We start from the raw sequence: 57,671 nt of genomic DNA on the forward strand, positions 1-57,671 counted from the left end.
GTATATGAACGCAAATATCTATAAACTAAAGACATAAAGTTAACAATCAGGGACTGCGATGTCAAGAAATTAGTTGATTTAAGTCGTTTAATCCCTTAAACATTAGTATATACCGGCTTTACGATAAGATTTTTTTGAAAGGCAGGAAGAATGGCGGACAAGAGAACAATATCAAGAAACAGTATGGTGATAATTCTGGCTGCCGGCAAGGGTACGAGGATGGGCAGAACAGACCTTGCTAAAGTATGCTTCGAAATCGACAGCCAGCCCGCAATCAATAGAACAATAAACACTTTTCAAAAGCTCGGTTTTGAAAAATTCCTTCTTGTCGTCGGCAGCCGCGCCGAAGACGTTATGGCCGCCGCGGCAAAAGAAACCCCTGCAATCTATATATATCAGCAGCCGCAGCTCGGCACCGGCCACGCTGCCAAACTCGCCGCAGAAGCACTGGAAAACACGAATTATACCGGAAATATTCTTGTTACAATGGGTGATAAATATATCGAATCAGACGCAATCGAACTGCTTGTGGACGGGTTTGTCAGGCAGCAGGCTGACCTTGCGCTTTTGAGCATACCTATAGGCAAATCTGACGACTCGTCCGGCAGAATCTTCTGTGACAAGTCCGGTCAGGTCGTGGATATTATTGAAAAACCGGACATCGCCTGCCAGGCTATCGGTGACGATTTGCGGGATAAAATTAAACGCTCGGCAAAAATCCCGTCTGTGCAAGTTCGACAAATTATAAATAAGTATATGCCTTCCGAGAAAAAACAGACGCTCGCCGTCGGAGAATTATTGAATCTTATTAACGCCGGCAAAACGATTGAAAGTTCACGGATTGAGAAAATCCTCGAAGCCAAAAAATTCAACATTGAAATCGCAGGCGAAAAATATACCGCTGCGCAGATTCAGCAAAAATGCAAGGTTGGAAATCCAAGCTTGTATATGTTTAAGCCAAATGCGTTTTATAAAGGCACCGCGATGATTGACAATAACAACGCACAGGGCGAATATTACCTGACGGATATTGTCAAACATTTATCACGTTCGAAAAAAGAAGACGAGCCGCAGTTCAGAGTTCGCGCAATTCACGCACAGAACGCAAACTGGATTCAGGGTTTTAATTCGCCCAATGAACTGCTAAGTATCAGCGACTACATCCGCAGAGCAAATATAAAAAAGCATCCGCACCGCATTGAAATCAGTCCGCCGAAACTTAAAAAAACTCAATACTGCACCGTAACGGAATGGCTCCAGAAAATAGAAATCAAAAAACACCCGATTAAAAAATGGTTAAACACTATTTACGGCAGCCACGAAGATTTACATAAAGAAAAAATCAGCGATATCAAAGACGTTTTGAAATGTTACGGCAAAAATTTCGGCTGGGACGAAAGAGTCTGTATCGTAAGAGCGCCTGGCAGAGTAAACCTAATGGGCAGACATGTTGACCACCGCGGCGGATTTGTAAATTTTCTGGCTATCGACAAGGAAACGATAGCAGTTGCCGGTCTGCGGCAGGATAATAATGTGGTTGCCTATAATGTCGAACCGAAAAAATTCGAGCCGGTAAAATTTAATATTTCCGAACTCATTGGCAGGTTCGCATGGAGCGACTGGATTAATTTTGTAAACAGCGACTGGGTCAAACAAATGCTGTATTCATCGGCGGGCAACTGGGGCAACTATATTAAAGCGGCGTTATTGAGGCTCCAGCACCAGTTTACAGACGTCAAGGTCTCTGGATTAAATATGGCGTTTTGCGGAAATGTCCCTATCGCGGCAGGTCTTTCCAGCAGTTCGACAATCGTTGTCGCCAGTTTACAGGCGGCAATCGCGCTGAATAATTTTGATTTGACAAGCAGGCAGTTTATCGATTTGTGCGGCGAAGGAGAATGGTTTGTCGGTTCACGAGGCGGTGCAGGCGATCACGCAGCGATACATTATGGACAGCGGGGAAAAATCGCACACGTGAGTAATTTACCGATGAGTGTTGATAAAATTATCGACGCTCCTGCCGATTACCAGCTTCTTATCGCCAACAGCCATATAAAAGCGGCAAAAAGCGAAGGGGCAAAACATATTTTTAACGCGAAAGTCGCATCATACAATCTTGGCTTGGCATTGTTAAAGCAGAGATTTCCTGAAATTGCCGACAGAGCGGAATTTTTGCGGGATCTCAACCCGGAAAATCTCGGCTGCGCAACGAGCGATATTTACAAATATCTGCTAAAAATACCGCAAAAGCTTACAAGAAATGATTTAAAAAAACTTCTGGGTGCGAAAAACAGTCAGATGATTGAAGCAAATTTCGCCTCGCATAAAGACCCCGGAGATTATAACATCAGAGGCGTTTTGCTGTTTGGCATAGCTGAAATGGCAAGGAGTAAAACCTGCATCGATTTGCTCGAGCAGGGGAAAATCGATGCCTTTGGCGAACTTATGAAAATCAGTCACAATGGCGACAGGGTTTGTGCGGCCGGCGCCGATGGAAAATATTACAGGCTCAAAAATATCTGCACTGACGATTATTTGAATAAACAAATAGCCAATCTTGCAAGCGAAGACCCGGAAAAAGTTCTGAACGCTCAACTGTACCGCCAGTGTGGAGAATATGGATGCAGCACCGAAGAAATTGACCGGATGGTCGATATCGCCTGCGGCGTTGAAGGTGTTGCAGGTGCGCAAATTGCCGGCGCAGGTCTGGGCGGATGTATTATGATTCTGGTACAAAAAGACTGCATCGAACGGGTGAAAAAAACGCTTATTGAAAAGTATTATCGCCCTGCCGGATACAAACCCGCGATTCTGTCGTGTATCACAACCGAAGGCGCATGTCTGGCGGATTTTTAGAACAGATTGTATTTTTGTCTTTTAATTTCACGCTGAACCGTTAAAATTCCTCTCGGAAAAAAATATGAGCGAAAAATTAAGACTTGTTGATATCGTGAACGTTGAACCATCCTTTGATGGCGAACAAGAAGGTGATATTCTGGAAAAACCAAAAGAAATAGATATACCGGAAATTATAGGTGTTTTGCCGATTCGCAACGCTGTTGTGTTTCCCGGCACTGTTACACCTTTGGCAGTCGGCAGACAAAAAAGCCAGAAACTGCTGGAAGATTCCAAAACGACAGATTCAATAATCGGACTTGTTACACAAAAAAGCCCGACAGTTGACAATCCGACATTAGACGACTTGTACGAAATAGGAACCGCCTCATCGATCCTGAAGGTTGTCAAGATGCCGCAGGGAACGGTAAACGTCATAGTCCACGGCCTGATAAGATTCAAAATTGAAGAGGTTGTCGCGGTTGAGCCGTATTTAAAGGTCAGAATCAAGCCGCTGACGAGCAAAACAAAAATCACAAAAAAAGTACAGGCGATGATTGTCAGCGTCCGCGACACCGCGAATAAAGTAATACATTTAAGTCCGAACGTGCCGGAAGAGGCATCGATACTTCTTGAGAATATCGAAACGCCGGCCGCTCTGTCGGATTTTCTCGCGTCGAATTTAAACCTCACCGTCACGGAAAAACAGCAGATGCTTGAGGAGCTGGACGCGCAAAAAAGATTGGAAAAAATTTCGCTTGCGCTGGCCAACCAGCTTGAAGTGCTCGAATTGAGTCATAAAATTCAGGGACAGGTCAAACAGTCGGTTGAAAAAAGTCAGCGTGAATATTTCCTGCAGGAGCAGTTAAAAGCGATTCAGACTGAACTTGGTCAGGACGACAAAAGAACAGAAGAGATAAAAGAACTAAAAGAAAAAATTAAAAAAGCAAAGATGCCGCAAAAGGTCGAGCAGGAGGCAATGCGTGAATTTGACCGTCTGACGAAACTTTCGCCGATGTCGCCTGATTACGGCGTTATCAGAACGTATCTCGACTGGATTTGCGAATTGCCGTGGAATACAAGCACGACAGATTTGCTGAATATCAGAAAAGCGCAGAAAATTCTCGAGAAAGACCATTACGGTCTGGAGAAAATCAAAAAACGCATACTCGAATTCCTGGCGGTAAGAAAACTGAATCCGACCGGCAAAAGTCCGATTCTATGCTTTATAGGCCCTCCCGGCGTAGGCAAGACAAGCCTTGGCAAATCCATAGCACGGGCGATGAACAGAAAATTCGTCAGAGTTTCGCTCGGCGGAATCAGAGACGAAGCGGACATCAGAGGGCATCGCAGAACATACATTGGCGCACTGCCGGGCAAAATTTTGCAGGAACTGCGAAAATGCGGAAACAAAAATCCGGTGTTTATGCTTGATGAAATAGACAAAATCGGTGTCGATTTCAGAGGCGACCCCGCAAGCGCACTGCTGGAAGTTCTCGATCCGGAGCAGAACAACACATTTACTGACCATTATCTCGATCAGCCGTTCGACCTTTCAAGCGTTATGTTCATCGGCACCGCAAACTATACCGAACCGATTCCACCCGCCCTGATGGACAGAATGGAAATCCTCGAACTGCCCGGCTACACGGAAACTGAAAAATTAAATATCGCGAAAAAATATTTGATACCCCGCCAACTCAAGGAAAACGGCCTGAACAAGGATAATCTGAAAATAGCGGATGACGCTTTGGCGGAAATCATCAGAAGCTATACCGCCGAGGCAGGCGTAAGAAATCTTGAGCGAACAATCGCCGCGGTTTGCAGGTCTGTCGCAACCGAAGTCGCAAAAGCAGGCAAAAAATCCAGAACGATTCAAAAAGCAGATTTACATAAAATCCTCGGCCCGATTAAGCACGAATCGGAAGTCGCGATGCGTACCGTTGTGCCGGGAGTGGCTACAGGTTTGGCTTATACGCCGTTTGGCGGCGAAATATTATTTATCGAATCGGCTTCGATGCCGGGCAAAGGCGAATTGATACTCACCGGACAAATTGGCGAGGTGATGAAAGAAAGCGCACAGGCGGCGTTTTCGATAACCAAAGGAAACGCGAAAAAACTCGGCATTGACCCGAAAGTTTTTGCTAAACACGATTATCATATCCACGTACCTGCCGGCGCAGTCCCAAAAGACGGACCAAGCGCAGGCGTCGCGATGTTTACATCGATTGTTTCGCTTTTGACGAATAAGCCCGCCAGAGCAGATGTTGCGATGACCGGCGAAATCACGTTAAAGGGAATTGTTCTGCCGATTGGCGGCCTGAAAGAAAAAATCCTCGCCGCAAAACAAGGCGGCATAAAAACGGTCATACTGCCGATGCGCAATAAGAAAGATATGGTCGAAGTTCCAGCAGAAGCAAAAAAGGGTATGAAGTTTGTGTTCGTCAAAAAGACGGACGACGCTCTCAAATACGCCCTGCAAAAATAATGGCACTAAAAAGTTTTACCTTGTCCTAATAAAGCCTTCTGCCATATAAAACTTCTACTGGTTAATATATTCATACTCCAGCCAGTCGTTCGCTATCTGCAGTAAATCCAAACCATCAACCTTGCCGGAATGGTCAATGTCCGCACCGTTGCACCATTCATCTTCGGCATCGCAGTTCTCGAACCATTCTCGTGCCAATATCGTAAAATCTTCAAAATTAACGATGCCGTCATCGTTAATATCGCTGCTGTCGGGCATATCCTGCTGCGGACATTTAATCCAAATGATTGCGCCAACCGCTTGGCCGATTCCACGATTATCACCATATTCATACATTGGCATGAATATCATATCTTTCTTTGGGCTGATTGTTCCATACAGTATCTTCTTGAATGATATTACGTTACCTGCGTTACTGTCGGCAATACCGTCCCCGTCAGTATCAATCGCCGACGGAATAAAATCATATTTGCCATCGGACGTGACGCTTCCCGTAACGCTATTGCCGTTTGGATATCGAAGAGTATACTCCATAGTGCTGTCGCTTCTGAAAATACCGATTCCATTTCCAACGGTCATATAATTTCCATTGATATCAGTTGCAAAACATCGCATCTGATAAATTCCGGCTATGTCCGCAGGTGTGATTTTTTCGGCGGTTTTCTTCACTGCCATAGTATAGCCATTTATGCCGGCTTTGCGATAAGGCGTGAATATAACTCCGCCGTCGCCCACAAGTGCAGGTGAATAGCCGCCGGTTACTGCCATACTGTAATCTGTGCCGAGCAGCCAGTTCATCGTTCCTGTGCTGGTGCTGCCGTTGACATTTACGACATTATAATCCGCTGTGCCAGAGGTTGAGCTGGTTGCTTTGTAAACAATTTTTCCGCCGCTGGCGCCGTCAACATCTCCGTATATATGATGATTGAAGAACGTGTATTCGCCCGCAATATTTTCGCCTGTAATATCATCCGGCTTGCGAATCATTATATCCATACCCGCGTTGGGGTCGATATGAACGATAGTATTTCCGCTCCATGCGATGTTATATGTACCGTCCGGGAAAATAACATCATAAGAACCATCGTTAGCCTCGCTCATAGTGAACGTCTTTGTAAAGCTGTGCTGACCATCGATGTCTGACCAGTTCTGCTCCCATGTGTCATTATCGTATATTGTAACAGTTCCGCGTGCACCGGCAAAATTGCCGAACCAGTATTCGCCGTTCAACTGTTCGTTAGGGTCGGCATTCGGGTCGTTTGAGCCGATGTTTTCCCACGCGAATCGCGGATAATCTTTTTTCGGCATCTGCCAAATGTCGGCCGTGCCGTTGGTTGTTTCATCTTTGAAGTCCCAACCTGCACCTGTAAACGTCAAACGCGTTTGCATCAGGACAGTTGTTTTACCCGCAACACCCGCCGAAGTTCCATAGCCAAGACCGCCGGTCATAACGCTTGTATCTTTATCCCAGAAACTTTCGCTGATAATTCCGCTTCCGCCGTAATAGCCCAGGAAACCGCCTTTATAAGTATGTGCGCCTGTCGCGGCGACTGTGCCGATTGAGTAGCATTTCTGAATCTTCGCTGTGGAATAGTTATATTGCCTGCCGACAAGACCACCGGCGTAAGCGTAAGCTGACGATGATAATGTTCCACAGGAAACATTGCCTGTACAGTAGCAGTTTATCAAAGCACCATAGGATTGATAACCCGCAAGACCGCCTGCGAAGGCGCTTGACGATGATGACGATGATGCAACATTTCCATTGCTGAAACATTCTGCTGCGCTGCCGGAAAATTGATAACCAATAAGACCGCCGGCAAAAGCGGAATATATCGAAGAATATGCCGTTACAGTTCCGCTGCTGTAACTGTCGGTTACATCGCCGTGAGATTGGTATCCAATCAAACCGCCCGCGTAAGCATTGACAGATGAGCATATAATCTCTGCTGTGCTGTAACAGTTTGTAATCGTGCCGTAAGACTGCCATCCGACCAGACCGCCGACATAAGAAGTCGCAGCGCCAGTAGAGCTTACCGCACCTGTGATATGACAATTAGTGATAGTACCATAATACTGATACCCAACCAGACCGCCGACATACATACTGTTGGCGTCAATATTAACATTTTCGATTACTACATTTTTAATTGTCGCGCCGGATGTATAACCAAACAGCCCTGCATAGTTTGTCGGTGCGGCATTTGTGTAATTCAGATTTTTAATTGTGTGGCCGTTGCCGTCAAATACGCCTATAAACGGCACAGACGAAGTTCCGACGATTTTGAATTGTGTGCCGGTATAGCCCGCCATATTAATATCATTGGCCAGTTGAAAGTATTTATTCCATTTGTCAGATTGCGCACCGAATGTGTTCATATCCGCCACTGTTGCGATTAAATATGGATCTCTGACCGTACCTGTACCGCCGGAGAAAGTCGTGGTAATCCCTGTCAATTCCTGAATCACAGGCGCATCATCAACCCAGTAATCTTCCTGCTTGACCAGACCAACGCCCGGAACCACCCATTCATACCAGTATGGCGACTGCCCCTGATTTGCGTCATTGACATCGACTTGCATATACTTCTTAAATTTGTAGGCACCACTGAATGTTCCGAAAGGCACAGTCACAGACTCGATACCAACAACTTCTATAAACTTATAATAATATATATCTTCGGGTTGATAAACACTCCACTTTGTTCCAACAGGCGCTTTTTTGTATTCGAGTCTTTCATTGCCATCATAGATTTCGTCTATAGTACTTCGAAGCAAACCATAGTCGCTTTCGGGTTCATTGTTAAAATTATAACCTTTCAAATTGAAATACGTGTGGCCGTTAAGGGTGGCTTGTCTGTTAATCAAAAGTTGAGCTGTCCAACTGCTGCCCATAGGATTGGATTGAGTGTAGATATACTTCTTTCCGACCTGCATTGGAAAGAGCTCGTCTTCGGCTCTGACAAACGATGCGCAAATGATGCAAAATACAATAGATAAAAGAACTGCTCTTCTTTTCTTCACGTCCGACTCCTTAAAAGCTGCACTGCTATAAAATATAAAAACAGGGGCACAAAACACCACATATTCCCTATTTCAACATAATCACATAAAAAAGTTCCAATAATTATATAATTCTCCACATTAATACGCAAGAAAAAAAAGTAAGATTTGTTGTACGATAAATTAGCTATTTTACAAAAAATACTTTTCTTATCTATCTTCCCATGTTATAATTCCGCCTGTAAAGTGGATGTATTACCGGACGTATTCGTATTATGTACGGTAATTACAGTAACCGGTGAATTAAAAAAATCAATATAACCCCTTGAATTGGAAAACAGTTATGAGCGCTAAAAAACTGCCATTATTGTTGTGTCTTTGTTTATTGGTACTTTCAGGCTGCGAGGAATCCACACAAATCTCACAGCCGCAGTGTGCTTCAACAACGCCCGTTTTACCGCCCCCGCCTGCTGCTCCGCAAACAGACTCGCATTCAAAAATGTTCTATTGCGAAGCCTGTCCGGTAATTAGGCTTGATACGAGAATACCCGCGCAAGTCCAGACCAAAACAGAGTTTGAGTACGCTGTAACAGTTACCAATGTAACAGACGAACTGGTAACAGATATAGTTCTTTCCGATGTATTGGCAAACAATTTCCAATACATAAGGTCAAATCCGGCACCGACAAACTTACAGGGCAGAAATGAATGGTTCATCCCACAGCTTGCACCGGGCGAGTCACGAGAAATCGTTGGTATTGCGATGGCATTGAAAGCCGGCGAAGTTCTTGATTTTGTCGATGTTACTTTCAAAGCGCCCGCAAAGCTGCGTTCGTTTGCTCTTGAGCCGAAACTTGTTATTAAAAAGAGCGCACCTGCTGAAATTTCAATGTGTGCTCCTGTTCTTTACATCTTCAAAATTGAGAACATCGGCAGCGGAACAGCCAAAAATGTCAAACTGTACGATACACTTCCGGCAGGACTTACAACAACAAATGGAAGCTCGACAGTTGATATGCCGATTGGCGAATTGCCGGCCGGTACTTCAAGAACAGTTTCTATTACTTTGAAAGCAAATAGAACAGGCGTTTATGTGAATAATGCAGTTGCCCTTGCAGATGGCGAAATTACTGCCGAGTCCGGCGACGTTACAACAGTCGTCAAAAAGCCTTCGCTGACGATTACAGCTTCCGCTCCGCAAACAGAATATTTCAATATGGAAATCCCATACACGATAACAGTTACAAACACAGGCGATTGGCCTGCTGTCAATACAGTAATCGAAGATATCATCCCGCAGGGACTAACTTTCGTCAAAGCCTCGCAGGGTGCCAACTCAAATTGCGGCAGAGTGTTATGGAAAGTTGACAGATTAGCCCCCGGCCAGTCTGTAACAACTTCAGTAACAGCTCTTGCAGCCGCCATCGGCGATGTCGAAAATACATTCAGGGCATCAGCAGAATGTGCCGAAATGGTTTCAGCAACAGCAAGAACGACTATAAAGGGCACCCCCGGCGTACTGCTTGAAGTCAGCGACATCACAGACCCTGTAAAAGTCGGCAACACTGTAACTTACAGAATAGTTGCGACAAATCAGGGACAGATACCTGTAACAAATATCGCAATCAAGGCATCGCTTGATACTGCGATGAATTATGTTTCAAGTTCCGGCGCAACAAAGAGTCAGTTTGCTGACGGCGTAGTAACTTTTGAAACGCTTTCGTACCTGGCTCCAAAAACACAGGCTATCTGGGAAGTTACCGTAAGAGCAGCAAGTGAAGCCGACGTAAGGTTTAAGGCCGAAATGACCGGCGAACAACTTACAAGTCCTGTTATGGAGACTGAATCAACGCACTTCTATCAGTAAAATTTAACAGGAAAATTGATAACAAAAAAAGAACCCCGGCTCAAACCGGGGTTTTTTATTTTTTTATATTGCACAAAAAATTGTACTAAGCATTGTCCAAACATTTTTTCAATGTCTTGATAACTAATGCCGCGTCATCTTTTGACAGATTGTTATGGAACGGAATCGCGATAGTGCGTTTGCAGATTCCATCGGTAATTGGAAAATCGCCGTCTTTATAGCCGAACTTTTCAACGATAAACGGCTGAAGCGTAACTGGCGGGAAGTAGTTGCTTACCTGAATACCTTCAGCGATCATCGCATTTAAAATTTCGTTTCTTTTCGCCGCGTAAGGTTCTTTCAGACGAAGAACAAATACAAACCAACTCATTCTGCAATCGGCCGGTGCCTGCGGAACGATAACTCTGGTTTCATCGCGCAAAAGCTCCTGATATGTTGAGGCAACCTTTTGGCGTTTAGCGACAAACTCTTCAACCCTGTCAAGCTGACTTGAACCGAGTGCCGCGTTAATATCGCTCATTCTGAAATTATAGCCAAGCCTGTCGTGTGCAAGCCAGCCGCCGCCTTTGCCGCGTCCCTGATTCCGCAAAGACCGGCAAATATCCGCCAAATTCTCGTCATCGGTCAGGATCATACCGCCTTCGCCGGTGGTCATCTGTTTATTCGGATAAAACGCGAAATTGCTCATTGTGCTGTAGTTACCGACTTTTGTGCCTTTGATTTCAGCGCCCAAGCCTTCGCAACTGTCTTCAATCACCGGCAAATTATGTTTCTTGCCGATTTCCCAAACTTTGTCCATACCGGCAGGATTTCCAAACACTACAACCGGCATAATCGCCTTTGTTTTTTTTGTGATTTTGGCTTCGATTTTTTTGTAGTCAATATTAAGAGTCGTCGGGTCAATATCCACAAACACCGGCTTGGCATCGACCATCATAATTGAGTTTGTAGTAGCAATAAACGTAAACGGTGTTGTGATTACCTCATCGTCTGCGCCTATTCCTAATGCTTTAAGGCAGAGGAAAAGCCCGCTGGTGCCTGAATTTACAGCAATTCCATGTTTTCTGCCTATGTATTTGGCAAGTTTATTCTCAAATTCAGGAATTTTGGGACCGAGTGAAAGATTGGGTGTTTTAAGAACATCTACAACCGCTTTGATATCATTGTCGTTGATGTCCGGCCGAGAAAGAGGAACTCTAATATTCATATAAGTTTGTCCCAGAAATAATAATTTGCAACAGGTAAACCTAATTTAGCTTACCTGTTTAAAAGCAGTCGGGGAGACAAGATTTGAACTTGCGACCTCTGCGTCCCGAACGCAGCGCTCTAGCCAAGCTGAGCTACTCCCCGCAAAAAATGCGAGTTCAGAATTATATCACAACTAAATTAAAATACAATACTTTTTGTAACACCTTTTTTACAATAGGTTTACGGGATCAACATCAACCTGCACCTGTACGGCAGAGGCCGCAGGCTTCAGGCCGCGGAATCGACTCAAAAGTTCGCCCAATTGCGCCGGTTTGACTGTTTGAAGGATAATCTGCATACGATGAAACCGCTGAATTCGCGAAATCGCCGCCGGCATCGGCCCGCTCATTTTAATATCGAATTTGCGAGCGGAAATTATTGCGATAATCTGCTCTGCTATTTTTTTCGAGGCGTTTTCAAGTCTGTCAAATTTAATATCACGTATCCTGACAATCGCCAGTCTGCCGTAAGGCGGCAGCATACATGCGTGTCGAATTTTCAATTCTTCTTTTACAAACCCTTCGAAGTCATCATTAATCGCGTATTTAATCGCCGGCTGATTCGGCATAAATGTCTGAATATAAACCGTGCCGCCTTTGCTGCTTCTGCCGGCCCTGCCGGAAACCTGACATATCAACTGATACGTGCGCTCATTTGCGCGAAAGTCCGGCAATTGCAGCGAAGTATCCGCGCCAATTATTCCAACCAACGTAACATTCGGAAAGTGTAAACCCTTTGCCAAAATCTGCGTGCCGGCAAGAATATCAATTTTGCCGGCGTCGAAATCTCCAAGCAACTGATAGTAATTGTCCTTCTGCATCGAATCACTATCAACTCTTACAACTTTCGCCGTTGGAATTTTTAGTTTCAATTCATCCTCAAGTCTTTGCGTGCCCAGGCCAAGCATTGTTACATTCCCGCCGCAAACAGGACAGTTTTTCGGAACCAGCGTTTGCGACAGACAATAATGACAGACCGCAAAACCGCCGGCAACTCTGCTCTTCAAATTCGGCGAATGCTGATGCTTTTCAGATTTGTGGAACGTCAGCGTAACATCGCAATTCCGGCATTTAAGCGAATATCGGCACGATGGGCAAAAAATAAAATTACTGTAACCCCTGCGATTGAGCATAAGAATCACCTGCTCTTTTTTTTGCAGAGTTTGTTTTATCGCGGCCTCCAGTTCAGGACTTAAAATATTCACGCCGCCCTTGTCGAATCCGCATTGCGACATATCGACGACTTTCATCTTCGGCTTTGGCAAATCCATTACACGCTTCGGCAGCGAAAGTTTCATAAAATGACTTTTCGCCGAGCAATTTCCCAGCGTTTCAAGCGAAGGCGTCGCGCTTCCCAAAACGCAAACCGCATCAGTAATTTGCGCCATTTTTATCGCGACATCCCTGCCGTTGTATCTGGGCGATGTATCCTGCTTATAACTCGGCTCGTGCTCCTCATCGACAACAATAATTCCCAACTGCCGCACAGGTGCGAAAATCGCGCTGCGCGCGCCGATAACAACTATCGGCGATGTATTGCGAATTTTCTGCCACTGCGCATTTCGCTGCGAAGCAGTCAACTGTGAATGTAATACAGCCAAATGGGCAAACCGCGTGCTAAAACGCTGAATAGTTTGTGCGGTCAGCGCAATTTCCGGAAGCAAAACGATTGCGCTTTTGCCCCTTTCAAGAACTTTTTCTATCGCACGGATATAAACTTCCGTTTTGCCGCTGTCGGTAACACCGTGCAGAAGCGCAACGGAAAATTTCTGCGATTCGATTTGTTTTTCAATCGCCGACAATGCGTTTTTCTGGTCGTCGTTCAAAACCACATTCGCGGTTTTTAAAATCATTCCCTTGGGCACAATCGGCAAATCTGAATATACCGTTTCACTTGTAAATTTCACAATGCCTGCCTGCAACAATTTTTTCACAGGCGCCATTGTTACATCGGCCTGCGAAAGCAATTTATCAACCTGTATCGCACTATCCTCATTATTTGCGCCGGCCTGCTGCAAAATCTCGATTAACTGTTTTTGTTTCTTTCCTTTGATTAATGCCAAATCAGAATTTTCCGTCAGATATGCTGACTTAACGCTCTTTTTGCCGGTGTCGTGTTTTACCGCAGCCGGAAGCATTGCGCTCAATACTTCGCCCAATGGCGAAATATAATATTCGCTAATCCATTTGCCGATTTTTAAAAGTCTTTCATCGAGCAGCGGAGATTCATCTAAAACTTTTTTTACGATTTTTAATTTGTACGGAACGTTGGCAGTCTTCGCATCTTTTATATCAATGCAAAACACTTTACAGGATTTATTGGATTTGCCGAACGGAACTTCCAGCCTTTGGCCGGGCACTACGGGCAGGAATTTATCCGGCAGAAGATAACTAAAAACATCATCCACACCGGCGTCAACGGCGACAGTTACAATATTACTGCACGGAACTTTTTCTTCCGATGTATCAAATAAACTATTCTCAAAGTGTCTGGACATAGGTGGGAATTATATCAGCAAAAATATTTGTTATCCAGCTACTAATCCGTAAATCCGCGCAGGAATTCGCGTGCGCAGGTTTGCACAAAATTGCGCAGATGTGCGAAAACCTGCGCAGATTTTCATAGAAAACGCTTCAAAAAGCCTAAAAAACACATCAAAACCGTTTCAAAACACCCAAAAACCTCTTAAAACACCTTGACTGATTAATTTTTTAGGTCAGTTTTGGGCAAAAATAACAATTTTCAGCAAATAAATGTAACTGAATGAAAGTAAAATGAAGTAAAAACACAAAAAATGGTAGTGAAATTAAGTGAAATTACATAAAAAAATCAGGACATTCGGCGACTATAAAATCAGACGCAAGTAAGATGCAAAAGAGCAAATAGACACAAATTTTCACCCCTCATTGTATGGCGTATTGTACCATATTTTTGTCTGTTTTTCAAGCATTTTTTTAATCGCAGATTACTCTGATGACGCTGATTCTTTTGTAGCCACCAAGACATCCCCTTTGGTTTTGTTTTAAAGCAACAAAACCCTGAAGATTCGGGGACTTCCGCTCCGCTTCAGCCAAGGCACTAAGTTTAACATCCAACATCGAACGCTTAACGTTGAACTTCGAATGTGGAACGCTGCGTGGGAATTTTTAATTAAACTCAAAACTAAAATCTCTTAAAACGTAAAACCAAAATGTAAAATCTAAAATTAATATGAATGATTGGCCATAATCATTATTCGGATGTAAGTATTAAGAGTTTCACGCCTTCTTTAGTAGATATTTCTTCAATTTGCTTTAACTTATCTTTATCTATAGGATTGGGAGCGATAATGGCCAAGACAGGAATTAAGTTTGTTGCATTTGCATAACAAATCGTCTGCCCTAAACCTTCTTTCCATTTTGGCAAAAAATCAACTTCAATTGCATAGCGGTCTGTAAGTATATCTGCACGGCCTAAATCTAATTTCACTTCAGTTTTCCCATTTATTAATTCCGCAAGAGCATTAGTCCATTCCTTTTCATGGGCTTCAACGGGAATCTGTAATTTTATCGTAGGAATTAATAATTCTGAGTTTTGTGCCAAAAGCTGAACAAGCGATTGAGGTGGTTTTGCCACGGCCATAGGTTGTTTTTTTGTTATTCTTGTAAACAAACCAACCAATGCAAAAATCACCACAATAACAAATGCAACTTTGATTCCATAGTTTAATGAATGCTTCTGTTTAACAACAATACTCATGACATCACTTTCTTAGTAATACAAAAATAATAATTCCAATCACTATGGCTATAACAATTATTACTGTATTGGTATTCTTCTTTACTGTGATGTTGGTATTTCCACTTGCTGTATTAAAAGTGGAACGAACTTCATAATCAGACTTACTAGATTGCTCAAGTCCACGGACTGTCTGAACAGTCGCGGCCATATCTCTTGTACTATCATAAAATCGTTGATCCGCTTGAGCTTGTGCAACATCCAATCCCAACTTTTCTTCTGCAATTTTTTTCCGCAGTTCATTTTTTTGACTTTCCGTCAATTCATCGAAAGTAAGATTTAAGAAACTGCCTTTAGCCTGTTGAATAGCAAATGCTTTTTGCAAATCTTCTCTTCGAACCATTTCATTATTACCATTATTATCTGTCATAATAGCTCTCCATATAAATTGAAACAATGTTGGTTTTTCTTCTACAATTTTAACATAAATATCACCTTGTGGTAATGAAATATGGTGAGAAACTCTTTCTGTTCCTCTTACATTAGCGATAAAGCTTTCAATCCTGTTAAATTCAGCTTCAAGATAAGCTGTTCTCTGGACTGCTTCTTCCTTTTCTACAGCCTCTAAAAGCCTGTGGACAGCTTCCATATCACCACAACTAAGCCAAGTAGCCCTTTTAATTAAATTATCAGGATATTTAACACTTCCAGCATCTTTAATAATTTTATCAATCGCCGGCAATACTTTCTCACGCCAAGATTCCGGTGTAGCATCTATGTACAAGGTGTTTTTTTTTAGATAACGTTTTCTTAATTTTTTTATAAGTTCAAATCTTTGTTCTTTGGAGAGGTAATAAGGAAGGAGTTCAATCAGTCGCTCAGCCGTCTGGCCACTTAACGTAACGCGTCCTTCCTTCCAACTCCAGTATGTTTTTATTGCATACTGCGCTGGCCCTTGCCCATATTTCCGTTCATATTTCGCAAATAATTTGCCAAGCTCATATAATGATAAATTGAAAAATATTTCTTCAATGTCCTTGTCAACTCCTCCAAAAAGATGAGTAAGATAATCGCGATAACTCATTGGCTATGCACCTCAATCTTAGGTGCTAAACGAATGCCGGACAACAAAATCCAGAAGTCGTGCTGCGATATATTAGTAACTTCAAGCCTTGAAGTGTTTTTGCCACGCTTTAACGATTTCACTTTTATGTTCCTCAAAAAAAAATCCCGAATTTGATATACTATATCAAACTACCGCGTGGGCTAAAGCCCACCCTACCAATCACTGGTCGCCGTACCGGCGACCGCTAAACACTAAACATCGTTTACGTTTCGTCCACACTAACGACGGGTAAATCGAGCCAGAAAGTAGCGCCTTGTCCTTCGGTGCTTTCGAGTCCGATTTTGCCGGAAAGCAGTTTCGCAAGTTCCGTACTTATCGCAAGGCCTAAGCCAGTGCCCTGCTGGGTTCGTGTGATTGAACCATCACCTTGACGGAATTTTTCAAATATCTTCTCCCTATCCTTTTCAGCAATGCCGGGGCCTGTATCGGTTATCGCAACTCTGACTGTCATGTGATCCGGCATAGAAGCTGTTATTTCAATTCTGCCATCTTCGGGTGTGAACTTCACAGCGTTACTCAACAGGTTATATAAAATCTGCTGGACTTTGCCGCCATCGGTTTTAATCCACGGTATTTGTTCGTCAATCGTAAGTTTGACTTTTAGTTTTTGCTTTTCGGTAAGCGGCGAGAAAAACGCAACCAAACCGCGGCACAATTCCGGTATGCTGGTTTTGTCGAGATGCAGTTCGATTTTGCCGGATTCCATTTTCGCCATCTCGAGCAAATCATTAATCATCGTCATAAGATTTTTGCCGCTGTTGACGATATTTTCAGCGTAACGTTTGCTCTTTACGGTATCTTCGGCGGGTTTTTCACGCAGGATTTCAGCAAAGCCGAGAATCGCATTCAACGGCGTGCGAAACTCGTGCGACATATTGGCGAGAAATTCGCCTTTGAGTTTATTGGCCTTGAACAATTCGATATTGCGTTCTGAAAGCTCTGTAATCTTCTCATCGAGCTGCTTGTTTGCCTGGCGCAGTTTTTCCTGTCCCTGCACGAGATTATCAAGCATCGCATTGAGAGCATCGCCAAGACGTTCAAATTCGTCATTGGTTTTTATGCCGCAGCGGACTTCGAGATTGCCTTCGGAAACATTTTTGACAATAGCCCGCAACTGCCGAATCGGGCTCAAGATTATACGCTGGGCGATAATATAAAACGCGACGATCGCGCCGGAACCTGCAAGCAGCACCGCGGCAAGAATACACATTCTGTTCATCAGAACGGTTTTGCTGATTTCACGGCCGGGCATCTGCACGACTATCGCGCCAATCGGTTCGTCAAGCGTAAAGGTCGGCGCGGTACCTTCGGGACTGTGACAGGCAAGACAGGGTTTATGGGCACGGACAATGTTTATATATGTCGTTTCGACATTATTATTGACGTCAGAAATCCAGGTTTGTTCATCATCCGGCTGCTTATGCTTAACCAGTCGTCCAATTTTTTTTGATAAATCGGCGTTGGCAAAATTCGCATCGGCCTGATTTTTCCATTTGCCCTCGGCATCAAGCCGCAGCCAGTGTACCCTGCTGGTTTGGTTCTGTTTAAGCGAGCCGCCTTCGTCGAGCATTAGAACTTTTTTTTCGGGAGTTTCGAGTTTGAAATGACGTTCGAAAACAGTGTTAACAACCGCTCTGCCGGCGTCTATCACGGATTTCTCCGTCAGCTTGTTCATCCACGAATATGGAATCAGCAGCGCAAGCACAAGTACCAGAATAATCGCCGTGCCGAAAAGCAATCTGCATTTGCCGGCCAAAGACACCGGCCGCAACCGCAGATAATCAAGAACAGTTCCAAAAAATTTTCCGGTACGACCCATAGTTAATTTAAGATTGAATAATGAAGATTGAAAAATTTTAAATTACAATACCTTCGCCCGCAAACGTTTCCGTAAATCTTCAATCTTCATTCTTAAATATTCAATTTTTAATGGTGCGTTTGCGTTCTCAAATTCAATTCGTCAAGCTGTTTCTGTTCCACAGAGCTCGGCGCATCGGTAAGCAGACACTGGCCTTTCTGTGTTTTCGGAAACGCGATAACGTCCCTGATATTGTCAGTTCCGGTAAGGAACATTACAAGCCTGTCGAGACCTAACGCAATTCCGCCGTGCGGAGGAGCACCGAACTTAAGCGCGTCGAGGAAGAAGCCGAATCTGTCTTTGGCCTGCTCTCGCGAAATTTTCAGCAAATCGAAAACTTTGGCCTGAATCTCCGGCTGGTGAATACGAATACTTCCGCCGCCGATTTCAGAACCATTGACAACAATATCATAAGCCTGCGACCTGATATGGCCGGGGTCTGTATCGAGTTTGTGAATATCTTCCGGAACAGGCGCTGTAAACGGATGATGCAGCGAATCAAAACGATTCTCGCCTTCGTTCCAATCAAACAATGGAAAATCAATAATCCAAACCAGTTCATACGCCTTGTCGTCAATAAGGCCTAAATCTCTGGCAACTTTGAGCCTCAACGGCGCGAGCGCTTTATTCGTTTGAGCTGGTTTATCGGCGACAAACAGCAGCAAATCGTCAACCTTCGCATCGAATTTGGCAATGATTGCCTTTCGCTGTTCAGGCGTGAAAAATTTCGTCAGATTGCTCGACAAATCTATGCCTCCCTGTTCATCTTTAATAACCTTGAACCACGCAAGACCTTTTGCACCAAAATCCTGCGCAACACCCGTGAAGGTTTTTTCAATATCGCTTCGTGAAAATTTCGCTCCGCCCGGTGCGCAAAGACCTTTAACAATGCCGCCCTTCTGAACGGTATCGGTAAAGACTTTAAATTGCGACTGACTTGCGACTTCTGAAATATCCTTGAGTATCATACCAAAACGCAAATCCGGACGGTCGATGCCGTAATCATCCATCGACTGCTGATATGTCATTCTTCTAATCGGCAGTTTAATTTCAACGCCGAGCACTTCTTTCCAAATTGCCGCGATGAGCTGCTCGTGAACGGTAATCACCTCGTCTTCTTCGACGAAACTCATCTCGACATCTATCTGTGTAAACTCCGCTTGTCTGTCGGCACGCGGGTCTTCATCTCTGAAACATCTGACAATCTGAAAATATTTATCAACGCCGCTGATCATCAGCACCTGCTTGAAAAGCTGCGGCGACTGCGGCAACGCATAGAAATTTCCAGAACACAATCTGCTTGGCACGAGAAAATCTCTTGCGCCTTCGGGCGTGCTTTTGCCGAGGAAAGGCGTTTCGATTTCCCAAAAACCTTTGCTGTCGAAAAAGTCGCGTGCGACCTTTGTAACCTTATGACGCACTTTAAGACGATTCTGCATTACAGGGCGTCTCAAATCAAGATAACGATATTTCAAACGCGTCTCTTCGGCGACTGATTCAGCATTTTGAAGTTCAAATACCGGCGTTTCAGCTTTATTCAAAATCTCAAGATTATCAATCAGCACTTCGATTTTACCCGTATTGAGCTTTGGATTATCCAACCCCTCGCCGCGAGGCCTTACGCTACCGCTTGCCGCAATGACAAATTCACATCGCAAATCGCGAGAGAGCTTGTGCATTTGGGGCTGTGCTTTTGGATCGAAAACAAGCTGCGTCAATCCTTCACGGTCGCGTAAATCAATGAAGACAAGATTGCCATGGTCGCGATATGAATCCACCCAGCCCGCAAGAATTACTTTTTTGCCGGCGTCTTCAAGACGCAGTTGACCACAGTTATGAGTTCTTTTAAGCATAAAATCTTTCCGATACTCTTAAGAAATTTAATATAAAGCAAATACTACGACAGATGTTCGTCTATCGCGTCTGTAATGTCAGACTTCTTAGCCAAACCGACCCATTTTTTTACCATTTCGCCGTTATTAAACAAAATAACCGTAGGAATGGCGCTAATGCCGAACTCAACGGCCGCTTCGTGATGCTCGTCAGTATTAAGTTTGCAGATTTTCGCTTTGCCTGCGTATTCGTTTGCGATTTCTTCAATCACAGGAGCAAGCATTTTGCACGGACCACACCAAGGCGCCCAAAAATCAACGAGAACCGGTGTATCGCCATGTACTATACTGTCAAAGGTAGCATCTGTAAGTTCAATCATATTTCCGGCCATTTTACGTCCTTTCCTTATGCGTAATTGCGGCTAAATTCATCGAGCAGCGGATTTTAGTCGTTTTAAACGTCAAAGTCAAACTATTTTGCCGTCCCGGCCGGCGTCAGAATATGTATTAACAAAGAAAATTGGTTGTATTTTTCCACCGAAACAGCTACAATCCAAAATTATTCTTATTTTTTCGGGGCGTAGCGCAGTTTGGCTAGCGCGTCAGACTGGGGGTCTGAAAGTCGCAGGTTCGAATCCTGTCGCCCCGATTTTGAGCAGAGCTCAAAATCAGAGCAGTAGAGGGTAGATAGTTGAAAATAGAGCAAATCGCCTGCTCTGCGGGCAATTAATGATGGCTGGATGGTTCAATATCTCTACTGCAGTCTATTTTCTACTCTCAACTTTCAAAAGAAATAAACAGGTAAACTACAGATACGTTTGCCTGCTTGTCGCGATGCCGTTAGTCGCTGGTATTAATCGTTTTTATTGTTGGTTTGTTTGGGTGGAATTTTTTTCTTTAATCCGCCAGTGCCACGGTTCGTAAGTAATACCTGCACTGGAATCTTTCGGATACGAGAGAATAAAATTAAATCTTTGTGCGTTTTTCATCAGCCAGACATATTCCGGAAGTACCTCGAACTTTTCAGGGCAGCCGTCGCCATTAATGCCGTCTTCGTTGATGAAGTCGAGTGCCTGTCTGCGCGGGCAGCCATGTTCACTGTAGCCCGGCAACGCAACATATTTTACGGTTTCACGAATAGAGTAATCATGGTTTGAGAGATAAAATACAAACAGGTATAACTGGTATGCGCTGCTGCGATATGCGGATTCGACATAAAGACGTTTGCCGATTTCCTTTTGCATCGCATCCATCATTTTTGTATAGCTTTCGTTTACATCTTTCGGCAGAAATTGCGGCGGCAAAATATATGGTTCGCCTTTGATTTTAATTTTCTGCCCTGTGATGATAACGAATTCCTCATTACCCTGTGCGATTCCAAGGTATGGAATTTTGACCGATATTGCATTAGCGTCAAGAGTTTCAAATTGTTTGAGGAATATTTTCTGGCTTTCGGTAAGCGGAGCGTAAAGCTCACTAAATGCAAGCGAAGCAAGATTATGTTTTTCGTCTCTCTCTCTGATTAGAGGCTCAAGTTCGCCGAGAACAGTTTTAACCTGATTGACATCGGACGGGGAAAGACCGTCAAGATTCAACTCGGCAAAGGCAAGGCCGACAAACAAAAATGAAAAAACAAAAACACAACAAAGTAACTTTGACATTGTTACCTCCAGTGATCATATTTTAAAGTGAAAGAGTTTTTTCGCAAGACATTTTGTCAGCTCAAAACAAAAAATACATTCGTGGAAAGTCGGATTTCTTTAGTTGAGTTTTGAACGGAGAGTTTCAGCGCGAAGAATATCACGCTGTTCGGGATTAAGAGATTGGCCTTTGTTGATTTGCAGATGAGCCGGCTGGGTCAGCAGAAATAACTCATTGACTGTCTCGATGGAAATTTCCTTTACCCTGCCCATATTGATACCCATACGCAAATTGCTCAACAGAAACATGGCTTCGTGCGAACTAATCAGCTTTGCACTTTTCAGCAGAGCAAGTGCGCGGGCAATTTTATCATCGAGGATATTTACTTCTCCGGTCAAAAGTTTATCACGAGCAATTCTTTCATATTCGACAATTTTCGGAATTATCAAGTTCTGAAAATCATCAACAATCTTCTGTTCGCTTATGCCGAGTGTTACCTGATTCGAAATCTGGAAGAAATCGCCGATAGCTTCAGTGCCTTCGCCGAACAAACCGCGAATGGCAAGATTCATATCACGAGCTGATTCGAAAAGTTTTTTCAACTGGTCGGTCATCTTCAACGCAGGCAGGTGCATCATTACCGAAACGCGGATTCCTGTGCCAAGATTCGTTGGGCAGGCGGTAAGATAGCCGTATTGTGAACTGAACGCATACGCGACTTTTTCAGCAATCTCGTTATCAATTTCGTTTATTCGCTGCCAGCATTTTTCAACGTTCAAGCCGGGAGCAAGAACACAAAGACGCAAATGGTCTTCTTCGTTTATCTGCGCAGAGAAAAGCTCATTTTGGGCAATTACAACTCCGCGCGGGCCGGTGCCTGCGGCGAGATTCCGGCTGATTAACTGCCGTTCTATCAGCAGGTCGCGTTCGATTGTTGTGCCGTGTTCGATGTCTATAAAGAAAATATCGCCGAGTGAGCCGAGCGAAAGAATTACTTCTTTGAGCGTTTGCAGAATTTCACTTTTTTCCAGATCGCTGCATCGTGTGGCAAACTTTTTACCCGCTAAATTTCGGGCAAGCCGAATTCGTGACGAGACTACAATGTCCGATAATGGTGCGACAGGGTCGAACCATCTGCTTATTTTCATACTTAAATCTGTTAGTCTCATTGAATTTTTCCGACTATGCCTGCGAAAGAGCCTTGAGCTGGTCTCTTAATTTTGCCGCAAGCTCGTAATCCTCGGCCTTAACCGCTGCATCGAGCCGGCGCTTCAAATCATCAATTACGGACTTGTCTTTTGTGTCCTCGCCGGTAACTGACGGAGGAACTTTGCCAATGTGCTGTGAATTGCCGTCCTGTGTCTTTTCGATAACGTCGTGCAAATCATCTTCGAAAACTTTGTAATCGTTCGGACAGCCCAACAATGCCTGTTTTCTGAACTGCTCCATCGTCGTACCGCACTGGTCGCAGACTTTGCCGGTCTTTTCGACAGCCTCTGCGCCGTCGGTTTGCTGATGGGCGGCAATGAGAGAACTTAACAACTCATTGAGCGAAAGCTGACTCTTGACCGTAACGCCTTCCTTCTGCGCACAAGCCTGGCACAGGTGGCTTTCCGTTCTGTGGCCGTCAACTATCTCTGTCAGATGTACCGTTGCTGTCTTATCTTTACAAATTTCACATTGCATAACGTTATTTTCCTGAATTTATTACCCCCGCCACACCCTTGTCTTCGACTGCGAGTGCAGGCAGGTGCGGGGGCTAATAATCGAATATTATTATATCAAAAAACAGTCAAAATAGACTCAATATTATTATCGGCTATTTTCCCATTCTACTAAACCTGTTTTTCACTGTATTTTGCTTTGCAACCGGGGGCTTCGGTAACTTCAACATATAAAAGTTTTACTCCCTGCTGAAGCTGCTTTTTAATACTGTCATAAATATATTTGGCGACATTTTCAGCCGAAGTATTCATATCCTTAAAGCAGTCGAAATCCTCCAGTGCCCTGTCGCTGAACGGCGAAACAATTTCGTCGATTGTCTTTTTCAGGTCGTTGAAGTCCAAAAGCAGACCGTTTTGGTCAAGATGCTCGCCGGCGACAGCGGCCTCGGCCTGCCAGTCGTGAATGTGATACGATTCGGCACCGGCCGTGAATTTAAGCTGATGGCCCGCAACAAAAACAGTACTAACCGTAATGGTAAACATATTTTTACCCTCTGATATTTTTTTCAGTCAGTCTTTTCTGCAATTTTTCATAAACGCCTGCGGGAATCAGATTCGCGACGTTGCCGCCAAGCGAAGCGATCTGTCTGATGAGCGCAGAACTTGTAAAGCCGTACTGTTCGCTGGTCATAATAAAAATCGTCTCAATGCCGGCAACCGCTCGGTTCGTCATTGCAAGCTGAAATTCATACTGCACGTCCGTTAGGTTTCGCAAACCACGCAAAATAACCGTAGCACCGACGCTGGCGGCATACTCGACCGTCAGGCAATCATAACTCTGGACACTAACGCAGGGAATATCTTTAACAAGAGGTTTTATTATCTCAACGCGCTCATCAAGCGTGAAAAGCGGGTCTTTCAACGGACTGTTGCCGACCGCGACTATCACTTCGTCGAATAACTTAATACCGCGACTTATAACATCGAGATGGCCGTTGGTAATAGGGTCAAATGAGCCGGGAAAAACAGCTCTAACAAATTTTTTGGACATAATTCCACCTTTCAAATTATAATTATACCCCAAACGGCATTAACGTCAAATATTCATATATTATATCATTTGGGAAATAAAAAACCCCGTGTACGCATAACGCCGCACGGGGTTTTGGAACATTCTACATCAACTTAACACTTAACCTTTAATCAACTTGAGCAACGGCAGCGGTCTGTCAACGCCTTCAATAAACGACGGTCTTGCCGCCCATGGTGTTACGCTGACTACGCCTGTCATATCCATCCAGTGCTGGAGTCTTGCGACCGGAGTATTCCAAATCATGTGCAGATGGTTTGCCGCGGCGTATTGCTTATACTCGACCATCGTCGCATACTTCGGAACGAGGAACGTATGCGGCCAGTTCGGGTCTGTCAAATCGCACATCGCTTTGCCGAGCTTTTCGGGAACTTCTGTTGTTACAGCTTCGTCCCAAATCAAACTAAATTTGTTGTTCGCTGAACAATATGCCATTCTGCCTGCGAGGCCTTCAATGCCGGCAGGTGTCATAAATGTAATTGAATTTCCGCCGCCCGCGAAGTAATCAAGACTCGCAAGAGGCATAGAAATGCCAGACATAATTTTCTTAATGTCTGTACCTGGCAATTGCGCCCAATCGAATGAAGCCGAGCCGCTGTTGTTGCCGTCAACCAGGCCCTTCTTGAGCCAGTCGGCATTCTTCGGCAGAGATTTAATTCCCAATTTCTTCGCCAGCCCTTTGATTTCCCATGCTTCCCAGATTTTTCTCAAATCCATAAACAGCGGTGGATTCCCGCCGGAGAGCCAGTTAAAGAATAACATTGTGAGCAATGCCTGACAGTCGGCTTCAGTTGCGTACGGTATCGCCTGTTTTGGGCCGTTATGGTCGAATGTGCTGTTGAAGAGCGATTCCATAACATCTGCGACTGGCATCGGAATGCCGCGTTTGTCGCTGCCCCATTCGAGCTGGCTCATAAATCCGCCGCCAACGGCATTGAGCTGCGCCATCAAATCGCGAACAATCAGGTACATCGCCAGTGAAATATTGAAACGCTCATTTTCTTCGGCGGTCTTGACCTGAAGTCTCTTGCCGATGTGTTTGTCTATCCATGCGCGAAGTGCTGATAATTCTTTTTTGTCATAAGCGCCTTTGCTAAGCATATCAGCCAGCAGTTTCATATCGAGTCTTGTAATTTCCAATCCGAAAGTATTTCTTGTCGGAATAACGTGAGACAGAGCGGTTTCCATACCCATCGAATCGTGGCCGAAAAGCACAACTCTGCGGCCCTTCAACGCCACATAAGTAACGGCTGAATAACACCAGTCGATAAGATTCTTTGCGGTTTCTTTGCTCATCTGCGGATTCAACCCCTTGTCATCCCAGTTGCCGACGTTCAGGGTTACGAGTCTGCCGTATTGCGAAATCGCGCCGCTTAAAGCATGTGCATACACAACGCCTGGCTTGGGACCGCTGTTGCCGCAGGTAATGTTCATCGGCGTTTCAGCGGGGAACTGCTGAAGAAGCGAAATCGATGTAAGCTGCGGGAATGCCCATGTGTCCGGAGCGCAGACGAGAATGTTTACGCCGGCGTTTCTGAACTGCTGGGCGACGAGGTCAGCCTGCGGTTCGCCATCGACGAGGACATCCGAATAAACAACCTGTACCGGCTGGCCATCCGGCATTATAACTGCGCCGCAAATCGTATCGGCAACCATTGCGATAATGTTCTGCACGCGTTTTCTGCTGTCAGCGTCAATGCGGGGATCGCCGGGAGCGAAAACGCCGATAACCGGCTTGCGAGGTGATGCGTTTTTTATACTATCCAAACAAACTGCTTTTGCATTATTACTCATTTTTTCTCCGAAAATTTTAACGTAGCCACTAAGGCACTAAGACACTAAGTTTTTCATTTCTATTTACCCTGCGCTAACCCCGCTTTCGCTTATGGGTTTCCGCTTCGCTTCAACGCTTAGGGCTCTGATGGTTTTACTCTACGCCCCAAAAATATATTTTACAAGTAAAAACAACGCACACAACGTCTTCTAACGTTTTAATGAACTAAACAGAACTAAAATTAGCAAAAAAATGCTATTATAATTGTTCTGCAGTTTTCGGAGTGTTAACATCGTTGGCGTCTTTGGAGATATCCTCCACCAAATCAGCCAGCGGTTTTGTCATATTCGTTCCCATATATGAAGGCACTTTATAGACCCAGCCTTTGGTTGCATTGGCAAGCTTCATCGCGCTTTCTTTGGCCAGCAGTTTCGCTTCCTTCTTTTTAAGCTCATCGGCCGACTCAACGCCCTGCTCTTTTGTTACCTGCGTTTTGTCTGTAAAGTCAACACTGCATTTTATGTATGTATCGGAATCCTTTTTGGCAATTTCAATACTAATCAGAGTCGAATCCTTTTTCATAAGACTGAACTTGCGGTCGAAGTCCAAATCCTTCGCTTTGTCTTCGGACATCATATCGTCGAATCTCAAATTTGAAAGAGCGCCGAGTACCTGCTGACATTCGCTGTCTTTCTGTTTTTTGCCGGCAGGCAGTTCCTTGAGTTTTACAACGGCACCGTTGGCATCGGCGGTCAGCGAATACGAACCTTCCGGTGAAGTAACCGTTACCCAATCGATGCTTTCCTTCTTAATGTAAATGAGATCCTGATTCGTATATTCAACCGCTTCGCTGCGTATCCATGGAACATTTGCCAGCACATAAACTTTCTTATCGTTCACAAGTCTGCCATAGCACAAACTACCTTTGCCCGATTCGGAATCCTTGCCGATGATAAAGCCGGTGATAAGTTTATCGGCTGCATCGTAGAACGTAAGCATCGCCTGCGAGTCGGCATCCGTTACGCCGAGGTCTGCGTAATTTTTCTCATCCTCGGTGTATAACTCGACGGTCTTTATGTCCAGCGACGATGTAAACAAATTATTAACCACTTTCGTTGCCGCGGGGTAACCATCCTTTTCAGCAATCACAAATTCATTGCCTTTGTGCTGAAGCGTAACGGTTTTGCCGCCCTGCTTTACAATGATTTTCTGAATACCAGCCGGGTCAAGCCCCTGTACAAGCGAACCCATAGCTGACGCGGCAGGCTTTGTTTTGTTGGCATATTGTGAAATAACCAAAGCAAGAACAACTGAAGCTGCCGCTACAATACCTAAAAATGATATTCTTTTATCACTCATTGAAATAACTCCAAATTCCCATCTAAAAATCTTAAATTTTCAATATTAAATATTAAATTCGTTATGAATCGCTTGCGTGGCTGATATATTTGCGTTTCCTTGTGCCTTTGTAAATGCCGAGCACAATCGCGATTATCAGAATCACAGCCGGTGCGGCGAGCATATTGAAATTCCGCAGTTTATTGCCAAGCTGTTCTTTACGCTGTACTTTTATTTTCTTGATTTCCTGAAGCTCTTTGCGTGCCTCAAGAATTTTCAGTTCAAGGTCTTTCTTCTTTTGCAGAATCGAACTTTCAATCAGTTCTTCCTGGCCTTCTTTGGCCGAACCGAGCACTGCCCTTAAGTCGTTTTCAAAGCCTTCAATTTTCTTATTGATTTCGTCTTCCTTTTCAGCGGACTGCAAATCGGCCTCGGCTTCGATTTTGTCAACGACGAGGAACGGTCGCTTGAAATTGCCTCTGGAACGCATCGAAATCAGTTCGCTTGAACCGCTCAAATCGTCTATCGCGTTCATTATCATTGCGCTGTTGTCGCCGACAATCATCATGCCAAACATTGAACTCCTGTACGCAAGAATATCGCTGATGAAATCGACATCGGCAAAAACCGCTACCGCACAGTTCGCGTCCGCCTGCGCAAGGCCGGCAATGTGCAGATTCTGCTTGGGGCTATTGGGGTCGTTGGCGTCAGCGGGCTTGTCGGTTTCGATATCAATGCCTTTCGGGAATGCGCTCTTGAATTTTCCAGTTACAAGATAACCCATCTTCACCGGCTGCGTTCCATCTGTGAATTTCTTCATCAGCGAACCCATATCCGGCGTCATAAGCTCAAACTGATTATCGACACGCCAGCTATTACCGCGCGATGTCGTCATAACCAGCGGCGTTCTTTCAATATTCGTTTCCTTCTTTTCTTCGTCAGTCATTGTCAGCTCATTCAGCACGCCGCTGAACAGGAAATCAACCTGATTCAACTCGGCTGAAATCGCGACGTTCTTATTAAAACATTCCGAAGTCATCTGCAAATAACCGATAATCTTCTGCGGCGGTTCGCCCTGTCTTAACGAAGCGTCAACAGCAAGTTCCCTGTCGCCGGCGAACGTGTTCTTCGGCATCTCCAGTCCCCAGCTAACCATCAATCTGTCAAGTGACGATGACGGGTCGTGCTGTGCCTGCATCTGCATCATCTGCTGCTGCGAAGGAGGCACATCGACAACACAATACGGGTCAACGCAAACTATCGTTCTGCCGCCTTTAAGCACAAACTGGTCGATTGCGAACTGTGCCGGCTCGGGCAAATCTTTTGGATGAACGACCAGCAGTAAATCAACGTCCTCAATTTTATTCACATCGGTCGGGATATTCTTCACTTCATACTGCTGTTTGAGCTGTGTAACAATGCCCCACGGCTGGGCGGGAGTTTGCCCCTGCATCTGCATCATTCGAGCCATATAAGGCGTTACATCGTCGCCGACAACCGGCAGAGAACTCATAACGCCGACAGTTTTTTTCTGGCGGGTAATGGCCGTATCAATCAAATAACTTATATCATACTCAACGAAATTCTGCCTGTTGGGCGAGAATACCGGAATAGATTTTTCAACGCCGAACTGCGTCTGGACGACAAGACCGAAGAAGAAATTTTCCTCTTCTGTGATTGGGAATTTTTTCAGGCCGTAGCGAATCGCCGAGACTTCGTCATCCGAATACGGACGCGGGTCGATAAGCTCCAGCTTTACCATTCCTTTGCCGGCCGCTTCGTATTCCATCAATAGCGATTTTACAAATTCATAATAATTATTGAAATAGCGAATCTGGTCGGGGCCTTTCATCGCGGCTGTCCTGGCGTAATAAAGCTTCATCGTTATCGGCTGATTCAGCTTACCCAGAATCGCTTTCGTACCGTTCGACAAACTGTAAATCTTCTGCTGTGTAACGTCGGCTTTCAGATGCTTACCGACATTCTGGCAAATGCCTATGAAACTGAAACTAATAACCAGCACAAACACAACCGCGACATATCGTCTGACGGTTTTATTTTCGTCAAGGGCAACAATACACGAGGCGACCCAGCCGGCAATAAGAATCACAAAATACGCGATATCCTTGAATTGCAGCACGCCCATCTGTATCGAATCGAAATGCTCCTGAAAACTCATTTTGCTTATCGCGGTTACCGCGCCGGCAGGCAGGAATGTCGAAAGATAATTCATCGTCGTCGGCATTCCCACGAATACTAAAATACTGCACGCCACAACGGAAAGCACAAAACTAATGACCTGATTATTGCTGATAGCCGAGAAGAAGCAGCCGACAGCCAAAAATCCACCGGCCATCAAAATCGCTGCCAAATATCCGACGATAATCAAACCAATGTCCGGCTCGCCAAGATAGCATACCGTAATAATCATCGGGAACGTCAGTAAAATAGCAGCAATCAGAAATGCCCAGGCGGCAATAAACTTGCCGAGTGCGGCCTGACGAATCGTTATCGGCAGCGTAAAGAGCAACTCGATTGAGCCGGTCTTTTTCTCTTCAGCCCAAAGACGCATCGCAGCGGCGGGCACGAGAAACACAAACAAAAGCGGAAGATTCATAAAGAACGCCGACATATCCGCCTGACGTGCCTCGAAGAATCCGCCCTTAAATGTCAGATAAGCCGAGAAGAACAGGAACACTACCAGAAATACGTACGCCAATGGCGTCGCAAAATACGATTTGAATTCCCTTTTAAATACTGCCCAAAAACCATTCATAATTCTTTCCTTTTAATCACTGATTTCGCAGATTTCACGGATTATAAATACTATTTTATTTTTCCGTGTAATCAGTGTAATCTGCGATTTTGTTTTATTTTCGTTAAGCTACTTTCGTAATCTTTCTAAAGACTTCGTCCAGCGTGCCGTGATACTCTTCTTTCAATTTCGCCGGCGTGGAGTCTGCGAGAATTTTTCCTTTGGCGATGATAATCGCCCTGTCGCAAACGGCTTCGACTTCTTCAAGAATGTGCGTTGAAACAACGATACATTTTTCTTTTGCCATATTCGCGATAAGTTGACGAACCTCGTGCTTCTGGTTGGGGTCAAGGCCGTCTGTCGGTTCGTCCATAATCAAAACCGGCGGATTGTGAATAAGAGCCTGCGCAAGGCCGACTCTGCGTTTGTACCCTTTTGAGAGTGTTTCGATTGTCTGATGATATACCGATTCGATATGACACATCGCGACGGTTTTGTCCAGCGCCTCTTTGCGAGCCTTGCCGCACAGACCGCGAGCATCACAAATGAAATTCAAAAACGCGCCGACCGCCATATCGCTGTAAGCCGGGACGTTTTCAGCCAGATACCCGATATTATTCCGCACCGAGATTGGATTTTTGATGATGTCAAAGCCGCAAACCTCGGCAGTTCCGCCATCCGGCGGTAAAAAGCAGGACAACATTCTCATTACCGTGCTTTTTCCCGCGCCGTTGGGTCCCAGGAAGCCCAGCACCTGCCCTTTGGCGACATCAAATGATACTCCGTCAACTGCGATAATTGGCCCGAAAGTCTTACGCAAATCCTTAATCTTTATCATTTTATATCCCTGTTATAAAAATTAAATTTAGACATTCCAAGAGATTATATAAAGCAAAATCTTATCGTCAAGTACGATAATATTTCATTTTTGGTTCGCAACATAATAAAATTTTGATATGATTCGGGCTCACTTTGAAAGGATTTGTTATGAAACGCAATGTTTTGAATACCATTATATTAGTTAGTATCAGTTGTTTGCTTGCCGGCGGGTGCGGCTCAAGCGTTACGAAAATGACAGCCAATAGTCTGACTTTGGAAAATAAACACCCATATTCGGTCAAAATCGAAACCACAGGCTGGGAAAAAATCGGCAAACTTCAGACCTCCGGCCTGACCAATGAGCGGTACACTCAAACATTAATCAAATCAATCCAAAGCACCGGCTTGTTTAAAGAGGCAATCGAAACCGGCAATGCCGATTACAACTTGAAAGTTACCGTCATAAAACACATCCTGCCGGGACATATCGGCGATTTCGATTTGACAATGACAACTCAATGGCAGCTTATCGACACTGACGGCAAAGTCGTCTGCAACGAAATTATCGACTCGGTTTATACAAGCAAACTGACCGATGAACTTGTTACTTTCGACAGACTGCAAAAAGCCAATGAAAACCTTGTGAAAATCAACATTGAACAAGGCATTCAAAAGCTGGCACAGTTGAAATTTTAATTGCGTCTAACATAAACTTCGTAAATATAACCAAGCTGTTTGCTTTCGCCGGCAGCAAGTTCTATCATCCACGTTAAATTCCTGACAGGATTCATTCTGTTCAGACCGCGGGCGAGACTTTCGACGCTTGCATTCGGCTCTGATGATTTTACATCGCCGGAAAGGGTTTTGCATATTTCTACTGTAATGGCCTTGTCCTGATGATTGGCTATCGAGAGTTTACCGGTAATTGTAACCAAATCATAGTGATAACCATATAACTGCGAGGCATCCTGCTTTCGGTCTGTTTCAAGCTCGATTTGCTCTGCCTTTACATTCGCTGCCTGTGTGATTTTTAACGTCGTATTGGTCATCGACGGAGTGTAATTCAAAATATCCTGACCAACTATGAAGCCATCCTTTGTTATTTCCGCAGAGGCGGTCGTCCAGGGAATCTGTGTGGAATTTTCCAATCGCAAACAATGCCAAACCGTCTCTACCGGCTCTTGCTGCTGCTGTTGACGATTGTTGTAATAGTATTGTTCATCGGCATTGACATAATCCGGTATTTTCCATTCGTAGATATGTGTATAATCCACAGATTCTGTAAACAGCGGCAAATACGCGACCTGACCTTTTGCAATCGTAACATTCTCACGCGGATATAAAAATAAATCTTCCGCAGTCGCACCTTCCTGCATTGAGCCATAATCAACAGGCTGGGCTAAATCTGACATTTCATATTTCGCCATATTTTGCATTTTAAAATTACCGGCCGAAATTCCTCGCATAGCTTTTGATTCGTTTTCACTTTGAGCCAGTGCCTGCATGAATTGCAGAAGGCTTTCTTTCTTCGCGATTGGGCTGATGATATCGGCGAACTTCAAATTCGGATAGCCGGTAACAAGCTGGACTGTAACGTTATTCAAATCGCAAATTTCATTTACTATCATCGCCTTGGCCGAGACAGATGCTTTGTCGGTATCGGTAATATCAATAATATAGCTCGGCGTCCACGTTATGCCTTTGGCAAGATAACTCATGGTTAATTGTTCGCCGGGGCAGTTCTGTGCCATTGTAAATTCAAGCTGAACGGATTTTTCTTTTCTGCCGAAATCTCTTTTTATATCGCTGCCGGTAAATTTAACCTGTTTTACCTCTGCGGGATTCAAAGCCACTTCGCCGGTTTCAGTCTGAACAATCATTAAACTTGCCTGCTGGACAGGACAAGCATTAGGCAGCGGCTGCGGGTCCCTGTTCTCGGCGAAATATTTTATTACGCCATTTATCGGCGCATCGTCTTTGCCATCCATAAACAGTAAAACTTCCTGCCCGATGTTGGCCTGCAATAATTCGGCAATATTTATCGCCTGCGTTGATTTTTCAGATGTAACTTCTTTGGATATTATACCTTCAAGCTTTGCGGTGTCCGGATAAGAGACCCAAAACGTTCCGAGAGATGGTGCAGGCTGTTGGGCAACGGTGAAAACTTTTTGCTCCGGACATTCAAGCTGCGAGATGAAGAACCCCAAACCGTTTTTGAAGAGAGCCACCTGCTGCACTTTACTTTCGACCGCCGCTTGTGATAATCCCACAACAAACAAAATAAATACAACTGCCAATTTAATACATTTCATAATATGCTCCTTCCGCATTTTAATAAATTTAAACCCTGCCATAGTCCTTTACAGGATTAAAATGATGGCAGGGCTAAACAGTTATGTTCTAATCTTCAGAATCATTTTCGTTTTCAGAATCATTAGTTTGCTTTTGACTTTGCATAAGTCTATCCGCTTTTTTGATTAAATCAACAAGCTCCGACACATTTTCATCATCTTGCCTTTCGCTGCGGACTTGTTTTGCAAGTTCGAGCGTATCGGAAAGTTTCGCGTCTCTTGCCCAATAGCTGTTTCGCAGGATTTCAGCGAATTGTGCCGAGGCGGCGGCAAGTTTAAAATTCGCAGAGGCTGATTCGATATCACCTTCTATTTTGTCGGTTGTTATCGCTTTCTTAAATTCCTCAACCTCATCGGTATCAACATTTTTATAGCGGACGAACACATTGGCAATTCTGCCGGTTTTGTCCGGCCAGAGTTTCAACTCATAAAGAGCGGTAACATTCTGCGCAGCGCCGACTTCGCCGCCGTCCTGTTTGTTATCGCGGAATTTTTCGTCCGGCACATCACGATTTTCATAGCCAATCAAACGATAACTACGCACGACTTCGGGATTGAAATCGACTTGAATTTTCGCATCCATCGCGACAATTTGCAGCGTGCTTGTCAAATCGGCATCGAAGATTCTTTTGGCTTCTTCGAACGTATCGACGTAGGCGTAATGGCCGTCGCCTTTGTCGCCGAGCTGCTCCATCAGCACGTCATTGTAATTTCCCATCCCAAAGCCAATCACTGAAAGCGTAATGCCTTTGCGTGATTCTTCCTTTATCATTTTCAGGATTTCATCGGGGCCGGTGTTGCCGACATTCGCGACGCCGTCAGAACAAAGGATTACACGATTGATATGCCCCTGCTTGTATGCTTTTCTCGCCATTTCATAGCCGATGCGGATTCCTTCCTCGGCGTTTGTCGAGCCGTTTGGATGCAGCGAATCAATGGCGGAGATAATTTCGTCTTTTTCGTCAAGGCCGGTGTGGCTTAGGATTTTTTCGCCTCGTGAGCCATAAACCGCGATGCCGATTTTGTCGTCATCATTTAGATTATTGACAAGCATACGCAGCGATCTTTTTACCAATTCGAGACGGTCTTCTCTGCCCATTGAGCCGGAGACATCAATCACAAATGTCAGTATCGCGGGCTTTCGGTCTTCTGGTGCGATTTTTTTCGCAATAAGGCCGACACTCATCAGGTAACTATTCTTTCGCTCCTGACCAAAAGACCAGGGTGCGATTTCGGTATATAGCGCGAAGGTTTCTTTTCGCGGCGGTTTATAATCATACTTGAAATTATTCGCAAATTCCTCAACGCGCACGGCATCGTTCGGCGGTAATGTTCCATTATTCAAATACGACCTGCACAAAGTATAGCTTGCGTTATCGACATCCATTCCGAATGTTGACAGGTGGTCGTCCTCGGTATCGACGAATGGATTTACGCCATAGTTCTTGAAGAACATAGCGTCAACTTTTTCGCCATTGGGCGGCATTGTTCCGCCATGAGCAGGAGAATAAGCGCTTTGCACTTCATCATAATACAACCTACCGGCTAAGCCAGCAGGTTTTTCATTTAGAGCAACGCCCATTCGCCTATCTTTGCTGACAGATAAATCAGCGTCAGATCTGCCTCTCATAACGTAGGCAAGCTTTTCCTCTTTCGCCTTCATTTCACTCGCAATTTGCGGCGGTTTGCCGGCAATATTTTCTTTTTCAACTTTTGTAATTTGCGGTTGGCCTGGATGTGCAATTTGTTTAGAATTTTCATATTGATAAACTTTTTTACTATACTGCATCTTACTCAAACTCGGTCTCATAACTGCCGCTGCAATAATCGCGACGAATGCGAAGACGGCGGCGATTTTTAAAATTCGTTTGTATAAAGGTTTCATTTTATTAACTCCCGTACTCTGCGGCCGGGAAAGCTGCGTCAGTGCATCATTAGTCAGATTATCAATGAAGTTTTCTGACGGCGAATTAGTATCGTTTGTCAGCTTTATCAGCCGAGAGATATTTTTTTCAAATTGTTCATTTTTCTTTTTCATTTGCTTTGCTCCTCAATATGAGGATTCAACTTTATTAATTTATCACGCAGCGCATTTCGTGCGCGGTATAGTAAGCTGTGCACAGCCTTTTCGGTTAATTTAAGTTTCCCGGCGATTTTACCTGCGGAAAGGTCGTCAAGATATTTGGCCTTGAGAACATCCCGCGATTTTTCGTCGAGACTGTTTAGTGCCTGCCGAACAGTGTCGGCAGTTTGCGATTTTTCGAGGACCTCGTCTGGAAGCGGCTGCCTGTCGATAATTTCGAGCCAACCGGTCAAATCCTCATCAATGGTTTTTCTGGCCGCCCTGCTTCTGGCTTCATACGCAAGATTATTTCGCGCAATCGCAAGCAGCCAGGTATAAGGCGAACCTTTTTGCGAATCATAAGTTTTCGCGGATTTGACGGCGTCGAAAATTGTCTTTTGAGTTAACTCTTCGGCAAGTGAAGGATTCGGCCATCGCGATACGAACATTCGATAAATCAGCGGTATGGCCTGCTTGAGCAGCAGCCGCCATGCGTCAGAATCGCCCTGACTTATCTTCGAGAAGTCTGTTTGTTCCATCGTGTCCGACACCAACCTGCAATCTTTCAATTAACCGCTTCTGTTATTATTATGCGCAAAGACGGCAAATTACTCACGAAATTTTCCCGATGCGAAAATCTATTTTATAAGGCTATGCTTGACAAAGAGTTATCGGCGGATAAAATATCACGAATGGCAGAACACCAAGAACGAAAACGAAAAAAACGCAAGAAAACAGTACTCGAGCACTGGCTTCTATATGTATTGCTGCGCATCGGGCTTTTCTTCGTATTTCTGTTTCCGGTCGAAAGCTGTTTGAAAACGGCACGGTCGCTGGGTAGATTATTGTGGAAACATTACGGCCGCGGCAGACAACGCGCTCTTGATAATCTGCACGCCGCTTTTCCCGACAAAGACGAAAAATGGATTGAACAGACCGGCATACGCAGTTTCGAATCTCTGCTGATGATGTTTGTCGATGTGCTTTTCTCGACTCGGCTGATTCGCAAGGATAACTGGGAAGATTATTCACGGTACATCAACTGTGAACGACCGAAATGGATGATGCAGGGCAAACAGCCGATGCTGCTGGTTACGCCTCATTACGGCAATTTCGAGATTATCGGGTATCTGCTCGGCGAATTCGGCTTCGACATTTACAGTATCGCCCGGCCGTTAGACAATAAATTTATTAATAAGTTTCTCTACGATGTTCGGCAGCGCAAAGGTCAGAAAATCATCGACAAAAAAGGCGCATCCGAACACATGGATGAAATTATCAAAAAAGGCTCAACGCTGTGCTTTGTCGCGGACCAGGACGCAGGCAAGAAAGGCACTTTCGTCGATTTCTTCGGCAGGAAGGCAAGCTCGTACAAGAGCATCGGACTTTTGGCGATTCAATATAATCTGCCGATTGCCGCCGGCGTAGGACGAAGAGTCGGCGACAGATTCTTTTTTGAAATAGAAGTCAAACGAATGATAACGCCCGATGAATGGCAAGGCAAAGACGACCCGCTGCTTTGGGTTACACAGGAATACACAAAGGCGTTTGAGGACTGCATCAGGCACGACCCGACGCAATACTGGTGGATTCACCGCAGATGGAAGACAAGACCAAAAAATGAACGAATTCTTAATTCTTAATTTTGAATTTAAAAAAGCGTAATTCGCGGTTATAATACATTGCGATAAACTTTACGGAGAATAATATGGCAGAGACACAAAAATCATGGGAACATCGATTGGCAAAGGCGACAAATTCGCTGGCGGTCGATTTCGTGGAATCGCTTTCGTTCGATACCCGGCTGTATAAATATGATATCGCCGGCTCTATCGCACATGCGGAAATGCTCTGTCAGCAGAAACTCCTGACCAAAGACGAACTGAAACAAATAAAAGACGGCCTTTTCGAAATCTCGCACGAAATCGAAAGCGGCAAATTCAAATTCGATAAAAAACTCGAAGATATTCACATGGCAATCGAAGCGGCACTTATCGCCAAGGTCGGTGACGCGGGCAGAAAACTCCACACCGGCCGAAGCAGAAACGACCAAGTCGCTACTGATATCCGCCTTTGGATGCGTGACGAAATTGAAATCGTACAGGCAAAAATCAACGCACTGCAAAAGGCGTTCGTGAAACTGGCGGAAAAATATACAAATGATGTTATGCCGGCCTATACTCATTTTCAACGTGCGCAGCCGATTTCCATTGCGGCATATCTTTTGAGTTTTGTCGAACAGCTCAATCGCGATAATCTCCGTTTAAAAAACTGTCGGACGATTCTGAATGTCTCGCCGTTGGGAAGCGGAGCGGTTGCGGGCTCTTCGCTGCCTTTGGACAGAAAAACAACGGCAAGCCTACTTGGTTTTTCAGATATTACATATAATACGATTGATTCGGTTTCAGACCGTGATTTTTGCGCGGAATTTGTTTTCGACTGCTGCATGATTTCAACGCACCTGTCGAAACTGGCAGAAGACTGGATTGTTTTCTCGACAACTGAATTCGATTTTATTCATATCGACGATGCGTTTTGCACATCGTCAAGTATGATGCCGCAGAAACGTAATCCGGATATGCTCGAACTTATGCGAGGCAAAACCGGCAGCTTATACGGTTCGCTAATGGCTATTTTGACGATTCTCAAAGCGCTGCCCAGCGGCTATAACCGCGATTTGCAGGACGATAAACGCCACGTCTTCTTCGCAAGCGATACGATTGAAGCGTGCATCGATATGGCCTGTGCGATTGTGAACAATACGACATTCAAAACTGAAAAAATCGCAGCGGGCATTGATAAAGGTTTTCTTGATGCGACGGCACTTGCTGAATATTTAGTCAAGAAAGGCATTCCGTTCCGTACAGCGCACGGAATCGTCGGCAGCCTTGTCGCAAAATGCGAAAAAGAAAATAAAAGCCTCGGTGAAACGAGTATAGAGGACTTCAAAAAGTTTTCGGATGTTATCGGCGAAGATATTTACAAATGCCTCGGCGGTAAAAATGTAGCTAATTCTTATGCGACTGCTTCTGCTGCTTCGCCTGCACAAATGGCTGAACAAATAAATTACTGGAAGAAGCAGTTAGCTTAATATGAGTACCGGCGAAACAAAGCTTGTTCAGTATTTCATGGCTAAATGCAAATTGAGCAAAGCCAAATTCCCTATCGGTATCGGCGATGATATGGCACAGGCACGGCTGCCGAGAGGTGATTCGGTGCTTATCACGACAGATATGCTTTTAGACGGCACCCACTTCGATACAAAAAAACATACTCTCGCACAAATCGGCTATAAATCAATGGCGGTAAGTTTGAGCGATTGCGCTGCGATGGCGACGATTCCACTTGCGGCGGTTGTTTCGGTTGCGCTGCCGAGAAATTTCGGCACGACCAATTTAAAGAAACTGCACACAGGAATTTTAAAGGCCGCAAAAAAATATAACTGCCCTCTTATCGGCGGCGATATGACAAGCTGGAACAAACCACTGGCGATAAGTATTGCGATGTTGAGTACCCTCGGCAAAACAAAACCAGTCAAACGCAGCACAACAAAAATCGGTGATTTGGTTTGCGTTACTGGTACACTTGGCGGGTCGCTGAAAGGCAGGCATTTAACTTTTGAGCCGAGACTAAAGGAATCGCTCGAAATAGCTAAAGCCGGTGCTAATGCAATGATGGACATCAGTGATGGTTTAAGCACAGACTTGAATCACATTTGCAGGTTGAGCAAAAAAGGCGCAATTGTCGATTCCGTCAAAATCCCTGTTTCCAAAGCCGCAAATGGTTTGAACGGAGCGTTAAACGACGGCGAAGATTTTGAACTACTTTTTACAATACCGGCTAAAAATTACGCAGCACTGAAAAAACACTGGCCTTTCAAAACTAAAATTACCGCTGTCGGCAAAATCACAAAAGAAAAATCAGTGAAAATACAAATGCCTGACGGCAAAATAGTCGATTTAAAACCCGGCGGATACGACCATTTAAAATAAATGAACACACAAGAGATAATATCAGAATCTGTTGAACAAACTCATGAGATTGGCAGGAAAATCGGCAACGCTCTCCAGGGCGGAATGCTCGTTTGCCTGACGGGCAATCTCGGCAGTGGAAAAACCACGCTAATTAAAGGCATCGCAGCAGGAGCAGGCGCTTCCAATCGACAACACGTCAGCAGCCCTACTTTCGTAATCGTCAACGAATACCAAGGCAGGTTTCATATCTTTCACATAGACGCATATCGAATCAACACCATACAGGAATTTGCCGCCCTTGGCTTTGAAGACTATATCGGACCTGAATCAGTGGTTCTTATAGAATGGGCGGATAAGGTTACCCAGGCTCTGGAAGGTTTCAAAAAAATACACATTGAAATGCGCCACCACTGCCCAAACAGCCGAATCCTCCGAATTACCGGACTAAACAGCAATATATAAAGTTGCACATACCTTACGTTTTGCTCACCATACCGCCCTTCTGGCAGATTAAGTCGCATATTTTATTTACCGATAACACTCCTGTAACAAATGCTTTATAAACTTTTTCTCCACGGAGGGAAATTAATGAAATGTAATGGGGTTTCGGTTTGCAGAGCTACTGCTTGCCATAATTATTCCCAAAGTGCCTGTTTAATTTAAAAAAACAGAAAGACTTTATGGAAACAAAAAAAATATTAGTGGCTTCCGACGAAAGCAGCGTAGTGCAGATAATTTCCGCAAAGCTGCGCAATAACGGCTTCGAGGTTGTAACCGCAAACAATGGCGACGAAGCGTTTATCCTGTGCTGTCAGCAAAAGCCGGAGTTTGTAATCGCAGACTATCAACTGCCGAATATCAGCGGCGTTGAACTTGCCGAAGACATCCGTAAAAAAAGCGGACTGACCGACATCTCGTTCATTCTGCTGACCACAAAAGAAACTGAACTGGATGAAAAGCAAATGGAAAAAGCGGGAATCACCTGCTGTTTGAGCAAGCCTTTCAGTCCAAAAGAAATATTAAACCGAATTGAAAATATTTTAGCCAGCGCAACAACTAAATGACGGACTAAACCAATGCTGAACACAACGCAAAACAGATTGACTTCAGGCCAATTGAGAATACTCAAGGAATTCGCCAAAGAAATGGTGGATACAGGCCTTAACTTCTTCGTTTACGACACTGGACTTAACACCATCGTCAATCACAGCGGCGAAAAATTTATCAGCGATTACGAAGGTCTGGCGGCATTCGCCCAAAAAATATTCGACTCGCAAACCGGCTCCATACACGAACTTGGCCCCGGCGGCAGATTTATCGGCTGCTGTCTGATTGCGGACGGAACAATTGTCGCGATAACCATTATTGACTGCGGGCCGAACTGCACTTTTACGGCGATGGCCAAACAAACGCTGCGAATCTTTATCAAAAGCTTTCAAAGCGAACTGAAAAACACACAGCAAATCGAACTCATCAGCGGTGAACTGGCACAAACGTATGAAGAACTTATGCTGCTTTACAAGATAAGTACAAATATGCGCGTCAGCCAGACTGACTCGAATTTCCTCCAGATTGCGTGCGATAATCTGATTGAACTGGTGCGAGTCGAAGGAATCGCGATATTCCTTGAAAAGAAAATCAACGACACAAAAAAACTCGTTCTCTCGGCCGGCACCGGTTTGCTGGCGATAGATTATAAAAGTGAAAATGATACGGAAGTACTTTTCGAAAGACTGCTGGATGTAATGGCCGCCGGCTCCGACGCGCTGATAGACAGCGAAATAAGCGGCATGTTTAAATACGAATGGCACGGCAGAGTGCGAAACATACTCGCGGTTCCGCTAAGCAATAACAGCAAAATCAGCGGCATAATGGTCGCGACAAACCTTTTGGACAGAAACGACTTCGACAAAAACGACATCAGACTGTTTAACGCTGTTGCGACAGAGTGCGCAGTATTTATCGGCAACCATAATTTATTCAAAGACCTTAAAGCACTGTTGATAGGCGCCTTAAAATCGCTCGTCAACAGCATCGACGCAAAAGACCAGTACACACGAGGCCATTCAGACAGAGTCGCTGTCATCGCAAAGTGGCTGGCCGAACAATACGCAAAAGCAAAAGGTATGCCGCCGGAAGAAATACAAAAAATTTATCTTTCCGGCCTGCTGCACGATATCGGCAAAATCGGAATAGCAGAATCCGTCTTGAAAAAACCCGGCAAACTGACGGAAGCGGAATACGAAGAGATGAAAAAACATCCGGCAATCGGCGCAGGCATAATTTCTGAAATTCACCAGATGGAGGATATCGTGCCGGGCATTTTGCACCACCACGAAAGGTTCGACGGCAAAGGTTATCCGAAAGGTCTGGCCGGCAACAACATTCCGCTTGCGGGGAAAATTGTAATGATTGCCGATTCGTTCGACGCTATGACTTCGCACAGAACGTATCGCAAAGCGCTGTCGCTGGAAGAAGCGATTGTCGAAATCGAAAAAAATCTCGGAAAACAATTCGACCCGGTAGTCGGCGGAATTTTCCTCAAGAGCAATCTGAACAAACTCTGGGAAATCCTGCAAACAGGCCAAAACGGCGACATATATGCCGACAATATTAAAGATTACGGAACATTCGCCATCGGCGCTCTTTTAAGTTAAAAACTTAAAGTGAAAAACTAAAAACTTATGATTTGGCATGACGGCCAAGACTGCATTAACACATAAATTCTTGCAAAACAAGCAGTTACGCAAAACACCCCAATATCGCCCCAAACCAATATCAACTCCAATTATCTTCAATTAAAAAGATTGCATAAATTCTTTAAATAACTATAATTGTGCAATTCAAAAGATTCGGAAATTGATGTAAATGAAACAGTTAAGAAAGGTAAATATTAGATGTTGACGAAGGAAAAAAAAGGAAAAGTTGTAACCGAATTCAGAACTTCCGAAAAAGACACTGGTTCAGCGGAAGTCCAGATAGCAATTCTTACTACAAGAATTAATGAGCTTACAGATCATTTCAAAAGTCATCCAAAAGACCACGCTTCACGCAGAGGTCTGTTGAAAATGGTCGGCAACAGGTCGGCACTGCTCAAGTATATCAGCAGAAAAGACATCAAGCGGTACAAAGAAGTAATCGGCCGACTTGGATTGCGTAAATAAGTTTCAGTATCTCCCAAAGCGCAGAGAAAATCTCGTGTTGCGCTTTGCTATTTGTTAACATACGAGATACACAAAGAAGATTGAGGTAATAATATTATGGCAGAAGTAATTAGAGTAGAAAAGAAAATCGGCGAAAGTAATTTAATTTTAGAAACAGGCAAAATCGGCAGACAGGCAGACGCGACAGTAATAGTAAGTTACGGCGACACCGTGGTGTTGGCAGCGGTAGTATCAGCACCGCCGCGGTCGGAAGAAATCGACTATTTCCCATTGAGTGTAGAATATAGAGAAAGATTAAGCGCAGCCGGCAAATTCCCCGGCGGCTTTATGAAAAGAGAAGGAAGACCGACCACAAAAGAAGTTCTCACATCAAGATTAATCGATAGACCAATTCGTCCGCTTTTCCCGGACGGATATTTTGACGAAGTACAAATCACAGTAAACGCAATCAGCGCAGACCAGGATAATGACCCTGATGTGTTAGCGATGATTGGCGCAAGCGCTGCCCTTTCAATAAGCAGCATACCTTTCCAGGGGCCAATCGGCGCTGTTCGCTTGAGCAGAGTTGAAGGTAATTTCGTTATTAACCCCACTTATCCGCAGAGAGAAAAATGCGATTTCAACCTTATGCTCGCAGGCAGACGCGACGCGATAAATATGATTGAAGTTGACGCAAAACAACTGCCAGAAAGCGTTGTTGCCGATGGTATCGCAACCGCTCACAAGGCGATTATCGAAGTTTGCGATTTGATTGACGAATTCGTAGCAAAATGCGGCAAGCAGAAACAGGTTCCTGAAATTAAATGGGATCAGCAGCTTGCCGATGAAATAAAGGAAAAATATTCAGCACAGTTCAAAGAGGCTTTCGCAATCATCTCTAAAAAGCAGAGAAACGAAACGCTTAAAGCAATTGTTACCGGCATAAAAGAATTATACTGCACGGAGCAGGACGGCAAAGAAGCAAAATGCACAAAGGTTCTGATGGGCAGAATAATTGACGGCATACAGAGCACAATCGTGCGAAATATGATTTTGCAGGGCAAACGTCCTGACGGCAGAACATTGACAGACATCAGGCCGATAAGCTGCGAAGTTGGAATCCTGCCACGCTCACACGGCTCGGCACTTTTCACACGCGGCGAAACACAGGCTCTTGTCGCCGTTACACTGGGCACAAGCAGCGATGAGCAAATCGTTGACGGACTGCTTGAAGAATACGGCCAGAAATTTATGCTGCACTACAACTTCCCGCCATATTCTGTCGGCGAAGTAAAACCGATGCGAGGACCGGGCAGACGTGAAATAGGCCACGGAGCATTGGCTGAAAAGGCATTAGAGCGAGTCAGACCTGACATCGACGCATTTCCATATACAATTAAAATAGTTTCGGATATTACCGAATCGAACGGTTCAAGCTCGATGGCTTCAGTTTGCGGCGGTATGCTGGCTCTTATGGACGCAGGCGTTCCGATTGTCGACCCTGTCGCCGGCATCTCTGTCGGCCTTGTGCAGGAGCAGGATAAATATGTTCTGCTGACAGACATCATTGGCGATGAAGACCATTTCGGCGATATGGATTTCAAAGTCGCTGGCACAAAAAATGGCATCACTGCGATTCAGCTTGATATTAAATCAAAATCAATATCGCATAATATCGTTGTTGAAACACTCGAACGAGCCAGAGAAGCTCGTATGAAAATTATTGATATTATGACACAGACAATCGCCACACCAAGACCGCAGTTAAGCCAATACGCACCGAAACTGACAAGCATAGATATCGACCCCGAACTTATCGGCAAAATCATTGGCCCGGGCGGCAAGACGATTAAAGCTCTGCAGGAAAAGACCGGCACGAAGATTGAAATCGAAGAAAACGGCACTGTTTATATTAGCTGCGTAGGCGGCGAAGGCCACATGGAGGCACGTCAAATTATTCAGGATATGACTGAACCGCCGACAGTCGGGAAAATTTATCCGAAATCGAAGATTGTTTCCATTAAGGATTTTGGCGCATTCGTCGAAATACTGCCGGGCGTTGAAGGATTGTGCCACATCAGCGAACTTGCGGATGGATTTGTTAAGAACGTAGACGCGGTATGCAAGATGGGCGATATAATTCCTGTCAAACTGCTGTCAATTGACGACCAGGGCAGATTTAAACTTTCAAGAAAAGCTGCTCTTGCTCAAATGAAGGCTGAAGGCGAATCACAGCCACAAGCATAAGTTAATTAAAATCCGAAATTCGAAAGTCGGAATTCGAAATTAATTTCGGATTTCTAAATTCGTTTTTCGGATTTTTTATTTCTATATAATGATGCGGCAAAAACCTCAAAAAACAGAAGCGCGGAAGATTTCGGAGCTTGAGGAGCTAAGCAGGCTTACGGGCGGTCTTGCTCACGAGATGAAGAATCCGCTCTCGATAGTAAAAGTCAATCTCAAGCTCATCAGCGAAGACCTTGCCGCGTCGAAAGACCAAAACACAGTTCGTGCGGCAAAAAAAATCGCCGTCGTGCAGAAGGAAACCGACCGGCTGGAGCAGATTCTCGAAGATTTTCTGCGTTACATCCGCAAAACTGAACTGCACCCTGCTTCGGTCGATATCAACAAGCTTGTGAGCGATATGATTGATTTTTATTCGCCGCAGGCGACCAGCAGGTCGATTACGATTCGACAGGCAATGTGCGGCGAGCCTTTAATTTGTTTTGTCGACAGCAATTCGCTCAAGCAGGTGCTTTTGAATCTGTTCATCAACGCGCAGCAGGCAATGCCCGGCGGAGAACTGATAGTTACAACACAAAAAATGAACAATGATGCTGTAATTACCGTAACTGATACCGGCAAAGGAATCGAGCCGGAAAATCTTGAAAAAATCTTCGACGCGTATTATTCTACCAAAGTCGGCGGAAGCGGACTTGGCCTGCCGACCTCGAAAAAAATTATCGAAGCGCACAAAGGCTCAATAAAGGTTGACAGTATCATCGGCAAAGGAACATCGTTTACAATCCTTCTGCCGCTGGAAAGCAAATACTAAATACTAAGTAATGTCTGAAAAACCGATAATTTTGATAGTTGACGATGAAGCAGGACACGCTGACGTGTTGGCAGAGGCTCTTGCGCAAAGCGGCGGAGAAACTATCGCAATTTACGACGCGAAAAACGCTGTAGAACTGTTGAGCACCCGTCACATCGACATCGTGATTACAGATTTGAATCTGCACAACGACAAAATCAACGGCGTGGATATTTTAAAAACCGCCAAAGAACAAAATCCCGGCAGCGATGTTTTTCTTATTACAGCCTATGCAACGATTGAGACATGCAAAGAAGCGATGAAAAGCGGAGCGTCGGATTATCTTGTCAAGCCGATTGATATCGATCAACTCCGCGCGATGGTCGAAAAAACATTAAAAAAATTCCTCGCAACCGGCCCTGCCGCCAAAAACAAAGACGGTTTTGTTTTCGACGGCGTAATGGGACAAAGTCCGTCGGTACAGTCGGTGTTTTCAGTTCTTAAACGAGTTGCGCCGACAAATATCACCGTCTTAATCGAAGGCGAATCCGGCACAGGCAAAGAATTACTCGCCCAGGCGATACACAACAATTCGCTGCGAAAAAACAACGCATTTAAACCAATCAACTGCGCAGGCCTGACCGAATCGCTGCTGGAAAGCGAACTGTTCGGCCACGCAAAAGGCGCTTTTACCGGCGCAACAGAGGCTCGCAAGGGATTGTTCGAGGTCGCAGATAAAGGCACGCTGTTTCTCGATGAAATCGGAGATATGCCTTTGACGATGCAGGCGAAACTACTTCGTGTTCTCGAAGACGGCATTATCGTGCCGGTCGGCTCGAACAAATCCACTACCGTTGATGTCCGCGTTATAAGCGCGACAAACCACGATTTGGCGAACCTCGTAGAAAAGGAAAAATTCAGGCAGGACCTTTATTTCAGAATCAAAGGTGTCAGCGTTACAGTGCCCGCCCTTCGCGACAGAACACAGGACATCGCAAAACTGGCGGATTATTTTCTGCAAAAAGCGGCACAGGAACTGGGAACGCCTAAAAAAAACATTTCAGATAACGCACTCAATATTCTCAAGGCATACAACTGGCCGGGGAATATTCGTCAGCTTCGCAACTGCATACGCACAATGGCGGTAATGAGCGACAGCGAAAAATTAGAAGTAAAAGACATCCCCGTCGAGATTCATCAGGTTCGCCAGCTTTCCGGACAGGTATCCGCCCCGCTTGGAGGCGTTTCATTGAACGACATCGAACGCAAGGCTATTATCGATACACTCGCAAAAGTCGGCAACAACCGTGAAAAGGCGGCCAAACTGCTCGGCATCGGAGAACGCACACTCTATCGCAAACTCAAAGAATACAACATCGAGATTTAAAATTTAATATTTAAAATCTTAAATTATCGACTTAATTTTTTCTGTCCATTTTTGAGCAGTTGCGTTTACATTGGCTTGTCTCTTTTGTAATTCCTTTGCAAAGCTGTTGCTTTCGAACGTTCCGCGAACTGCGTCGAAATCAGCATCACGAATTTTTTCATCGCCATCGATGCCAAAACCGATTCGCGGCGGAACCTCAAATTCCTTTTGAGCGTCCTGAATAATCATCTCATACAGCTTATGACTTGCCTGCTGCCAAATATTGAGAATTTTAATCACGCCTTCCGAATCGATTTTATTTTTCAATATGCAGTTGAGCTTTTCGCACGCCCACGACCATTTATTGTCCTTGTAATCAGCAAAGCATTTTTGCAGTCTTTGCTGCACATCATCCATCGAAGTCAGCTTTCCGTTTTCAATGTCGCCCAGCAGCAATTCGATATCCGATTGCGGAGCCAGCAGCCCCGCTGCATCGACCCACTTGCCAAGTCCGGAAGCCGGCTGGGCAAATATTTTTCCCAAATCATTGAGATTGTTCAAATTTGCATCGGCAAGTTTTGCTGTCAGACAATCGCCGAGGAATTTGTTAATCGCAAGCGTGTACAACTCTATGCCCTTGTGAATCCATGCGGCCTTCAAATGCAGATTCTGCGAGCACTGCACATCATTGCCGCCGGTTACCGCCTTTAAGTTCAACAGCGTTTCAAGACCGTTGATTATCTTCTGAATGGTGTACGGGCTTAAAACATCAAAAATAATCAGGTCTGTTTTATTCGGGCATTTTCGTTCATCGCGTTTCGGCCATTTTTCACCGTCGCGGATAATGCCTACGGTTCGCAGATTCACGGCCGGCACAACAAAACATTTGTCGTCCTGTTCGTACATATATGAAAACGGCATATCGCCCGTATCGGGATGCTGATAGTGTCTTCCCATCACAACGCAAAACGCGCCGATTCGTACCGGATACATTACATAACCGTCGGAAGCCATTTTAGCGCCACGTTCGAAAATTCCCTGATGAACGGAGCCGACCTTATACATATGATTACTCTGATTCGTTCCGCTGCCTGCGTTGAAGAAACTGAACAGACCCGCGATAAGCAGAGTCGATTTGTGATGGCTGACGGTGTAAGGGCCTGCGAAAATTGAACAAATTTCACCGTGATGGAATCCGCAGTTAGCAAAGCATACGGAATTTTCAGCGGAGAATTGTTTGGTCATTCTCACGGCCTGACCGATAAAGCAATCGGAGATAATCGAGCCTTCGGAAATCTTCACGCCCTCGGCGATAATAAAATCCTTAGCGACAACGCTTGCGCCGACTTCGGTCGGGTCTTCCTTGCAGCTTTTGATTGTGCCATTTTCAAGGCGTTTGATGTTGCCGATAACAGCATACTGCCCGATTCGGACATTCTTAATCGTTCCGCAATTTGTCAGATGAGCGCCTTTGCAGATTGTACCCATATCGGATTTAACGCTGTCGGCATACTGCGTAATCATCTGTTCGAGTTTTTCCAGCACCTTTGTTTTGTGCCGATACAACGCCATAATATACGCGACCTGCGCAGAGAGATTGTCGTAAATCAGTATCTCGCGTCCGCCGGCTTCGTTTATCACAACCGCTTTTGTGCCATTGCCGAAAGTCGTCTTCCCTTCGGTCGCCAGCAAATCGATATGCTCAATTATACACTCATCTTCAATGTTATAATTGGCTATATGACTCAAAACATTCGAAATATAAACATTGTCGCCGATGACGCAGTTGTGAACATGCGCATTCAAAATACCTGCCGGCTTTAGCACACCGCCGTAAAAGCCGACCTGCTTATCGAAAATGCCGAGTTTTATTTTGCCGGAAAACGTTGCATTTTTAACATTGTCCGTTTTAAACCCCGGCAATACAAGAACGTCATTCCAGTTCGCACATTGGCAGTTTTGTTTTTCAAGCTGCTGAATCTGCGATTGCGTCAGCGGTATATGCTTATCTTTCATCGTTTTAGTCTCCGATTATACCAATTGGTATTATTGCTCGCGCGTCGTAAAGTTTGCAACTTCGCTGCCCGCTTCGCTTTACCCGCGGATTCCGCAGCGGCGGAACAGCACGAGATTTTTTTGAAAAATCGGCATTATTTTTTGCCGGTTTCAGATTCCTTCTGCTGCTGCTGCTGCGAGAGCACCTGCATAATATTGCTTGCGCCGAGAATAGCCGCTGCACCTTCGAATCCCTGACTATTGCCCTGAACCAAAACCGTCGGCACCTTAACTATATCGGGACTGGCTTTGGCGGCCTCAAGAATATCCTTGAGCATCGCAAGCTGTAAAACCCTGTCCTGACCAAGTACTTCCGTCTGCGCTTTTTGACCTTCGGCGATTTCAACTAATCTCATTTTTTCACCTTCACCGAGAAATTTAGCTGCATCCTTGCGGAATTCAGCAGCGTCTTTTTCGATTTGAGCGGCCATCAGAATCGGCTGTTGGTCTGCCATCGCGCGTTTCTTTTCGCTTTCGATTCTTGTTTCCTGCGCAATTTTTTCTTCTTCGAATGTTCGCTTGAGCTGGCCTGCGAGTTGTTCTCTCTGTTTGGAGACTAAAAGTTCAGGCGGAATAATCACATCGCCTATTCGTATTTCCTTAATCGAAATCCACGCCTTATCGCCTTCAGGAATAATCTTGGATTCAATTTCATCTTCTATTTCACTTCTCTTGTCTATTAAATCAAATACCTTAATTTTTCCTGCGACGTTTCTTACGACACTTCGAATCGTCGGAGTTAAAATATCGTCCTCAATTTCCTGAATATTTCCAACAGATGCGACGACATAAGGAGCGTTTTCCGGGGAGACCTGCACAAGCACTCGCAAATCCATCGGGAACTCCCAGCCTTCAACTTTAACTGCAATCGCCATATCGGCGGCATTCGGATTAATCGGGATATCAGCTTCGCGGGTCTTCTGCTGAATTTGACCTTCCTGACTGATTTCAAGGTCTATCCAGCGACGATGGTAACCACCGCTGTATTCCCAGGTCTGAATGCGTGTATCAAATTCGATAACCTTAAAAGCATCGTCATTTAAATAATATTGGCCGGGCATTAAGACTTTTTTCCAAACGCCCTTGAATCCAACCGGCACAACTTCAGCTTTCAGATTGAGCCCTGTTACCACGCTTTCAATCGCATTTGGGTCTTCCTTAAGCTGCTGAACGTTAGACTTTACAACGCCGACGTAACCTGCGGGAATATCCTTAACAGGCGTTTTGGCGTCAACAGTAAACAGGTAATTATTAATTCTGTATTTGCCCGGCTTGAGAACTGTAAGCTGCGAACCCTTTTGGCCGCCGTTTTTCAGAAAATACTCTGCGTTGAGCATATCCATAAATTTGCTCTCCTGCCATTCATCGGCAAAGACCTGTCCGCTTTTTAAAGGCAGACCGTCGCTTGCGACAATTTTGCCGCAGAATCCGCTCGGTATCTCCAGCACTGGAAAAAATTCGATTTTGTATATAACACGCAGAAACGGCGAAAAATGGAAACCCGGCGTAAGAATTTGCGCCTGCGGGCCGTTCTCACCGTCAAACGCGATAACCTGTCCCGGCTTCATTTCTCTGCCGAGGTATATTTTTTTCAGATGGCCGACTTCATCGGAGCCGACAATCACGAATGAAGTTGAGGCAAAAAGAAAAATACCAATGCCGAAAAATAACACCGCCACCAGTTTAAAGCCTAAAGACCTGATTGCGTCTTCGTGATTAGTGGAATTTTTATCTCTTCTGCTCGAAACAAACAATCCGATAGCTGTTATTACAAAAACCAAACCTAAAAAAAACTGTACCATTTTCCGTCTCCTTAAAAACCATAAAGGTTAACTGTGTGAAAATTATCAAACCTCTGTACTTCCATATTTTTAACTCATCCGTGCATCCTTATACATAAGGCCAACATTATACGAAATATACATCGCAAAACAATAATAAAAAATCTTCAAAAAAGGATAAATCCGTAACAAAACCGTAACATACGAAGTTTAAAATTCAAAGCTAAAAGTGCAAAACTAATTTAGCTGGTAAAAGTAAGGAAAAATGTTAATTTATTAAAATGGAGTCAAAAATGAAAACACTGAACGTAACCATGTTTATCCTCCTGACTTTTTGCGGGGTGATATCCGCCGCTGCCGAAGTCAAATCAGCCGCTGTTTTGCTGCAGGAGGGAATTTACGCCGAGGAGACCGAAGGCAACCTCGACAAGGCAATGGGAATCTACACACAAATCCGCAGCGATTATAATGACGTCGAACGAATCGCAGCCAGAGCGACTTATCAATTGGGCGCTTGTTATTTGAAAAAAGGAGACAAGGAACAAGCGGCTAAATATTTTGAGGAAGTCGTCGAATATTTCCCGCAGCAAAAAGCCATCGTCGAGAAAGCACAGCAGCAGCTTGACAAATTAGGAATCAAAAAAACCGGCGAATTAGACAGCATCTCAAGCGAACTTGTAAAATATTTGTTTGATTTACAGCGTGACACCTACGCGCAGGCAAAAAAACTGGGAATCAAAAGCAACACCATTGTACATATCGTCGATGAGTCATTTGTAAGAATTCAGGCCGGATTAGTTACGATAGAAAACGACTCTGACAAGCAGATGGAGGGCGATATCACGCTCGGCAACTCCGGCAGCAACGCCCAACTGGAACTTTATGACGAAAATCTTCAGCAGCAGAAGTTCAGAATTGAAGACAATCCTCAAAAGAGCCCAAAATATACATTTATATGGACTGCCGACAAACCGCTATTGCCGGGCGAAACTAAAACTCTCGGATACAGAGCGGTTATGCCTGAACCTCTGCCGAAATCGGCCAAAGGTTACGAAATGACTATGGCCAATATGTTTGGCGATAAGGTAATCGAAAATTTCGTCGCGGTAATACCAACAAGCCTGGAAATAACTAATAATGGAACTAAAAACATAACATCACATCGAAGAATCGGTAATTTTGATGTTTACGTATGGCAAAAAAATGTCCCGCTAAACACTATGCACGAAGAAAATATTGTATTAGGGACAAGGTCGGTTTATTCAGAATCAGCCAAACCAACTGTTGTGGATAGTTTCCCGAAAGCTTATTCAAATGACATTGACCCGGCAACAAAGGAAATCTCTGTAACATTTGATGAAGATATGTTCCAGCACGGCTGGTCATGGTGCAGAACCGGTCCTCTTAGTGACTACCCGACAGTTCTTGGCAATCCGAAATGGAGAGACAACAGAACCTGCGTACTGCCGGTTAAAGTCGAGCCTGCTCGCTCCTATCTTGTGATAATTAACTACGCCCCTTACGAAAGCTTTAAAAACACCGATATGATACCGGCAAAAACTTATGCGATAGTATTCGCAACAAAAGACAATGCCGGCAATTCGACCCAAATCCGTGCAGACCTCCTCCAAAAAGCACAGGAAATTAACGCAAACAGCACCAATCCAGAACCAATCCTGAACACCGTACCGGCAAAAGTAAGAGAATATATTGTTGGAGAGTTTTACAAAACTTTTGAAAAGGCAACGGAAAAAGGCCTGCGAACCAACAGCCATGTGCATATAATTGATAAAGATTTGAACCGCAGCTTTGGCAATGTAGAAATATTCTACAATTCCACAAGCGAAGCAATGGATGGCGAAATTGCAATGGGTTCGAACGATTCGTCTGATATTTACATTTATGATGAAAAAGGCGTCAAACAGAAAATCAGGACGTTCAAAATCCCCGCAAGCAATTACAGATATTTCTGGACACCATCAGAGCCGATTGAGCCGAATGAAAAACGAATGCTGTTTTATAGCTATCCATTCAACAGCAAATTAACCGCAGATGCCAATCAGCAATGTGCCTTAACAATGCAGAATCATTATGGTTCACCTGTAATTGAGGATTTTTATGTCGTCGTGCCGGCAAATTTCGAAATAACTTCGCAAACAGAACCTTATACAAGCCGGGGAACAGCCGAAAGTTTCGATATTTACTGCTGGAGCAAAGAACAGGGAACTGATGTCGTGCACAAAGTACAAATAACGCTTGCTAAAAAGAACTAAAAACAAGGAGACTTAAAATGAAAAATTATAAAAAAATATTTTGTTTTACAATGGCTGTGGTTTTATCAACTTTAATTACTTTAGCAAATGCCGCTGCGCCAAAGGTCGTCAAAACAATCCCCGCAAACGGCCAGCAGGATGTATCGCCTGCACTGGCGCAGATTACTATCGAATTCGACCAGGATATGGACACCGGCGGAATGTCAATTTGCGGCGGCGGACCAAATTATCCGCAAGGCGGCAAAGCACATTGGATAAACAATAGAACGCTTGTAAAGGATGTCAAACTCCAGCCAAATCACGAATATGAAATGAGCGTGAATTGTCCGAGCTATCAGAATTGCAAAGGCACCAACGGCGAACCGGCGGAAATTTATCCGCTGTCGTTCAAAACCGGTTCAGGCTCGGCAAAGCAAAACGCAAACGCGTCTTTGCAGCAATCTTCCGTTCTGCTCCAGCAGGGAATTTACGCCGAGGAAACCGAGGGTAATCTCGAAAAAGCAATGGGAATTTACACGCAAATTCTTACGGATTACACCGAGGTTGAACGCATCGCTGCAAGAGCGGCATATCAGCTTGGCAACTGTTATTTAAAAAAAGGCGACAAGGAAACCGCCGCTAAATACCTTGAGCAGGTAGTAACCAATTTTGCATCACAAAAAACAATCGCCGAAAAAGCACAGGCACAACTTGATAAAATTAAACCAGTGGACGATGTAATTTCCAGAAGTTATATCATCCACTACAAGGCCGTTGATCAATCACAGGATGCCTTTGAAATATACAGGCAAAATCGTGCTGACGGTGTCAGAACACATCATGCAAGCCGCTATACAGAGAATGGCCAAACAATAAACAGCATTTGCACATATACAAACGAAGAAAAAGACAAACTAATAGATGCAATCAACAAAAATAGCAAATTGACGCTGGTAAAAGTAGAATCACCAAAAGCCGCAAAACTTGTACAGGAAATGTACAACGATATAGATGCAAATGGTTTGATACATTTTAAAATGCCGAACAAAATCAAAAATGATGGTTCAGAGCCAATTACAACTAATGGCTTCATCAATTCCGATTTTGTTTCATTAACGAAAATGTATGAGACTAACGGCACAGTGATACCATTTGAAACAACTCATGAAGGCAATATCTATCGTTATAAAATCACATTCAATAAACCAATAATGCCGGGCGAGGAATTTACATATTTTAGTGAAGGCACAATAAGAGGCCTGATAACATCGGTCGTCGGCCAGACAAACACTTTCAGATATTTTATGAATCATTCCCCCGCCTCTGGCGTACCGACTTTGCGTAAAGAAACATATCTGTTGCCAAAAGACGCAGAAGTTATTTTGACAAGTCCGGGTATGCAGCAGACTGCAAAAGACGGCAGAATTGAACTGCACGTTGAAAAAGTAATCCCTCCCGGCGGAAGTATTTTAACTGAATTTCAATATAAACTCGCCGGAGCAACAATCGCTGCAGCCAAACCTCTAAAACTTGAGATTGCGCCATGGCGTGAAAACGAGATGCTTCGTTATGATTTAAAAACCATGGCTAATGCGAAAATCGGCGAAATAATATATACCGTTGATAATATTCTGCGAACAGATAACAACGATATATGCCGAATTGAATCTTATATAAGCGTTGCGGCAAACAACACGCAGCAATTTACGCAGGTAGATGCAAGGATTGATGATATGACTCCAATCTACGGCAGAACTAAAAATCAGTTGGGATATTTTGAGGCAAATTATCTGCCAAATAAAATAAATTTAACAATAAAGACATCTTCAAAATCGCAGAACAACGAATTTACTCCGCAGGAAACTGTTTATGACAATGAAGAAGCATTGTATCTCATCCGCAGAATGCCGCTGGCAGAGAATTATACCGGGAAATTCAATATCTTTCCCGTTCAAAGTGGTGCAATTTGCCAGTCTGAAATCAAAGTTACAGGTAAAGAGCAAATTACTGTACCAGCCGGTACTTTCGATTGTTTTAAAATCGAATTGGCCGTCTATACCAACGAAATAAAAGCATTGCAGCATAACGTTTGGATATCAGCGGATAAAAACAAATATCTGGTCAAATATGATTCAGGTCAGGCAATCATGGAATTGTCACAAATCGGCTTTACGACAAATGTTCCAAATGAAACGACGCAGGAAGGTGTCTCATTTAAACTTCCGGTCGGATGGTACAGCATGATAAATCAGCAGGAAAGCGGATATAAATTCTCAATCCAAATTATCAGTCCGCAAATGGAAAGTTGGGCAGTATTGACAGCCGCACAAGGTGAAGGTATTACATCAATGTTCAGTTCGCCGAAACAGGCAGCCGAGGAAGATATCAAGGTTTTGAAAGGTTATTTCAAAAACTATACTGTAAGAGAAAACAGATGGAAGGATTTGACTATCGATGCGACGCCGGCAGCAGCTTATGAGGCCGACTACGAAGAAAAAGACTCCGCGATGGTTGAGTATCGAACATATATTCTCGGTAAATCAACTGTTTACTGGTTTGTATTTCGCGTTGAAAAAGATAAATTCGAAGCAAATAAGGCAGATTTCGATTCCATAATTAACAGTTTCAGAACCAATGCAAAATAAAATTAAAAATTCGAATCAACTTCGGTGGGTAATATTGCTGCTTGCGATAGCGGTGATACTGCCCACTGCCTGTTTGCTTTGGTTTATGACGCAGGCGGTCAGAAACGAACGTTTGGCGATACGGCAAAAGCTTATCGACAGCTATACCGCACGCGGGCAGGAAATTTTCAAAAAAGCGACAGAAAATTTTACAAACGATACAAATAATTTTTCGTCAACCGTTCAATATGTTCCGCAAAAATTTTCCATTCCATCTGAAGCACTGCAAAAAGCAAAAAAACTTGAATTTACTGACGGCGATATCACCGGTGCCCTTGCGGAATACGAAAAAAACAAAATTTATTCCGACCCTGCGGTTGTTTATGTTGGCTTAATCGGGCAGGCTAGGTGTCTGAAATATTTACACAGATACGATGAGGCAATTAATATCTGCCGACAGTGCATTGACACACAATATTTCAATGATGAGCAAAAAGCAAAAGCGGGATTATTGTTAATTGATTTGTATCGTAAAACAAACAATCAGGACTTGCAAAAAGAGCTAAAACGACTGTTTACCGTAAATTTGTCGATTCCAACGGAAACACAGGTGTTCATTTTAGACAGGCTGACTAAAATAGCAAATGAGGAAAATCTCACACAAAATCTGCCGAAGGAAATCCTTTCTGCTCAAAAGTTCATCGACTCGGCAAATTTAACTATTGCCGCGACTGATTTCCTGGACAAAAACAACATTACAACCGAACCGAACGAATCGTTTTTCAAAATCGCAACTGCCCCGCCGATGTACGGCATATATCAGAATAAAAATCTTCTTTTGGTTACGCAAGAGAAGATGACGCAGTTCTGGCAAAAGAGCATCGACGATTTTACAGACAATTTGGTTTTCTGCAAAATCCATGACGATACAGGAACAATAATTAATAAAAATACGACCGATGGTGAATTATTTTCAACTCTGAAACTAAGTAATAATTTCACCGGCTGGAAAACTGAACTTTATCTTCGTTCCGGCGTTTTTAAAGAAGCCGCCGACAAAAAAAGAGTCATTTATATCTGGGTCGCTTCAATTGTGATTATTCTGATGCTCGCAAGCACACTTCTGGCAAGCTCGGCGGTTTTAAAACAGGCAAAACTCAACAAGCTCAAAAACGATTTCATCGCAACCATTACGCACGAACTAAAAACTCCGTTGGCGTCAACTCGCCTGCTGGTCGATACGCTTTTGGAAAACAAATGCCAAAACAAGCAGCAGGAGATGGAATATTTGCAGCTTATCGCGAAAGAAAACGCCCGCCTTGGTCGGCTGATTGATAATTTCCTGACATTCAGCCGAATGGAACGCAACAAGCAGGTTTTTGAAATTACAAAGACAAGCCCTGTCGAAATCGCAACCGCTGCCGCCGAGGCAATGCACGCGAAATTTGAAAACGCCAATGTGCACTTCACGCTCGATATCGCCAAGCCTATGCCGATGGTAAACGCCGACAAAGACGCGATAACAACAGTACTTGTAAATTTGCTCGATAACGCGTATAAATACTCGAACGAAAATAAGCAGATTGAACTGAATGTATTCGTTGAAGATTCAAACGTTTGCTTTGTGGTAAAGGATAATGGTATTGGAATGACGCGGAGGCAGATGAATAAAGTGTTTGATAAATTTTATCAGGCCGATAGCTCCCTGTCCCGCAAAGTCGAGGGAACAGGTCTTGGCCTTTCGATAGTTAAATTTATCGTCGATGCGCATAAAGGCAAAATCAGCGTCGAAAGTAAAATCGCAAAAGGAAGTGAATTTATCGTCAGGATACCAACTGTATAAGGAGCAGCTATGCGGAAAATTCATTGGATAACTATCGTTATTATTTTGCTCATTCCTATTAGCGGAATTTTATTTTATCCATATATGCCTGAAAAAATGGGAACACACTGGCAATTCAGCAAAACCCCCGA

At 44.3% G+C, this 57,671-nt stretch carries 40 protein-coding genes and 2 tRNA genes (1 of these 42 cut by a window edge); 19 read left to right on the top strand and 23 right to left on the bottom strand.

Annotated elements, in window-relative coordinates:
* Positions 1-150 precede the first annotated feature (150 nt).
* Both LLF92_11300 and lon read left to right on the top strand, forming a co-directional pair.
* A complete protein-coding gene (locus LLF92_11300; protein ID MCE5341692.1) occupies positions 151-2,856 on the top strand; it encodes an NTP transferase domain-containing protein in 2,706 nt (901 codons plus the stop codon).
* A gap of 64 nt (positions 2,857-2,920) precedes the next feature.
* Positions 2,921-5,323, top strand: a complete 2,403-nt coding sequence (lon, locus tag LLF92_11305) for an endopeptidase La (protein ID MCE5341693.1) — start codon at positions 2,921-2,923, stop codon at positions 5,321-5,323.
* A 54-nt stretch (positions 5,324-5,377) separates the two neighbouring features.
* Here lon and LLF92_11310 read toward each other — a convergent pair whose 3' ends face one another.
* Positions 5,378-8,347: a hypothetical protein gene (locus tag LLF92_11310; GenBank protein ID MCE5341694.1), complete on the bottom strand. Its 2,970-nt coding sequence runs from the start codon at positions 8,345-8,347 to the stop codon at positions 5,378-5,380.
* 322 nt (positions 8,348-8,669) lie between these two features.
* Here LLF92_11310 and LLF92_11315 point away from each other — a divergent pair, with 322 nt between their 5' ends.
* On the top strand, positions 8,670-10,193 hold the full coding sequence (locus LLF92_11315; protein ID MCE5341695.1) for a DUF11 domain-containing protein: 1,524 nt from the start codon (positions 8,670-8,672) through the stop codon (positions 10,191-10,193).
* Between the two features lie 85 nt (positions 10,194-10,278).
* Here LLF92_11315 and LLF92_11320 read toward each other — a convergent pair whose 3' ends face one another.
* The 8 genes from LLF92_11320 to trxA all read right to left on the bottom strand — a co-directional run bounded on the left by LLF92_11320 (position 10,279) and on the right by trxA (position 20,366).
* Positions 10,279-11,400, bottom strand: coding sequence for a DegT/DnrJ/EryC1/StrS family aminotransferase (locus tag LLF92_11320; GenBank protein ID MCE5341696.1), 1,122 nt, complete (start codon positions 11,398-11,400; stop codon positions 10,279-10,281).
* Between the two features lie 68 nt (positions 11,401-11,468).
* Positions 11,469-11,543: transfer RNA gene (locus LLF92_11325), tRNA-Pro, on the bottom strand.
* Between the two features lie 67 nt (positions 11,544-11,610).
* Positions 11,611-13,938, bottom strand: a complete 2,328-nt coding sequence (priA, locus tag LLF92_11330) for a primosomal protein N' (protein MCE5341697.1) — start codon at positions 13,936-13,938, stop codon at positions 11,611-11,613.
* Positions 13,939-14,672: 734 nt separating this feature from the next.
* Positions 14,673-15,179 (bottom strand): hypothetical protein, encoded by a 507-nt coding sequence (locus LLF92_11335; GenBank protein ID MCE5341698.1) that lies wholly within the window; start codon positions 15,177-15,179, stop codon positions 14,673-14,675.
* A 4-nt stretch (positions 15,180-15,183) separates the two neighbouring features.
* Positions 15,184-16,242: a hypothetical protein gene (locus LLF92_11340; GenBank protein ID MCE5341699.1), complete on the bottom strand. Its 1,059-nt coding sequence runs from the start codon at positions 16,240-16,242 to the stop codon at positions 15,184-15,186.
* A gap of 244 nt (positions 16,243-16,486) precedes the next feature.
* Positions 16,487-18,103 (bottom strand): HAMP domain-containing histidine kinase, encoded by a 1,617-nt coding sequence (locus LLF92_11345; protein MCE5341700.1) that lies wholly within the window; start codon positions 18,101-18,103, stop codon positions 16,487-16,489.
* Positions 18,104-18,210: 107 nt separating this feature from the next.
* Complete coding sequence (gene aspS, locus LLF92_11350) at positions 18,211-19,995, bottom strand: aspartate--tRNA ligase (protein ID MCE5341701.1); 1,785 nt, start codon at positions 19,993-19,995, stop codon at positions 18,211-18,213.
* Between the two features lie 44 nt (positions 19,996-20,039).
* Positions 20,040-20,366, bottom strand: coding sequence for a thioredoxin (trxA, locus tag LLF92_11355; GenBank protein MCE5341702.1), 327 nt, complete (start codon positions 20,364-20,366; stop codon positions 20,040-20,042).
* A gap of 182 nt (positions 20,367-20,548) precedes the next feature.
* Here trxA and LLF92_11360 point away from each other — a divergent pair.
* Positions 20,549-20,623 (top strand) — tRNA-Pro (locus LLF92_11360).
* 214 nt (positions 20,624-20,837) lie between these two features.
* Here LLF92_11360 and LLF92_11365 read toward each other — a convergent pair.
* From LLF92_11365 to LLF92_11405, 9 genes are all read right to left on the bottom strand, one after another.
* On the bottom strand, positions 20,838-21,635 hold the full coding sequence (locus LLF92_11365) for a M15 family metallopeptidase (GenBank protein MCE5341703.1): 798 nt from the start codon (positions 21,633-21,635) through the stop codon (positions 20,838-20,840).
* Positions 21,636-21,734: 99 nt separating this feature from the next.
* Positions 21,735-22,784, bottom strand: coding sequence for a protein arginine kinase (locus LLF92_11370; protein MCE5341704.1), 1,050 nt, complete (start codon positions 22,782-22,784; stop codon positions 21,735-21,737).
* Between the two features lie 13 nt (positions 22,785-22,797).
* Complete coding sequence (locus LLF92_11375) at positions 22,798-23,301, bottom strand: UvrB/UvrC motif-containing protein (protein MCE5341705.1); 504 nt, start codon at positions 23,299-23,301, stop codon at positions 22,798-22,800.
* A gap of 149 nt (positions 23,302-23,450) precedes the next feature.
* Positions 23,451-23,822, bottom strand: a complete 372-nt coding sequence (locus LLF92_11380; protein ID MCE5341706.1) for a 6-carboxytetrahydropterin synthase — start codon at positions 23,820-23,822, stop codon at positions 23,451-23,453.
* A 4-nt stretch (positions 23,823-23,826) separates the two neighbouring features.
* Positions 23,827-24,330 (bottom strand): pantetheine-phosphate adenylyltransferase, encoded by a 504-nt coding sequence (gene coaD / locus LLF92_11385; GenBank protein MCE5341707.1) that lies wholly within the window; start codon positions 24,328-24,330, stop codon positions 23,827-23,829.
* A gap of 141 nt (positions 24,331-24,471) precedes the next feature.
* Positions 24,472-26,163 (bottom strand): hypothetical protein, encoded by a 1,692-nt coding sequence (locus tag LLF92_11390; GenBank protein MCE5341708.1) that lies wholly within the window; start codon positions 26,161-26,163, stop codon positions 24,472-24,474.
* A gap of 238 nt (positions 26,164-26,401) precedes the next feature.
* Positions 26,402-27,502 carry a DUF4340 domain-containing protein gene (locus LLF92_11395; GenBank protein ID MCE5341709.1) on the bottom strand — a complete coding sequence of 367 codons (1,101 nt, stop codon included), beginning with the start codon at positions 27,500-27,502 and terminating at the stop codon, positions 26,402-26,404.
* 61 nt (positions 27,503-27,563) lie between these two features.
* A complete protein-coding gene (locus LLF92_11400; protein MCE5341710.1) occupies positions 27,564-30,257 on the bottom strand; it encodes a Gldg family protein in 2,694 nt (897 codons plus the stop codon).
* 103 nt (positions 30,258-30,360) lie between these two features.
* The gene (locus tag LLF92_11405; protein ID MCE5341711.1) at positions 30,361-31,074 is read right to left on the bottom strand and encodes an ATP-binding cassette domain-containing protein; all 714 of its coding nucleotides are present in this window, start codon (positions 31,072-31,074) and stop codon (positions 30,361-30,363) included.
* A gap of 149 nt (positions 31,075-31,223) precedes the next feature.
* On the opposite strand from LLF92_11405, the gene LLF92_11410 reads away from it, so the two are divergent.
* Positions 31,224-31,751 (top strand): hypothetical protein, encoded by a 528-nt coding sequence (locus LLF92_11410; GenBank protein MCE5341712.1) that lies wholly within the window; start codon positions 31,224-31,226, stop codon positions 31,749-31,751.
* Here the strand turns inward: LLF92_11410 and LLF92_11415 are convergent.
* From LLF92_11415 to LLF92_11425, 3 genes are all read right to left on the bottom strand, one after another.
* On the bottom strand, positions 31,748-33,367 hold the full coding sequence (locus tag LLF92_11415; GenBank protein MCE5341713.1) for a hypothetical protein: 1,620 nt from the start codon (positions 33,365-33,367) through the stop codon (positions 31,748-31,750). The two genes, LLF92_11410 and LLF92_11415, sit on opposite strands and share 4 nt — an antisense overlap.
* Positions 33,368-33,455: 88 nt before the next feature.
* Complete coding sequence (locus tag LLF92_11420; protein MCE5341714.1) at positions 33,456-35,444, bottom strand: von Willebrand factor type A domain-containing protein; 1,989 nt, start codon at positions 35,442-35,444, stop codon at positions 33,456-33,458.
* Positions 35,441-36,007 (bottom strand): RNA polymerase sigma factor, encoded by a 567-nt coding sequence (locus tag LLF92_11425; GenBank protein ID MCE5341715.1) that lies wholly within the window; start codon positions 36,005-36,007, stop codon positions 35,441-35,443. Before LLF92_11425 ends, LLF92_11420 begins: the two co-directional genes overlap by 4 nt.
* 153 nt (positions 36,008-36,160) lie before the next feature.
* Between LLF92_11425 and LLF92_11430 the strand changes: the two genes are divergently transcribed.
* The 10 genes from LLF92_11430 (at position 36,161) to LLF92_11475 (ending at position 47,006) form a co-directional block, all read left to right on the top strand.
* Positions 36,161-37,111, top strand: a complete 951-nt coding sequence (locus LLF92_11430) for a hypothetical protein (protein ID MCE5341716.1) — start codon at positions 36,161-36,163, stop codon at positions 37,109-37,111.
* 65 nt (positions 37,112-37,176) lie between these two features.
* Positions 37,177-38,559, top strand: coding sequence for an argininosuccinate lyase (argH, locus tag LLF92_11435; GenBank protein ID MCE5341717.1), 1,383 nt, complete (start codon positions 37,177-37,179; stop codon positions 38,557-38,559).
* 1 nt (position 38,560) lies between these two features.
* Entirely contained in the window at positions 38,561-39,460 is a 900-nt protein-coding gene (locus LLF92_11440) for a thiamine-monophosphate kinase (GenBank protein ID MCE5341718.1), read from the top strand.
* The gene (gene tsaE / locus LLF92_11445; protein ID MCE5341719.1) at positions 39,461-39,904 is read left to right on the top strand and encodes a tRNA (adenosine(37)-N6)-threonylcarbamoyltransferase complex ATPase subunit type 1 TsaE; all 444 of its coding nucleotides are present in this window, start codon (positions 39,461-39,463) and stop codon (positions 39,902-39,904) included.
* 218 nt (positions 39,905-40,122) lie between these two features.
* A complete protein-coding gene (locus tag LLF92_11450) occupies positions 40,123-40,506 on the top strand; it encodes a response regulator (GenBank protein MCE5341720.1) in 384 nt (127 codons plus the stop codon).
* 12 nt (positions 40,507-40,518) lie between these two features.
* Positions 40,519-42,099, top strand: coding sequence for an HD-GYP domain-containing protein (locus LLF92_11455; GenBank protein ID MCE5341721.1), 1,581 nt, complete (start codon positions 40,519-40,521; stop codon positions 42,097-42,099).
* A 240-nt stretch (positions 42,100-42,339) separates the two neighbouring features.
* Complete coding sequence (gene rpsO / locus LLF92_11460; protein ID MCE5341722.1) at positions 42,340-42,606, top strand: 30S ribosomal protein S15; 267 nt, start codon at positions 42,340-42,342, stop codon at positions 42,604-42,606.
* A gap of 96 nt (positions 42,607-42,702) precedes the next feature.
* Positions 42,703-44,832, top strand: coding sequence for a polyribonucleotide nucleotidyltransferase (gene pnp / locus LLF92_11465; GenBank protein ID MCE5341723.1), 2,130 nt, complete (start codon positions 42,703-42,705; stop codon positions 44,830-44,832).
* 88 nt (positions 44,833-44,920) lie between these two features.
* Positions 44,921-45,640: a two-component sensor histidine kinase gene (locus tag LLF92_11470; protein MCE5341724.1), complete on the top strand. Its 720-nt coding sequence runs from the start codon at positions 44,921-44,923 to the stop codon at positions 45,638-45,640.
* Positions 45,641-45,650: 10 nt separating this feature from the next.
* Entirely contained in the window at positions 45,651-47,006 is a 1,356-nt protein-coding gene (locus LLF92_11475; GenBank protein MCE5341725.1) for a sigma-54 dependent transcriptional regulator, read from the top strand.
* An 18-nt stretch (positions 47,007-47,024) separates the two neighbouring features.
* On the opposite strand, the gene LLF92_11480 is transcribed toward LLF92_11475, so the two are convergent.
* Both LLF92_11480 and LLF92_11485 read right to left on the bottom strand, forming a co-directional pair.
* Entirely contained in the window at positions 47,025-49,001 is a 1,977-nt protein-coding gene (locus LLF92_11480; protein MCE5341726.1) for a DUF4954 family protein, read from the bottom strand.
* A 134-nt stretch (positions 49,002-49,135) separates the two neighbouring features.
* Positions 49,136-50,842, bottom strand: a complete 1,707-nt coding sequence (locus tag LLF92_11485) for a hypothetical protein (protein ID MCE5341727.1) — start codon at positions 50,840-50,842, stop codon at positions 49,136-49,138.
* A gap of 272 nt (positions 50,843-51,114) precedes the next feature.
* Between LLF92_11485 and LLF92_11490 the strand changes: the two genes are divergently transcribed.
* The 4 genes in view from LLF92_11490 to LLF92_11505 are tightly spaced (at most 17 nt apart) and all read left to right on the top strand, a layout consistent with a single transcriptional unit that may run on beyond the window.
* Positions 51,115-53,094 carry a tetratricopeptide repeat protein gene (locus LLF92_11490; GenBank protein MCE5341728.1) on the top strand — a complete coding sequence of 660 codons (1,980 nt, stop codon included), beginning with the start codon at positions 51,115-51,117 and terminating at the stop codon, positions 53,092-53,094.
* 17 nt (positions 53,095-53,111) lie between these two features.
* Complete coding sequence (locus tag LLF92_11495; protein MCE5341729.1) at positions 53,112-55,718, top strand: DUF3108 domain-containing protein; 2,607 nt, start codon at positions 53,112-53,114, stop codon at positions 55,716-55,718.
* Positions 55,708-57,540 carry a HAMP domain-containing histidine kinase gene (locus LLF92_11500; GenBank protein ID MCE5341730.1) on the top strand — a complete coding sequence of 611 codons (1,833 nt, stop codon included), beginning with the start codon at positions 55,708-55,710 and terminating at the stop codon, positions 57,538-57,540. Before LLF92_11495 ends, LLF92_11500 begins: the two co-directional genes overlap by 11 nt.
* A gap of 9 nt (positions 57,541-57,549) precedes the next feature.
* A protein-coding gene (locus tag LLF92_11505) for a DUF1648 domain-containing protein (GenBank protein MCE5341731.1) crosses the window boundary here: on the top strand, positions 57,550-57,671 show its 5' portion. Its footprint extends 691 nt past the window's final position; only the first 122 of its 813 coding nucleotides appear in the window; its start codon is at positions 57,550-57,552; the stop codon falls past the right edge of the window.

This window comes from Planctomycetaceae bacterium (assembly GCA_021371795.1).
GTDB lineage: Bacteria > Planctomycetota > Phycisphaerae > Sedimentisphaerales > UBA12454 > UBA12454.

What these genes read in the sequence shown, in the direction of transcription:
- LLF92_11300 (MCE5341692.1), top strand. Translation starts at nt 151, where the DNA reads ATGGCGGACAAGAGAACAATATCAAGAAACAGTATGGTGATAATTCTG.
- lon (MCE5341693.1), top strand. Translation starts at nt 2,921, where the DNA reads ATGAGCGAAAAATTAAGACTTGTTGATATCGTGAACGTTGAACCATCC.
- LLF92_11315 (MCE5341695.1), top strand. Translation starts at nt 8,670, where the DNA reads ATGAGCGCTAAAAAACTGCCATTATTGTTGTGTCTTTGTTTATTGGTA.
- LLF92_11320 (MCE5341696.1), bottom strand. Translation starts at nt 11,400, where the DNA reads ATGAATATTAGAGTTCCTCTTTCTCGGCCGGACATCAACGACAATGAT.
- priA (MCE5341697.1), bottom strand. Translation starts at nt 13,938, where the DNA reads ATGTCCAGACACTTTGAGAATAGTTTATTTGATACATCGGAAGAAAAA.
- LLF92_11335 (MCE5341698.1), bottom strand. Translation starts at nt 15,179, where the DNA reads ATGAGTATTGTTGTTAAACAGAAGCATTCATTAAACTATGGAATCAAA.
- LLF92_11340 (MCE5341699.1), bottom strand. Translation starts at nt 16,242, where the DNA reads ATGAGTTATCGCGATTATCTTACTCATCTTTTTGGAGGAGTTGACAAG.
- LLF92_11345 (MCE5341700.1), bottom strand. Translation starts at nt 18,103, where the DNA reads ATGGGTCGTACCGGAAAATTTTTTGGAACTGTTCTTGATTATCTGCGG.
- aspS (MCE5341701.1), bottom strand. Translation starts at nt 19,995, where the DNA reads ATGCTTAAAAGAACTCATAACTGTGGTCAACTGCGTCTTGAAGACGCC.
- trxA (MCE5341702.1), bottom strand. Translation starts at nt 20,366, where the DNA reads ATGGCCGGAAATATGATTGAACTTACAGATGCTACCTTTGACAGTATA.
- LLF92_11365 (MCE5341703.1), bottom strand. Translation starts at nt 21,635, where the DNA reads ATGTCAAAGTTACTTTGTTGTGTTTTTGTTTTTTCATTTTTGTTTGTC.
- LLF92_11370 (MCE5341704.1), bottom strand. Translation starts at nt 22,784, where the DNA reads ATGAGACTAACAGATTTAAGTATGAAAATAAGCAGATGGTTCGACCCT.
- LLF92_11375 (MCE5341705.1), bottom strand. Translation starts at nt 23,301, where the DNA reads ATGCAATGTGAAATTTGTAAAGATAAGACAGCAACGGTACATCTGACA.
- LLF92_11380 (MCE5341706.1), bottom strand. Translation starts at nt 23,822, where the DNA reads ATGTTTACCATTACGGTTAGTACTGTTTTTGTTGCGGGCCATCAGCTT.
- coaD (MCE5341707.1), bottom strand. Translation starts at nt 24,330, where the DNA reads ATGTCCAAAAAATTTGTTAGAGCTGTTTTTCCCGGCTCATTTGACCCT.
- LLF92_11390 (MCE5341708.1), bottom strand. Translation starts at nt 26,163, where the DNA reads ATGAGTAATAATGCAAAAGCAGTTTGTTTGGATAGTATAAAAAACGCA.
- LLF92_11395 (MCE5341709.1), bottom strand. Translation starts at nt 27,502, where the DNA reads ATGAGTGATAAAAGAATATCATTTTTAGGTATTGTAGCGGCAGCTTCA.
- LLF92_11400 (MCE5341710.1), bottom strand. Translation starts at nt 30,257, where the DNA reads ATGAATGGTTTTTGGGCAGTATTTAAAAGGGAATTCAAATCGTATTTT.
- LLF92_11405 (MCE5341711.1), bottom strand. Translation starts at nt 31,074, where the DNA reads ATGATAAAGATTAAGGATTTGCGTAAGACTTTCGGGCCAATTATCGCA.
- LLF92_11410 (MCE5341712.1), top strand. Translation starts at nt 31,224, where the DNA reads ATGAAACGCAATGTTTTGAATACCATTATATTAGTTAGTATCAGTTGT.
- LLF92_11415 (MCE5341713.1), bottom strand. Translation starts at nt 33,367, where the DNA reads ATGAAATGTATTAAATTGGCAGTTGTATTTATTTTGTTTGTTGTGGGA.
- LLF92_11420 (MCE5341714.1), bottom strand. Translation starts at nt 35,444, where the DNA reads ATGAAAAAGAAAAATGAACAATTTGAAAAAAATATCTCTCGGCTGATA.
- LLF92_11425 (MCE5341715.1), bottom strand. Translation starts at nt 36,007, where the DNA reads ATGGAACAAACAGACTTCTCGAAGATAAGTCAGGGCGATTCTGACGCA.
- LLF92_11430 (MCE5341716.1), top strand. Translation starts at nt 36,161, where the DNA reads ATGGCAGAACACCAAGAACGAAAACGAAAAAAACGCAAGAAAACAGTA.
- argH (MCE5341717.1), top strand. Translation starts at nt 37,177, where the DNA reads ATGGCAGAGACACAAAAATCATGGGAACATCGATTGGCAAAGGCGACA.
- LLF92_11440 (MCE5341718.1), top strand. Translation starts at nt 38,561, where the DNA reads ATGAGTACCGGCGAAACAAAGCTTGTTCAGTATTTCATGGCTAAATGC.
- tsaE (MCE5341719.1), top strand. Translation starts at nt 39,461, where the DNA reads ATGAACACACAAGAGATAATATCAGAATCTGTTGAACAAACTCATGAG.
- LLF92_11450 (MCE5341720.1), top strand. Translation starts at nt 40,123, where the DNA reads ATGGAAACAAAAAAAATATTAGTGGCTTCCGACGAAAGCAGCGTAGTG.
- LLF92_11455 (MCE5341721.1), top strand. Translation starts at nt 40,519, where the DNA reads ATGCTGAACACAACGCAAAACAGATTGACTTCAGGCCAATTGAGAATA.
- rpsO (MCE5341722.1), top strand. Translation starts at nt 42,340, where the DNA reads ATGTTGACGAAGGAAAAAAAAGGAAAAGTTGTAACCGAATTCAGAACT.
- pnp (MCE5341723.1), top strand. Translation starts at nt 42,703, where the DNA reads ATGGCAGAAGTAATTAGAGTAGAAAAGAAAATCGGCGAAAGTAATTTA.
- LLF92_11470 (MCE5341724.1), top strand. Translation starts at nt 44,921, where the DNA reads ATGATGCGGCAAAAACCTCAAAAAACAGAAGCGCGGAAGATTTCGGAG.
- LLF92_11475 (MCE5341725.1), top strand. Translation starts at nt 45,651, where the DNA reads ATGTCTGAAAAACCGATAATTTTGATAGTTGACGATGAAGCAGGACAC.
- LLF92_11480 (MCE5341726.1), bottom strand. Translation starts at nt 49,001, where the DNA reads ATGAAAGATAAGCATATACCGCTGACGCAATCGCAGATTCAGCAGCTT.
- LLF92_11485 (MCE5341727.1), bottom strand. Translation starts at nt 50,842, where the DNA reads ATGGTACAGTTTTTTTTAGGTTTGGTTTTTGTAATAACAGCTATCGGA.
- LLF92_11490 (MCE5341728.1), top strand. Translation starts at nt 51,115, where the DNA reads ATGAAAACACTGAACGTAACCATGTTTATCCTCCTGACTTTTTGCGGG.
- LLF92_11495 (MCE5341729.1), top strand. Translation starts at nt 53,112, where the DNA reads ATGAAAAATTATAAAAAAATATTTTGTTTTACAATGGCTGTGGTTTTA.
- LLF92_11500 (MCE5341730.1), top strand. Translation starts at nt 55,708, where the DNA reads ATGCAAAATAAAATTAAAAATTCGAATCAACTTCGGTGGGTAATATTG.